51 protein-coding genes and 2 pseudogenes (1 of these 53 running past the window's edge) are annotated in these 57,671 nt (G+C 44.6%); 21 read left to right on the top strand and 32 right to left on the bottom strand.

Annotated elements, in window-relative coordinates; genetic code table 11:
* From ACZ5ZC_RS08485 to ACZ5ZC_RS08470, 4 genes are all read right to left on the bottom strand, one after another.
* Window positions 1–453, bottom strand: partial view of a DUF2489 domain-containing protein gene (locus tag ACZ5ZC_RS08485; RefSeq protein ID WP_054867783.1) — the 5' portion only. Its footprint begins 36 nt before the window's first position; the window shows 453 of its 489 coding nt (coding positions 1–453); it begins with the start codon at window positions 451–453; its stop codon lies off the left edge, out of view.
* Window positions 454–460: 7 nt separating this feature from the next.
* Window positions 461–1,003: a Der GTPase-activating protein YihI gene (gene yihI, locus ACZ5ZC_RS08480; protein WP_005394455.1), complete on the bottom strand. Its 543-nt coding sequence runs from the start codon at window positions 1,001–1,003 to the stop codon at window positions 461–463.
* Window positions 1,003–1,641, bottom strand: coding sequence for a class I SAM-dependent methyltransferase (locus ACZ5ZC_RS08475; RefSeq protein ID WP_193448012.1), 639 nt, complete (start codon window positions 1,639–1,641; stop codon window positions 1,003–1,005). Before ACZ5ZC_RS08475 ends, yihI begins: the two co-directional genes overlap by 1 nt.
* Window positions 1,642–2,480: 839 nt before the next feature.
* Complete coding sequence (locus ACZ5ZC_RS08470; protein ID WP_005379248.1) at window positions 2,481–3,098, bottom strand: c-type cytochrome; 618 nt, start codon at window positions 3,096–3,098, stop codon at window positions 2,481–2,483.
* 159 nt (window positions 3,099–3,257) lie between these two features.
* Here ACZ5ZC_RS08470 and yihA point away from each other — a divergent pair, with 159 nt between their 5' ends.
* Window positions 3,258–3,917: a ribosome biogenesis GTP-binding protein YihA/YsxC gene (yihA, locus tag ACZ5ZC_RS08465; RefSeq protein WP_005394452.1), complete on the top strand. Its 660-nt coding sequence runs from the start codon at window positions 3,258–3,260 to the stop codon at window positions 3,915–3,917.
* 507 nt (window positions 3,918–4,424) lie between these two features.
* Here the strand turns inward: yihA and spfP are convergent.
* From spfP to hemB, 4 genes are all read right to left on the bottom strand, one after another.
* Window positions 4,425–4,472 (bottom strand): small protein SpfP, encoded by a 48-nt coding sequence (spfP, locus tag ACZ5ZC_RS08460; RefSeq protein WP_438356636.1) that lies wholly within the window; start codon window positions 4,470–4,472, stop codon window positions 4,425–4,427.
* A gap of 193 nt (window positions 4,473–4,665) precedes the next feature.
* Window positions 4,666–7,452: a DNA polymerase I gene (gene polA / locus ACZ5ZC_RS08455; RefSeq protein ID WP_374094923.1), complete on the bottom strand. Its 2,787-nt coding sequence runs from the start codon at window positions 7,450–7,452 to the stop codon at window positions 4,666–4,668.
* 620 nt (window positions 7,453–8,072) lie between these two features.
* A complete protein-coding gene (locus ACZ5ZC_RS08450) occupies window positions 8,073–8,507 on the bottom strand; it encodes a GNAT family N-acetyltransferase (RefSeq protein ID WP_012841227.1) in 435 nt (144 codons plus the stop codon).
* Window positions 8,508–8,634: 127 nt separating this feature from the next.
* Window positions 8,635–9,696, bottom strand: coding sequence for a porphobilinogen synthase (hemB, locus tag ACZ5ZC_RS08445; RefSeq protein ID WP_031777176.1), 1,062 nt, complete (start codon window positions 9,694–9,696; stop codon window positions 8,635–8,637).
* Between the two features lie 184 nt (window positions 9,697–9,880).
* Here hemB and ACZ5ZC_RS08440 point away from each other — a divergent pair, with 184 nt between their 5' ends.
* Window positions 9,881–10,642, top strand: a complete 762-nt coding sequence (locus tag ACZ5ZC_RS08440) for a TatD family hydrolase (RefSeq protein ID WP_464931827.1) — start codon at window positions 9,881–9,883, stop codon at window positions 10,640–10,642.
* Window positions 10,643–11,103: 461 nt separating this feature from the next.
* Here the strand turns inward: ACZ5ZC_RS08440 and tatC are convergent, their stop codons facing one another.
* From tatC to rmuC, 7 genes are all read right to left on the bottom strand, one after another.
* Entirely contained in the window at window positions 11,104–11,856 is a 753-nt protein-coding gene (tatC, locus tag ACZ5ZC_RS08435) for a twin-arginine translocase subunit TatC (protein ID WP_054867781.1), read from the bottom strand.
* A gap of 68 nt (window positions 11,857–11,924) precedes the next feature.
* Window positions 11,925–12,323: a Sec-independent protein translocase protein TatB gene (gene tatB, locus ACZ5ZC_RS08430; protein WP_005382959.1), complete on the bottom strand. Its 399-nt coding sequence runs from the start codon at window positions 12,321–12,323 to the stop codon at window positions 11,925–11,927.
* Between the two features lie 3 nt (window positions 12,324–12,326).
* Window positions 12,327–12,572, bottom strand: a complete 246-nt coding sequence (tatA, locus tag ACZ5ZC_RS08425; protein WP_005382958.1) for a Sec-independent protein translocase subunit TatA — start codon at window positions 12,570–12,572, stop codon at window positions 12,327–12,329.
* A 52-nt stretch (window positions 12,573–12,624) separates the two neighbouring features.
* Complete coding sequence (ubiB, locus tag ACZ5ZC_RS08420; RefSeq protein ID WP_006741774.1) at window positions 12,625–14,259, bottom strand: ubiquinone biosynthesis regulatory protein kinase UbiB; 1,635 nt, start codon at window positions 14,257–14,259, stop codon at window positions 12,625–12,627.
* A complete protein-coding gene (locus ACZ5ZC_RS08415; protein ID WP_006741773.1) occupies window positions 14,256–14,891 on the bottom strand; it encodes a ubiquinone biosynthesis accessory factor UbiJ in 636 nt (211 codons plus the stop codon). Before ACZ5ZC_RS08415 ends, ubiB begins: the two co-directional genes overlap by 4 nt.
* Before the next feature lie 11 nt (window positions 14,892–14,902).
* The gene (gene ubiE / locus ACZ5ZC_RS08410) at window positions 14,903–15,682 is read right to left on the bottom strand and encodes a bifunctional demethylmenaquinone methyltransferase/2-methoxy-6-polyprenyl-1,4-benzoquinol methylase UbiE (RefSeq protein ID WP_005394436.1); all 780 of its coding nucleotides are present in this window, start codon (window positions 15,680–15,682) and stop codon (window positions 14,903–14,905) included.
* A gap of 78 nt (window positions 15,683–15,760) precedes the next feature.
* Window positions 15,761–17,293, bottom strand: coding sequence for a DNA recombination protein RmuC (rmuC, locus tag ACZ5ZC_RS08405; protein WP_005394435.1), 1,533 nt, complete (start codon window positions 17,291–17,293; stop codon window positions 15,761–15,763).
* Between the two features lie 168 nt (window positions 17,294–17,461).
* On the opposite strand from rmuC, the gene ACZ5ZC_RS08400 reads away from it, so the two are divergent.
* Complete coding sequence (locus ACZ5ZC_RS08400; RefSeq protein ID WP_109168667.1) at window positions 17,462–18,370, top strand: DMT family transporter; 909 nt, start codon at window positions 17,462–17,464, stop codon at window positions 18,368–18,370.
* Window positions 18,371–18,561: 191 nt separating this feature from the next.
* Window positions 18,562–21,009 carry an EAL domain-containing protein gene (locus tag ACZ5ZC_RS08395; RefSeq protein ID WP_464931826.1) on the top strand — a complete coding sequence of 816 codons (2,448 nt, stop codon included), beginning with the start codon at window positions 18,562–18,564 and terminating at the stop codon, window positions 21,007–21,009.
* 18 nt (window positions 21,010–21,027) lie between these two features.
* On the opposite strand, the gene ACZ5ZC_RS08390 is transcribed toward ACZ5ZC_RS08395, so the two are convergent.
* The 4 genes from ACZ5ZC_RS08390 to ACZ5ZC_RS08375 all read right to left on the bottom strand — a co-directional run bounded on the left by ACZ5ZC_RS08390 (window position 21,028) and on the right by ACZ5ZC_RS08375 (window position 23,289).
* Entirely contained in the window at window positions 21,028–22,098 is a 1,071-nt protein-coding gene (locus tag ACZ5ZC_RS08390; RefSeq protein WP_005394430.1) for an AI-2E family transporter, read from the bottom strand.
* 67 nt (window positions 22,099–22,165) lie between these two features.
* Complete coding sequence (locus tag ACZ5ZC_RS08385; protein ID WP_225311738.1) at window positions 22,166–22,537, bottom strand: hypothetical protein; 372 nt, start codon at window positions 22,535–22,537, stop codon at window positions 22,166–22,168.
* Entirely contained in the window at window positions 22,482–22,994 is a 513-nt protein-coding gene (locus ACZ5ZC_RS08380; protein ID WP_104970021.1) for a hypothetical protein, read from the bottom strand. Before ACZ5ZC_RS08380 ends, ACZ5ZC_RS08385 begins: the two co-directional genes overlap by 56 nt.
* Before the next feature lie 46 nt (window positions 22,995–23,040).
* Window positions 23,041–23,289 (bottom strand): hypothetical protein, encoded by a 249-nt coding sequence (locus ACZ5ZC_RS08375; RefSeq protein ID WP_005394426.1) that lies wholly within the window; start codon window positions 23,287–23,289, stop codon window positions 23,041–23,043.
* 363 nt (window positions 23,290–23,652) lie between these two features.
* On the opposite strand from ACZ5ZC_RS08375, the gene ACZ5ZC_RS08370 reads away from it, so the two are divergent.
* Window positions 23,653–24,090, top strand: a complete 438-nt coding sequence (locus tag ACZ5ZC_RS08370) for a DUF2383 domain-containing protein (RefSeq protein WP_005394423.1) — start codon at window positions 23,653–23,655, stop codon at window positions 24,088–24,090.
* Window positions 24,091–24,245: 155 nt separating this feature from the next.
* A complete protein-coding gene (locus ACZ5ZC_RS08365) occupies window positions 24,246–24,644 on the top strand; it encodes a hypothetical protein (protein WP_005379193.1) in 399 nt (132 codons plus the stop codon).
* 205 nt (window positions 24,645–24,849) lie between these two features.
* Here the strand turns inward: ACZ5ZC_RS08365 and ACZ5ZC_RS08360 are convergent, their stop codons facing one another.
* The 5 genes from ACZ5ZC_RS08360 to ACZ5ZC_RS08340 form a co-directional block, all read right to left on the bottom strand.
* Entirely contained in the window at window positions 24,850–26,508 is a 1,659-nt protein-coding gene (locus ACZ5ZC_RS08360; RefSeq protein WP_395216225.1) for a diacylglycerol kinase family protein, read from the bottom strand.
* A gap of 142 nt (window positions 26,509–26,650) precedes the next feature.
* Complete coding sequence (locus tag ACZ5ZC_RS08355; RefSeq protein ID WP_005394414.1) at window positions 26,651–27,082, bottom strand: hemerythrin domain-containing protein; 432 nt, start codon at window positions 27,080–27,082, stop codon at window positions 26,651–26,653.
* A gap of 102 nt (window positions 27,083–27,184) precedes the next feature.
* Window positions 27,185–27,382, bottom strand: coding sequence for a hypothetical protein (locus ACZ5ZC_RS08350; protein WP_048624594.1), 198 nt, complete (start codon window positions 27,380–27,382; stop codon window positions 27,185–27,187).
* Between the two features lie 8 nt (window positions 27,383–27,390).
* On the bottom strand, window positions 27,391–27,567 hold the full coding sequence (locus ACZ5ZC_RS08345) for a DUF1328 family protein (RefSeq protein ID WP_012841233.1): 177 nt from the start codon (window positions 27,565–27,567) through the stop codon (window positions 27,391–27,393).
* A gap of 45 nt (window positions 27,568–27,612) precedes the next feature.
* The gene (locus ACZ5ZC_RS08340) at window positions 27,613–28,164 is read right to left on the bottom strand and encodes a BON domain-containing protein (RefSeq protein WP_047009372.1); all 552 of its coding nucleotides are present in this window, start codon (window positions 28,162–28,164) and stop codon (window positions 27,613–27,615) included.
* A 435-nt stretch (window positions 28,165–28,599) separates the two neighbouring features.
* On the opposite strand from ACZ5ZC_RS08340, the gene ACZ5ZC_RS08335 reads away from it, so the two are divergent.
* The gene (locus tag ACZ5ZC_RS08335) at window positions 28,600–29,943 is read left to right on the top strand and encodes a sigma-54 interaction domain-containing protein (RefSeq protein ID WP_047009371.1); all 1,344 of its coding nucleotides are present in this window, start codon (window positions 28,600–28,602) and stop codon (window positions 29,941–29,943) included.
* A 97-nt stretch (window positions 29,944–30,040) separates the two neighbouring features.
* Here ACZ5ZC_RS08335 and ACZ5ZC_RS08330 read toward each other — a convergent pair whose 3' ends face one another.
* The 3 genes from ACZ5ZC_RS08330 to ftnA all read right to left on the bottom strand — a co-directional run bounded on the left by ACZ5ZC_RS08330 (window position 30,041) and on the right by ftnA (window position 32,357).
* Window positions 30,041–31,234, bottom strand: coding sequence for a BaiN/RdsA family NAD(P)/FAD-dependent oxidoreductase (locus ACZ5ZC_RS08330; RefSeq protein WP_170892875.1), 1,194 nt, complete (start codon window positions 31,232–31,234; stop codon window positions 30,041–30,043).
* Between the two features lie 180 nt (window positions 31,235–31,414).
* Window positions 31,415–31,738 carry a universal stress protein UspB gene (gene uspB, locus ACZ5ZC_RS08325; RefSeq protein ID WP_005394407.1) on the bottom strand — a complete coding sequence of 108 codons (324 nt, stop codon included), beginning with the start codon at window positions 31,736–31,738 and terminating at the stop codon, window positions 31,415–31,417.
* 91 nt (window positions 31,739–31,829) lie between these two features.
* On the bottom strand, window positions 31,830–32,357 hold the full coding sequence (gene ftnA, locus ACZ5ZC_RS08320) for a non-heme ferritin (protein ID WP_005379167.1): 528 nt from the start codon (window positions 32,355–32,357) through the stop codon (window positions 31,830–31,832).
* Window positions 32,358–32,638: 281 nt separating this feature from the next.
* On the opposite strand from ftnA, the gene uspA reads away from it, so the two are divergent.
* The gene (gene uspA, locus ACZ5ZC_RS08315) at window positions 32,639–33,064 is read left to right on the top strand and encodes a universal stress protein UspA (RefSeq protein WP_005379165.1); all 426 of its coding nucleotides are present in this window, start codon (window positions 32,639–32,641) and stop codon (window positions 33,062–33,064) included.
* A 64-nt stretch (window positions 33,065–33,128) separates the two neighbouring features.
* Entirely contained in the window at window positions 33,129–34,007 is an 879-nt protein-coding gene (locus ACZ5ZC_RS08310) for a carboxylate/amino acid/amine transporter (protein ID WP_464931825.1), read from the top strand.
* A 72-nt stretch (window positions 34,008–34,079) separates the two neighbouring features.
* Here the strand turns inward: ACZ5ZC_RS08310 and ACZ5ZC_RS08305 are convergent, their stop codons facing one another.
* The 3 genes from ACZ5ZC_RS08305 to ACZ5ZC_RS08295 form a co-directional block, all read right to left on the bottom strand.
* The gene (locus tag ACZ5ZC_RS08305; protein ID WP_054867774.1) at window positions 34,080–34,652 is read right to left on the bottom strand and encodes a hypothetical protein; all 573 of its coding nucleotides are present in this window, start codon (window positions 34,650–34,652) and stop codon (window positions 34,080–34,082) included.
* Between the two features lie 186 nt (window positions 34,653–34,838).
* A complete protein-coding gene (locus ACZ5ZC_RS08300) occupies window positions 34,839–35,618 on the bottom strand; it encodes a class I SAM-dependent methyltransferase (RefSeq protein ID WP_005394395.1) in 780 nt (259 codons plus the stop codon).
* Window positions 35,619–35,708: 90 nt separating this feature from the next.
* Window positions 35,709–38,834 (bottom strand): EAL domain-containing protein, encoded by a 3,126-nt coding sequence (locus ACZ5ZC_RS08295; protein ID WP_005394394.1) that lies wholly within the window; start codon window positions 38,832–38,834, stop codon window positions 35,709–35,711.
* A gap of 113 nt (window positions 38,835–38,947) precedes the next feature.
* On the opposite strand from ACZ5ZC_RS08295, the gene asnC reads away from it, so the two are divergent.
* A complete protein-coding gene (asnC, locus tag ACZ5ZC_RS08290; RefSeq protein ID WP_005394393.1) occupies window positions 38,948–39,412 on the top strand; it encodes a transcriptional regulator AsnC in 465 nt (154 codons plus the stop codon).
* A gap of 74 nt (window positions 39,413–39,486) precedes the next feature.
* Here the strand turns inward: asnC and prlC are convergent, their stop codons facing one another.
* Window positions 39,487–41,529: an oligopeptidase A gene (gene prlC, locus ACZ5ZC_RS08285; protein ID WP_006741761.1), complete on the bottom strand. Its 2,043-nt coding sequence runs from the start codon at window positions 41,527–41,529 to the stop codon at window positions 39,487–39,489.
* Between the two features lie 396 nt (window positions 41,530–41,925).
* Between prlC and ACZ5ZC_RS08280 the strand changes: the two genes are divergently transcribed.
* The 8 genes and pseudogenes from ACZ5ZC_RS08280 (at window position 41,926) to ACZ5ZC_RS08245 (ending at window position 52,712) form a co-directional block, all read left to right on the top strand.
* Window positions 41,926–42,765 (top strand): 23S rRNA (adenine(2030)-N(6))-methyltransferase RlmJ, encoded by an 840-nt coding sequence (locus ACZ5ZC_RS08280; RefSeq protein ID WP_054867837.1) that lies wholly within the window; start codon window positions 41,926–41,928, stop codon window positions 42,763–42,765.
* Between the two features lie 259 nt (window positions 42,766–43,024).
* Complete coding sequence (gene gorA, locus ACZ5ZC_RS08275) at window positions 43,025–44,383, top strand: glutathione-disulfide reductase (RefSeq protein ID WP_464931824.1); 1,359 nt, start codon at window positions 43,025–43,027, stop codon at window positions 44,381–44,383.
* 95 nt (window positions 44,384–44,478) lie between these two features.
* Window positions 44,479–45,798 carry a tyrosine-type recombinase/integrase gene (locus tag ACZ5ZC_RS08270; protein WP_464931823.1) on the top strand — a complete coding sequence of 440 codons (1,320 nt, stop codon included), beginning with the start codon at window positions 44,479–44,481 and terminating at the stop codon, window positions 45,796–45,798.
* A complete protein-coding gene (locus ACZ5ZC_RS08265; protein WP_139059537.1) occupies window positions 45,791–47,518 on the top strand; it encodes a hypothetical protein in 1,728 nt (575 codons plus the stop codon). The genes ACZ5ZC_RS08270 and ACZ5ZC_RS08265 overlap by 8 nt, the downstream gene beginning before the upstream one ends.
* On the top strand, window positions 47,515–49,560 hold the full coding sequence (locus tag ACZ5ZC_RS08260; RefSeq protein ID WP_086585865.1) for a hypothetical protein: 2,046 nt from the start codon (window positions 47,515–47,517) through the stop codon (window positions 49,558–49,560). The genes ACZ5ZC_RS08265 and ACZ5ZC_RS08260 overlap by 4 nt, the downstream gene beginning before the upstream one ends.
* Before the next feature lie 2 nt (window positions 49,561–49,562).
* Window positions 49,563–50,021, top strand: coding sequence for a hypothetical protein (locus ACZ5ZC_RS08255; RefSeq protein WP_054868430.1), 459 nt, complete (start codon window positions 49,563–49,565; stop codon window positions 50,019–50,021).
* Window positions 50,022–50,227: 206 nt separating this feature from the next.
* Window positions 50,228–50,870 (top strand): annotated as a pseudogene (locus tag ACZ5ZC_RS08250) (IS4 family transposase); the annotation flags it as partial.
* A 498-nt stretch (window positions 50,871–51,368) separates the two neighbouring features.
* Window positions 51,369–52,712 carry a sigma-54 interaction domain-containing protein gene (locus ACZ5ZC_RS08245; protein WP_054868429.1) on the top strand — a complete coding sequence of 448 codons (1,344 nt, stop codon included), beginning with the start codon at window positions 51,369–51,371 and terminating at the stop codon, window positions 52,710–52,712.
* Between the two features lie 266 nt (window positions 52,713–52,978).
* Here ACZ5ZC_RS08245 and ACZ5ZC_RS08240 read toward each other — a convergent pair.
* A pseudogene (locus ACZ5ZC_RS08240) lies at window positions 52,979–53,735 on the bottom strand (EAL domain-containing protein).
* An 812-nt stretch (window positions 53,736–54,547) separates the two neighbouring features.
* On the opposite strand from ACZ5ZC_RS08240, the gene ACZ5ZC_RS08235 reads away from it, so the two are divergent.
* From ACZ5ZC_RS08235 to ACZ5ZC_RS08225, 3 genes are all read left to right on the top strand, one after another.
* Entirely contained in the window at window positions 54,548–56,233 is a 1,686-nt protein-coding gene (locus ACZ5ZC_RS08235; protein ID WP_464931822.1) for a CHASE domain-containing protein, read from the top strand.
* Window positions 56,230–56,586 (top strand): response regulator, encoded by a 357-nt coding sequence (locus tag ACZ5ZC_RS08230; RefSeq protein ID WP_464931821.1) that lies wholly within the window; start codon window positions 56,230–56,232, stop codon window positions 56,584–56,586. Before ACZ5ZC_RS08235 ends, ACZ5ZC_RS08230 begins: the two co-directional genes overlap by 4 nt.
* A gap of 87 nt (window positions 56,587–56,673) precedes the next feature.
* On the top strand, window positions 56,674–57,671 hold a 998-nt coding region (locus tag ACZ5ZC_RS08225; RefSeq protein ID WP_464931820.1), incomplete at its 3' end, for a response regulator.

Raw genomic sequence — 57,671 nt, 5'->3', positions numbered from 1 at the left:
CTGGACGTTTTTCTGCAACACTTTGAGCTCCTCAATGATCGCATCAGTGAGGCGGCTTTCCGCTTTATGACGCGTCAAGTTCTGTTGCATACGCTCTTTCTTGGCAAGTTGTTGGCGTTCTTCACCACGTGCCATATCTTTCACGATATGGTAAAGCTCAGAAATTGCAGGGTACGTTTTATCGAAATCGACACGGTCTTCACCTTGTACATAATCCATGATGTTATACACACGAATACTGATTTCAGATAAATCGCATTGGCCTTGAATACCCGCCTGACACAAGGTATGCACATTCTCAAAAATGTTGGCGTTACGTTTATCTATCGCCAATTTTTGATGCTTTATCTGCAATTCCTTTTGCTTTTTCAATTGAAGCAGAAGGTAACCTGCATAAGAAGCAAGTGCGATGATAATCACAACACCAGCAATAGCTAATAAGGTTACATTCATAGCTTAATTATCCTTTGTAGTCGTCGAAGTTAATGTCGTCGAAATCTGCCAGCAAGTCATCATCATTGCGCGTGCTTTTCTCAGCAGGAGCAGTGAAGTCTTCCTCTTCTTCAGGTTCCAACAAACCTAGTTGGTCCATTAACTTCTCAATGCGATCGAGCTTCTCATCGACGTATTTCTGTAGACCTGTGCCTAGGTTTTCACCCGCTTCAATACGGTCTAGCAACACGTTCAATTGCGCATCATTTTCTAGCATCTCTAGTTCTTGCTCTGCCGACAAACGACGCTCTTGCTTCGTCATTTTCTTCGCAGGCTCAACAACCAGAGGAATTTTCTTTTTACTGCCTAAACGCGGGTCGCGGTTTTGTGCAGCAGCTTGCTTTTTCTGCTCGTTAACTTCTGAGTTACGGTTACCCGTTTTCAAGCCTTTGCGCTTTTTAGCACGCTTGCGTAGGCGGCCTTCCACATCAGATTCTGTACGGTTACGAGTTACAACAAACTCAGGTGCGCCAGCGGCACCTGGCTTTCTAGATTTTTTACTACGGCTCATTACTGGGGTTTCCTCAGTAAAATTACATCATTACCAATAAATTCGAGTTCGAGCTTATCCCGCTCTGCTAGGAACTGGAACGTGTCACGACTAAAGAACACTACATGAGTGAGATCGTTCTTATAATGCCATGATTTGAAAGCCTCCACGTCGATGACCATTTTCGTCATCAGGCCTATCCAGCCCCCTGGCTTAACTAAATTCAACCATTGCTTCCACACCAAGTCTGGGTGGTAGAGGTGCTCTATCACCTCTGTTGCTGTCATGAAGTCATACGTTTTTTCTAAAACCGACGTATCAGGGTGGTAGTAGAGGTCGTACAACGCCATGTTGTGCCCCGCCTCTTCCAACATTAAGGAAAGCGTTGGGCCAGGACCACAACCAAAGTCGATACCATTTGATTGTGGAGAAATTCGCTCTGTGATCGGGTCAGCAATACGCGACAAAAAGCGTCGGTAACCTAAATCTTCAGGGTTGTTCTCATGCAAATCATAGTGAGCTTTTTCGGTTTCCGCATCCAAACGTTGGTCTGGATTCACAAACACCAAACAGCACTGCTCACATTGAAGATATTCACGTCGCTTATCTTCAAAATAGTGGTGAGTACGCTGATTTTGGCATAAAGGACAGGTATGCATGCTGACTTCCTCAAACAGGGATGCGAAACATACCAGAAAGTGAACTCAGATTGGAGTGTTACTGAGTATTTTTTCAGCAATTTTTGTTAAAAAACTTTGTTTACAACCCATCGAAGTAAATAAGTGCAGTAATCGTAATTCAGATTGCGACTTACCAAGGGAAAAGAATATAAAAAAAGCGACAGTCAGACTGTCGCTTTCTAAGTGCCATCAAGTGGCGAAACTGTGTTGCACACATTTGGTGCACCAATGATCCCTTTGTTTTTCGAGCTTTCCCTGCCAAAAAGAGTTGTTTTTCATCTTCCTGATGAGTTTTGGCTATCCGTTTACTTCCTGTCTACTGAGCAACTTCCTGTGCCTGATCCGTTTCACTGTCTTAACCGTCAGACGAGATGACCATCCTTATCAGATAGGCTCCCTACCTATCTAAATCCCTTTCTAAATCACCAAGCATCCGAGCTACATCCTTGGAGACCTAAACCGTGGTCTTAAATCCTTACATTCACCCCCTGTGAACAACTTCTACTTTACGCCATCCCGCGATGCTCACAAGTAATGAGTTGAAAAAATCATCCGCCTATTTTTCTAAAACATCAAAATTATCATTTAATCAAAAACTTAAAAACACCAACAAGAAAAAGCCAACATCAAGTATGGCAAATGTCTCACAAACTGCCGAGCCAACTATCGCTTTCGCATCCAAACTCGACTGTGATATCTGTCACGAACAAAAATGCCCTAGTGGATTCACTAGGGCATTTTTGTACAAGTTGCTCGAACGATGTAGGGACATCTACCCAACCAGCTCAAGATGCAGGATCTTGAGCGATTTAGGTATATTAGTGCAGACCGCCAACGTATTTAGACAGCACTTCGATATCTTCGTCTGTCATTTTCTTCGCGATGTCGCGCATCATGGCATTCATATCATTACCACGGTCGCCATCACGGAATTTTTCTAGCTGAGCTTTGATGTAGTCAGCATGCTGACCAGAAATTTTCGGGAAACCTGAAAGCTCAGTACCATTGCCACGAGGACCATGACATGCAATACATGCGGTTAGGCCACGCTCGGCATCACCAGCGGTATAAAGCGTTTTGCCTTTTGCTACCACATCTTCAGGTGTTGAGTTTTCTGAAACTGGTAGCGAAGCGTAGTAAGCAGATAGGTCTGCGATATCTTCATCGCTCAGTGGCATTGCCATACCACTCATTACAGGATCGTAACGACCTTGTTTACCACCACTTGTCATGCCTAGCTTAAGTTCTTTTAACTGCTTCTCAAGATACTTAGCGTGTTGGCCTGCGAGTTTCGGGTACGTTGTTATTGCACTGTTGCCATCTGCTCCGTGACAGGCGACACAGGTTTGTGATTTTGCTTTACCAGCCTCAATATTACCTTGGGCCCATACTGAGCAACTGGCTAAAAGACTCAAAATTAGCGCTAATTTCTTCATGACATTCCATTATAATTATCAAGCTTCCAGTACCACGGAATGTGAACATACCGCGTACACTCATGGTACAATAGGCGACCTTATGCCGAGCACGGTTATTTTACACATTTTCACAAAAAAGTAATCAATCGACTACACAAAGTCGAGATGGAGTTAACAGTGAGCGTAAAAATTCATTACCAAAATACGCATTTCATCACCAGCGCACCCGATATTCGTCACCTACCGGAAGACGAAGGTGTCGAAATTGCGTTTGCAGGACGCTCAAACGCTGGTAAATCGAGTGCACTTAACCGTCTAACTAATCAAAAAAGCTTAGCCAAGACATCAAAGACACCTGGTCGTACGCAATTAATCAACCTTTTCAAAGTAGAAGAAGGTTGTCACATTGTCGATCTACCTGGATACGGTTTTGCTCAAGTACCGGTAGAGATGAAAAACAAATGGCAGAAATCTTTAGGTGAATACCTACAGAAACGCGAGTGCCTAAAAGGCTTAGTGGTTCTGATGGACATTCGTCATCCAATGAAAGATCTCGACCAGCAAATGATTTTCTGGGCCATCGATAGCCACATTCCTGTGCAAGTTTTGCTAACCAAAGCAGATAAACTAAAAAGTGGCGCACGCAAACAAACCCTGCTGAAAGTTCGCAAACAGGTGGAAACTTTCGGTGGCGACGTTTCCGTTGATGTGTTCTCTTCCCTTAAAGGATTAGGCGTTGATCAGCTGCGCGCAAAACTGGATACCTGGTTTGCACCGGCGCTCGCACACCTGATAGAAGAAGGCGAACTGGATACCCCAGCAAGCGACGAAGAATAATTAACAATATTTGTTAAATCTTTTCGATACGGCCCTACCATTTGGTGGGGCTTTTGTTTATCTGAGCTAAATAACAGGCAATAAAAATCCCCACCTTCCTGGCAGGGATAACGGGAGAGAAAAATTGGTAATTATTGTTATGTGACGAAGCATTGCTGAACTATCGGATGATTTCAATAGCTTAAAAAGCCGCCTAACTTTAGCTTTCGCTTAATCAACTCACAACCATAACCAATAAAGAAAATACAATTCAACAAGTTATACAGAAATCTGCCCATTTTCCCTTCAACTTAGTTTCCTTCAAGAAAAAATCATAGTGTGATTGGCATAAATTTACAGACTGAATAGTTTGCGAGTTTTTGAAGAAAATTGGAGTGTAGACAATAGGTTAAAGATGGGAGAAATATAAAGACAAGTCGTTACCAACCCAACACATTGAACAAAAAGAAAAATTTTCTTTCGCCCAATAAAAAACGCCCCAGTCAAAAGCTGACTGGGGCGGCTGAATCAGCCTAATCCAATAACGTGAAACAAAAGGTCTGAAAGATAGAACATCTTACCTCTGTACCCTACGAGTATTAATGTACAACAATTGGTCAGAATTGCAAAGAATTTTTGTAGTTTTTTTTCATGAAATTTTTATTAAGCAACATCAAAGTTAACTTTGCGCTAGCTTTTTTAATCGCAAAAAAAAGCCAGCGTTTGTGCGCTGGCTCATAATTAATTGGTTATTTTGGTCTAAAAGTGACTAATGAGCTTGATCCCAGTTGTCACCGTGCCCTGCTTCTGCAACCAACGGTACTTTTAGCTCTGCTGCAGATTCCATCAATTTCTGTACTTTACTTTCAATTTCGGACAATGATGACTCTTCAACTTCAAAGACCAATTCATCGTGTACTTGCATTAACAACTTCACACGGCCATTGCCTTCTTCCTGAATCCACTGATCAACCAACAGCATCGCTTTCTTAATGATGTCCGCAGCTGTACCTTGCATCGGAGCGTTGATTGCCGCACGTTCAGCAGCTTTACGACGCATCCCGTTGCGCGATTTGATTTCTGGTAAATGCAAACGTCGACCAAAAATCGTTTCAACATAGCCCTTATCTGCAGCCGTGCTGCGCGTGTCTTCCATGTACTGCATAACGCCAGGGTAACGCTCAAAGTATTTATCCATGTAGGCTTGTGCTTCGCCGCGAGGGATACCAAGCTGCTTCGCCAAACCAAATGCACTCATGCCATAGATAAGCCCGAAGTTAACGGCTTTAGCACGGCGACGCTGCTCGCTCGATACCTGTTCAATATCCAGGCCCATAATTTCTGCCGCAGTTGCAGCGTGAATGTCTTTACCATCACGGAAGGCATCCAATAACGCTTGGTCGCCAGAAAGGTGCGCCATGATGCGTAGTTCGATTTGCGAGTAGTCGACCGCTAAGATTTTATGGCCAGCTGGTGCGACAAACGCTTGGCGAATACGACGGCCGGCTTCGTTACGAATTGGAATGTTTTGTAAGTTCGGATCGGTAGAAGATAGACGACCTGTTGCGGTTACTGCTTGATGGTAAGAAGTATGCACACGCCCTGTTGTTGGGTTGATCATCTTCGGCAGCTTGTCCGTGTACGTCGATTTAAGCTTCGCCAAACCGCGATATTCCAAAATCAATTTTGGCAGTGGGTAATCTAAGGCAAGCTCTTGTAGCACTTCCTCATTCGTCGATGGTGTACCTGATGGCGTTTTCTTCACCACCGGTAAACCCATTTTTTCAAATAGGATGGCTTGTAATTGCTTTGGCGAGTTCATATTAAACTCTTGCTCTGCAATTTCGTACGCTTTCTTTTCAAGCTCATCAAGGCGAGCGCTAATCTCGACCGACTGCGCACTCAGCTTCATTTCATCAATAAAGACCCCGGTGCGTTCAATGCGCGAAAGAACTGGCACCAACGGCATTTCAATCTCTTCGTAAACTGTCTTTAGGCTTTCATCCTGCTCGATATTCGCAAACAAGCGATTGTGCAGACGAAGGGTCACATCCGCATCTTCTGCCGCGTATGGCGATGCTTGTTCCAACTCGATTTGGTTAAATGTAAGCTGATTTTTGCCTTTACCTGCAATTTGCTCAAAAGAAATGCAACTATGCTGTAGGAAGCGAAGCGCCAAGCTGTCCATATCGTGTTTACCGCCGACACTGTTGTAAATGTACGATTCCAACATTGTGTCGTGCTTGATACCTTTTAGCTCAATGTCATAACGAGCCAATACAGACGCATCATACTTCAAGTTTTGACCAACTTTTGCTTTCGCTGCATCTTCAAGAATTGGCTTAAGCTGTTCTAGAACCCAATCACGATCAAGCTGTTCAGGTGCATCTAGGTAGTCATGTGCAACAGGCACATAAGCGGCAATGCCTTCATCGACAGCGAATGACAAACCAACCAGGTTCGCTAGCATGTAATCTAGGTTGTCGGTTTCCGTATCAAACGCAAACAACTCAGCCGTTTGAAGTTTGTCTAGCCAAGCATTGAAGGTTTCTTCATCCAGAATCGTTTCATATTGGCTACGGTCGATTGTCACTGCGGAAGTTTCCATCTCAGCATGAGAAGCAGAGGCTTGAGCAGAGCCAGCAAGCTCAACAGCTTCTACCGACCCAGAACCACCTTCAAGTAGTTCGTTCAACCAAGATTTAAACGTCAGTTGACCATACAGCTTCACTAGTTCGTCTTTATTTGGTTCCGCTTTCAGCAGTGATTCTGGCGTTTCTTCAAGTTCAACATCCAATTTAATGGTCGCGAGCTCGTACGACAGCATAGCATTTTCTTTGTTATCGATGAGCTTCTTCGCCATGGTTTTAGAACCACGGAAACCGAGCGCAGCAATGTCATCGAGATTTTCATACAGCTTAGTCAGACCGCCAATACCTTGCAGTAGTGCGGTCGCTGTTTTGTCACCCACGCCTGGTACACCAGGGATGTTATCTACTTTATCGCCCATCAGCGCTAGGTAGTCGATGATTAATTCAGGTGGAATGCCAAACTTTTCAACCACACCTTCACGATCCATCACGACGTTCGTCATAGTGTTGATCAAGGTAATATTATCATCCACCAACTGCGCCATGTCTTTATCACCAGTACTGATCAATACAGGCATGCCCTTTTGTGATGCTTGATGCGCCAACGTACCAATGACGTCATCTGCTTCGACACCAGGAACGCAGATCAGTGGTAAACCCATCGCGCGAATAACATTGTGCAATGGTTCAATTTGGCAACGCAGATCATCCGGCATTGGCGGACGATTAGCTTTGTATTCTGCATACATATCATCACGGAAGGTTTTTCCCTTCGCATCGAAAACCACCGCGATGCGCTCAGACGCAAACTGACGCATCATGCTGCGTAACATGTTCACGACACCGTAAACGGCATTAGTTGGAATTTCACCATTGCTCATGGTGCCCGGGTAGGCGTGAAAAGCGCGATATAGGTAAGAAGAGCCGTCGATAAGGATCAACGGATTTTCAGGAATACTTGCCATAATTGTCTGTATCCAATTCAGTACTTGAGAGATCTGCCTAGGATGCCATGACTGCTGATCCGAATCTATCTTGTTCGCTCGATCTAGGTCGCGTAAATTTTTCGATTTTATTCACGAAGACAACCTCACCCTGTGGATAACTCTGTTTATAGAAATTATCCACTGGTTATCCAATGATAGAAAACACAAAAAACACACAAGGTAAGCCATTGTTTTTAAATATTTATTTTATAAAACGGCGAGAAGATCAACGATCCTTAAATGATCATCGTGTGTGGAAAAAATACGAATAGTGACGTCAAATAGAAATCGTAGAAAAGAAAAAAGCGACCCGAATGGGGTCGCCTAGCAGAAGTGGTAAAGCAAATTCTGTAAATAGAGCAGCTTAACCAAGAAGCTATAAATTACACTGGAAGCAATGTGAGCAATGTCGTGTCAAAAAGAATTCGTGCAAGTTCTCGGAAAAATGTTTCATCACTTCTCAACTTTCAGTTAATCAACTTCTGTTAATAAGTCATTCAACGTCCTTGTGAACTCTTCCTCATTCCCTAAGACAGGCTTAATAATAATGATTCTCATTTCGTAGTCAACAGTTAAATGAGAAAAAATCTCATTTATTTTCACATCGCTTTAATGAAATGAACTCGAGATTCACGAAGATTGATTTTTTCTTCAAATTTTTCAATGATATATCCATTTCTCAATAACAATCGAAGCATAGCAGGAAACTGATTTCGAGATTTCACTTTTAACGTGTTATAGCCTTGCTCAGCCGCCCAATCTTCTTGTGCTTCCAAAAGTAATTGTGCCACGCCTTCATTTCGAGCCTCAGGAACGACACCACCCAACCAGCTATAGAAAACACCATCCTCTAATTCGTAACCTATTTTGAAGCCGACAATCGTGCCATTTTTTTCTGCAACGAGGATTAAACTGTTTTTCTCTTCTAAACGTTGAGTCATGGAGTCTACCGTTTCTCCTTTCGAAAATTCGGTAACACGTGCCACAACTTGAAGTGCTTCTTCCAATGTGCCTTCACGAATCAGCATTGTCATTGTTCTCTTCTCCAAAATAAAAATACCCAAGCACCTTGGATTGTTACTGTTGTAATCCGCCTGAGGTTACTTGGGTATATACAGACGAACAACTCTTGTTGGTCTGGTGTTTCTCACTGAGCGATAATTACTCTTCAGTCGCTTCCGGAGTACGATTTAGGTGTTGAGCAGTTTGTGCATTCTCTTCTGCCAACCACTCAGCCACGTCTTTCGCAAAGTACGTTAAGATGCCGTCAGCACCTGCACGTTTGAAGCACAGTAGTGATTCCATCACAATTTCGCGCTCTTTGAGCCAGCCATTCATGATCGCCGCTTTATGCATCGCGTACTCACCAGACACCTGATAAGCAAACGTCGGTACCTGAAGTTCGGTTTTAACTCGGCGAACTACATCTAAGTATGGCATACCAGGTTTAACCATCACCATGTCCGCACCTTCATTGATGTCTAGCGCCACTTCATGGATCGCTTCGTCAATGTTTGCTGGGTCCATTTGGTAGTTTTTCTTGTTGCCGCCTTTTAGATTTGAAGAAGAGCCAACCGCATCACGGAATGGTCCGTAGTAGTTCGACGCGTACTTAGCCGAGTAAGCCATGATTTGTGTATGAATGTAGCCCGCATTTTCTAATGCTTCGCGGATCTTACCAATACGGCCATCCATCATGTCTGAAGGCGCGACTACGTCAGCACCCGCTTCTGCATGAGACAAAGCCTGCTTAACCAGTACTTCCGTGGTTTCATCATTCATTACGTAGCCATCTTCATCGATGATGCCGTCTTGGCCGTGCGTCGTGAATGGGTCAAGTGCCACGTCTGTGATCACACCGATTTGAGGAATATGTTCTTTAAGCGCACGTACTGCTCGCTGGACCAAACCTTCTGGGTTGTAGGCTTCAGTAGCACATAAGCTTTTAGCGTCTTGGTTTACGACAGGGAAAAGCGCGATTGCTGGAACGCCTAGATTTGCAAGGTATTGCGCTTCTTCTAGCATTAAATCAATCGACAAACGCTCTACACCCGGCATGGACTCCACGCTCTCACGACGATCTTTACCCATTAGGATGAACATTGGGTAAATCAGATCATTAACAGAAAGTTGGTTCTCAGCCATCAAACGACGACTAAAATCGTGCTTACGTAAACGACGCATACGGCGTGCAGGGAATGGACCTTGAATTGATACAGACACCATTTTCTCCTTGTCTGGACGGTTATGATGATCAAATCATCTGGTGAACAAAATCATATCACTCTTGATGCATGTTGCGAGTGACAATCTGGAAAAAGGTAATGAAAAAAACTGAAAATGACCCAGCACTCACACTCAAGTATACTTCGAATACGAAACCAACCATGAAGCACAGAGAGTAACGATGATCGATACCCACGCGCACATCTATGCCAGCGAATTTGATAACGACCGCGATGAAGTAGTACAACGCGCCTTAGCGCAAGGCATTAATAAGATTCTGTTGCCAAACATCGATCTGGACTCTATCGAGCCCATGCTACAAACCGAAGCGGCGTATCCTGACGTGTGCCACTCAATGATGGGACTCCATCCTTGCTATGTGGATAACAACGTTGAGCAAACGCTGGAAATCATCCGCGGCTGGTTTGAGAAACACAAGTTTATTGCGGTGGGCGAAATTGGTATCGACCTGTATTGGGACAAAACCTATCGCGCCGAGCAAGAGATGGCATTCGTGACTCAGCTAAACTGGGCAAAAGAGATGGATTTACCAGTCGTTATCCACACTCGTGATTCGATTGAAGAAACACTCACTTTGCTAAGACAAGAGCAAGATGGTCGTCTGCGTGGTGTATTCCACTGTTTTGGAGGCAGCTTAGAAGAAGCGCAAGCAATCAATGAGCTAGGCTTCCACTTAGGCTTGGGGGGCGTATCGACCTTTAAGAATGGCGGGATGGATAAAGTCATTCCACATTTGGATACACAGTGGGTCATTTTAGAAACCGATTGTCCATACTTAGCGCCTGTACCGCACCGTGGTAAGCGTAATGAACCAGCCTACACTTCTCTCGTTGCACAACGTGTTGCCGACTTGCGTGATGTCGATGTCGCAACTATCGATGCAATAACGACTGAAAATGCCAAAAAGCTGTTTAATATTTAATTCACGAAAATTGAAAAAAGCGACGAAATCAACGTCGCTTTTTTATTACCTAAACTATTGAATGAATGATTCAACCTATTGAAATAATAGAACAACCCACACAAAGTTATTGATAAACATAATAATTAACTAGCAACTCTACTTACCTCTCATATCGCCACTTTACTTCGTCTGTTTTGCAAAACTGTCGACAATTAGACATATTCTTTTTCTATACTGCTTTATGCCCATTAATTAGCACAAATGTAAAACAGCATGAATATGGAAGTTGAAGTGTGTACACATGGTGCTTACTTACAACGCGTACCGCGCAGTTTTTTTCAAAAGCTGCTGGGCATCAAGGAAGTATACGTATGCACAAAGTGTGGTTACGTCATGAAAGTTAAGTAGTTAGCCCAAGAAACAAACCAACCGCAAAAAAAAGCGGCTCAATTGAGCCGCTTTTTACATCTACAGTAAACTTATTCTTCGGTTTCCGCTTCTACCTCTTCGCTTCGACGCGTATAAAAACGCGCAAAGAATAAACCGACTTCAAACAGTAAGCACATCGGAATGGCGAGTAAGGTTTGTGAGATCATGTCTGGCGGTGTTAATACCATACCAACGACAAACGCCGCCACAATGATATAAGGCCGTTTCTGTCTTAGATCGTCTGGAGTGGTGGCACCAGTCCAACACAACAAAATGATCGCAACAGGCACCTCAAACGCGATGCCAAACGCCATAAATAGCGCCAGTACAAAATCGAGATAGCTAGAAATGTCGGTCGCAAACTCTACACCACCCAATGAGATAGCAGTAAAGAAGCCAAACACTAGTGGAAACACCACAAAATACGCAAATGCCACACCGCAATAAAACAGCAGTGAGCTGGAAAACAGCAACGGCATAATCAAACGACGCTCATGTTTGTATAAGCCAGGAGCAACAAAGGCCCAAACTTGATACAAAATAAACGGCACCGCAATAAATACCGAAGCGATTAACGTCAACTTCAGTGGTGTGAAAAATGGTGAAGCCACATCTGTAGCAATCATGGTCGCGCCTTCAGGTAGACGCTCTACTAAAGGTGCGGAAACAAACTCGTAAATGTGGTTAGAGAAATAAATTAGTCCGACAAACACCACCAACACTGCCAAAATTGAGCGCAGTAGTCGGTTGCGAAGCTCCAACAAATGACTAATTAAAGGTTGTGTCTGCTCGACGGTAGACATGGCAAACCTCTTATTAAAAACCAGATCAAAAAGGAGCTACCAATCACTAGTAGCTCCTCCTAATGAGACTATTCGGCTTTCTTATCTGCCGCTGTAACCTTGCTCTCTTCCGCTTTCTCTACCTTTTCTGCTGCTGGCTCTGTTTTTACAGGCTCAGCCTCTGAATCGGTGTTCTTTGCGTAAGGACGATTTACAGATTGCGCTGCCTTCTTCAATTCTTCGACTGAAGATTTCAACTCAGGGGACAAATCATCCATCCCCATTTGCTCTGCTTTGCGCAAGTTTTCTTGCAGCTCTTGGACTTTCAGCTCGTGTGACAATTCGTCTTTGACGCTATTTGCCATACTCTTAGCGGCACCGATAAAGCGAGACACGCTGCGAATAGCATGAGGCAAACGCTCCGGCCCAAGAACGACCAGACCAACAACAGATATTAATACCAGTTCCCAAAAACCGATATCAAACACGTTTTACGCCTGCTCTTTGTCTTTTTTCGTTTCAGGAGCAGCTTCTTTTTTCTGCTGCTCTTCTAGACTTTTTGGTTCGAAGTCTGCGTCTTTGTCATTTTTCGCAGGTTCATCTTCGCTCATCGCTTTTTTGAAGCCCTTAACGGCACCACCCAGATCGCCACCGATACCGCGTAGTTTCTTAGTTCCGAATAGCAATACAACAATTACAGCAATGATTAGAAGTTGCCAAACACTGATACCACCCATTCTCTTTACCTCGGGTCTTTAAATAAACAAAAATATTTCAAGAGTTTAACGTCTATTGACGATAAGCTCGCCAACTAAGCAGCCAAAATGTGACACCTGCGATACCGCTGGCCAACGAAAGCTGCTCAAAAGCATTGTTCACCAATATTGCCGAGCATACGACTAAAGTGGCGCCAACGCCAAATAAAAACTTTCCTGTCGCCTGCTGACGCTTGCTCTGACGATACCCTTGGTAAAGTTGATCCATGCGTTGGTTCATCGCTTTACCTTGTTTCAGGCTATCGTAAAGCAGCTCTGGCAGTTCCGGTAACTTCTCCGCCCAAAATGGCGCGCGATCTTTAATCGCATTCACCAAAGCTTGCGGCCCAACTTGATTCATCATCCATTCTTCAAGGAATGGTTTTGCGGTCTCCCACAAATCAAGCTGAGGGTACAGCTGCCTACCAAGACCTTCCACGTACAGCAGCGTTTTTTGCAGCAATACAAGTTGTGGCTGAACCTCCATGTTGAATCGACGTGCCGTGTTGAACAAATTCAACAACACATGACCAAAGGAGATTTCGCACAGTGGCTTAGCAAAAATAGGCTCACACACAATGCGAATCGCGAACTCAAACTCATCGACATTGGTATCGGCAGGCACCCATCCTGAGTCCACATGTAACTCCGCCACTCGGCGGTAGTCTCGATTGAAAAACGCCAGGAAGTTTTCCGCCAGATAACGCTTGTCTTCACTATTAAGTGTACCAACGATTCCGCAATCTAGCCCGATCCACATTGGGTTCTCTGGATGTTCGGGTTTGACGAACACGTTCCCCGGATGCATATCGGCATGGAAGAAGCTGTCTCGGAACACTTGAGTGAAGAACACACTCACGCCGCGCTCCGCGAGCAATTTCATATTGGTGCCATTTGCTTTCAAGCCATCAATATCAGAGACTTGAATGCCATATATTCGCTCAGAAACCATGACAGTTTCATTACTGAAGTCAGGAAAAACTTCAGGAACATACAATTCTTCGCTGCCTTCAAAGTTGCGGCGCAACTGAATGGCATTCGCCGCTTCACGTCGTAAGTCGAGTTCATCAAGCAATGTTTTCTCGTACTCACGTACAACTTCAACCGGTTTCAAACGACGTGCTTCAGGCATCGCTCCGGCGACTATACGCGCCATTCGGTGCATCAGTTTTAGATCTGAATCAATGACCGGGCGAATATCTGGGCGGATAACCTTTAATACCACTTCTTGGTTAGAGTCTTTTAAACGCGCAGTATGCACCTGAGCAATCGACGCAGACGCCAGTGGTTTGATATCAAACTCGGTAAACCAGTTTTCTAACGGGCCACCTAATGCCTGCTCCATCTGCTTTTTTGCTAGCTCACCATCAAATGGAGCCACTTGGTCTTGAAGCAAAGCCAGGGGATCAGCAATGTGCGGAGGAAATAAGTCACGGCGCGTTGACATCATCTGACCGAACTTAATCCAAACTGGTCCCAGCTCTTGCAACGCTAAACGCAGGCGCTCACCGAGCGGTTTTTCTGGATGCTTGTTCTTAATCCAGAACAGGCTTTTGCGCAGTAATAACGGAGCTTTGGTCAGTTGGTGATCGGGAAGCAGCTCATCTAAGCCGTATTCCAGTTGTACTTTGGCGATGTGGTATAAGCGCTTTAGTTCTGCTGGCGTCATGGTTTCTCCAATGTCGGCTTATCTGCATCCAGCTTATTCAGCAAAGCAGTCAAGCGAGCTTCAACGCGAGAAGCCTGGCTGCGAACCTCATCAACCTGGTCGCAAAAATACGCCACTTCTAGAGGAGCAGGTGCCAACTTCCACTCTTCAGTCACTACTTGCGCAAGATGACGCTGGTGTTTCTCTGCTTGAGATGCGAGGAAGTTGCCTATGTTTTTTGAACCTTGCACAAAGGTATGTGCGGCGACATCGCCAGTCACGCGAGACAACCACTCTTCAACATCTGGCTTGCAATCCACCATCAACTGAGAGAATTTCTGCGCCAATTGAATATCGCCTTCAAGCTCAAGTTTATCTTGTTTAATAAGGCGAGTGATGTTGGCCTGGTCACGCAGCTCTGGCAACACGCTCAAGTTGAGCGATAAGTAGCAGTTTGGCTGTCCTTCGTAATGACCGAGCACATCAATTTGCTGACTAAAAACGAACGTCAGTGTTTTATTGATCTCTTTCAGATGAACTTGAATAACTTGACCTTTTAGACGCGCTAAACGACGGCCCAATGCAGGGTCGTCTTTGATCAGAGTATTCAGTGACGTTTCAATCACAGCGGTGATAAGTGGTTCAAATGGCATGCCGTTAACCCTTAGAATTTATAACCGCGATGCAAAGCCACAATACCACCAGTCAAGTTGTAGTATTTGGTGTTTTCAAAACCTGCGTCTTGCATCATGCCTTCCAGCGTTTCTTGGTCTGGATGCATACGGATTGACTCCGCTAGGTAGCGGTAACTCTCTGAGTCATTCGCAACTAGCTCACCGATTCTCGGCAATAAGTGGAATGAATATGCGTCGTATACTTTCGATAACGGCTCTAGCACTGGTTTCGAAAATTCTAGCACCAATAGACGGCCCCCTGGCTTCAATACGCGGAACATTGAACGAAGCGCTTTGTCTTTGTCAGTCACATTACGCAAACAAAAACTGATGGTGATGGCATCAAAATAATCATCAGGGAACGGCAGTTCTTCTGCGTTGGCTTGAACGTAATGCACGTTACCCACAATACCGTTGTCACGCAGTTTATCGCGACCAACGTTAAGCATTGAATTATTGATATCAGCAAGGATGACATGGCCTTCATCGCCAACAATGCGCGAGAATTTCGCCGTTAAATCACCCGTACCACCACCTAGGTCAAGAATACGTTGGCCAGGGCGAGCACCACTACAATCGATAGTGAAGCGCTTCCAAAGGCGGTGAATACCACCAGACATCAGGTCATTCATGATGTCGTATTTTGTTGCCACGGAGTGGAATACTTCGGCAACCTTAGTCACTTTTTCGTCTTTTGCCACTGTAGAGAAACCAAAGTGAGTGGTTTCATTCTCTAACGCTGTATTGGATTGCAAACTTGTGTCCGTCATTCTAATTCCTCTTAGGCAGCGCTTTCTCTCTGCGGGGCGTTTGCTGACAAATAAAATCGCCCACTGCACTGCGGGCGATTAGTTTACTTTATCCTCAGCCGGATGTCTTTCTACTAACGGGTCATTTTCTGAAAATGAATCACTCTGCGCTAACTGTGCGAGGTCAGAAGAAATTGGTCGTTTGATTTCAACCCCAAGGTGCTTAAAGCTTTCGGCTTGACGAATCACATTCCCACGCCCTGTGGCAAGCTTGTTCATTGCGCCTTGATAGCTTTGATTCGCCTTATCCAGCGCACCGCCGAGCCCTTCCATGTCGTCCACAAACAATCGTAATTTGTCGTAGAGTTTTGTCGCGCGCTGCGCAATCATTTTGGCGTTTTCATTCTGCCGTTCATTGCGCCATAGATTATCAATGGTGCGCAGTGCCACCAGCAACGTTGTTGGGCTCACCAAAATGATGTTTTGCTCCATCGCGTCTTTGATCAAACTTGGATCGGCTTGAATCGCGACTTGGAACGCAGGCTCAACCGGAATAAACATCAGCACATAGTCCAAACTCTGAATACCTTTGAGTTTGTGGTAGTCCTTCATGCTTAAACCCTTAATGTGCGCACGCAGTGCGGCTAAGTGCGCACTCAAAGCCTGATCTCGCTCAGCATCAGTTTCGGCGTTGAAGTAGCGCTCATAGGCAACCAGCGCCATTTTGGAGTCCACAACCACCTGTTTGTTTTGTGGGAGATGAACAATGACATCAGGTTGGTAGCGCTTGCCTGCTTCATTTTGCAAATTCACCTGAGTCTGATATTCGTGCCCTTCACGCAGTCCCGACTCGGCAAGCACCCTCGCGAGCACCACTTCGCCCCAGTTACCTTGCTGCTTGTTGTCCCCTTTCAACGCTTGGGTCAAATTAACCGCTTCGCGCGTCATTTGCTCATTCAAACGTTGCAGGTTTTTGAGCTCATGCACTAAGGTATGGCGCTCTTTAGCTTCTTGGCTAAAGCTGTCATTAACGTGCTTTTTGAATCCTTCTAGCTGCTCTCGGAGCGGTGACAACAAACCTTCCAAACTCTGACGGTTTTGCAAGTCGACCTTCGCGGTTTTTTCTTCAAACAGTTGGTTGGCCAAGTGCTCAAATTGCTGTTTCAGGCGCGCTTCCGCTTGCTCTAGAATTTGCAGTTTTTCGGCATTGGCTTGGTTGATTTGCTCATGACGTGCTTGCTGCTCACGCAGTTGCGTTTCTAGACGTGATTTATGCTCACGCATCTGACCAAGCTCATCAAAGTATTGCTGGCGCTCTTGCTTTACGGCCTCGAAGTAACGCAGTTTTTCCATTGCGGCCATCAGCTTTCCGTGTGTTTGGCGTACTTCAAACGCGGCTTTATCGCGCTCATCATCTAATTCATCCAACTCTTGCTGGGCATCGGCAAGGCTTTGTTTAACCTGTTCAAGCTGCTGTTGGTGAAGCTGCTTTTCTGAAACAAGTTGTTGTTCGAGAAGCTGAGTTTGGGTGATAAAACGCTGTTTCACCCACCAACCGACGGCGACACCACTAAGCGTGGCAGCGCAAAGAGAAGAGAGAATGAGAGATTGGTACTCAAGAATCCATTGCATAATAGCGAGTTAGCCTGTGTTTTGTATCTATAACAATGGTATTTAGACACTGGATAAATGTCCAGTTTGTTGGATGAAAAATCCTCGCATACACTAGGCCTTCCTATAATATTCTTTCTTCCGCTCAAATGAACCAAACCGAGCGGCACATCATCACGCAGAGGCATCATGAACGAGCGTCGCGCCCTAGGATTTGGGCTCTCAGCAGTATTACTTTGGTCTACCGTTGCAACCGCATTTAAACTCACGTTGGCAGAATTTACGCCAATCCAAATGCTGTGCATTGCCAGTATCGTCTCTGCGATTGCGCTGACGATAATCTGTGGTGTGCAAGGCAAGTTGGGCCAGTTAAGTGCCACCTTCCTATCAAACCCTTGGTATTACCTACTGCTTGGGTTGATTAACCCCTTGGCGTATTACGTCATTCTCTTTAAAGCGTATGACTTGCTGCCTGCATCCCAAGCCCAAGCGATCAACTACAGCTGGGCCATTACCTTGACGCTAATGGCTGCTGTTTTCTTAGGGCAGAAGATCCGTGCTAAAGATTGGCTCGCTTGCGGTTTTAGCTATGTAGGCGTGATTGTGATTGCCACGCAGGGCAATGTTCTCGGCATGCAATTCGAGAGCCCGTTGGGCGTGGGACTGGCGCTGCTATCGACACTATTGTGGGCTGGTTACTGGATTTTAAACACCAAAAATAAGGCCGACCCTGTGGTTGGTGTATTACTTGGTTTTTTGGTCGCTATTCCATTTGCCATTGGTTTAAGTATTTATGAAGGTGCGAGCTGGCAGGCAATCTCAATTAAAGGCTGGGCAGCGGTGACGTATGTCGGGCTATTTGAAATGGGGATTACTTTCGTCCTATGGCTAAGCGCCCTCAAATCGACGCAAAACACAGCCCGCATCAGTAATCTGATCTTTGCTTCGCCATTCATCTCACTGATGCTATTGGCAACCATCATTGGTGAAGAAATTCATCCATCAACCTTGATTGGTTTAATACTGATCATCAGTGGATTAGTGGTCCAACAAGTATCGTGGGGTAAAAAAAACAAAGCCATGAGCACTTCTCAATGATGAACAAAAAACCTCAATAAACGATGCAATGAGTTGGATAAAAAAGAGATATAGCTAACAGTTTAATGATAGAAAGCGCCTTACGCTGCTGGGAATTACCTAAGCGTTGGATACGATACCAACACGGCCCAATAGCTTAAGCTAGATTCTAATACCACTATCTTTGGGCGCTTCAGGACACGTTATTAATTATGTTTCGCTTCGCTATTCCTTCGCCTTTGATGGCAGACTGGCAACAGGCTCTGCAACAATGCTGTGATGCTACTCAAGCTCAGGGACAACTTTATACTCTGAGCGATACCCAGCAGTGGCTATCAACTGAGGTGTCCACCTCGGTTCAAAATCATTGCGCTATCGTCGAAGTGATAGTGCAAGTTGCCGATCAATTTAAACCGACAGACTTGACGATAAGCCACACATCCTTTGGACAGCAAACCTTGAGCATAGGTCCAATTTGGCTACCAAATGGCGATCTGTTTGCCGTATTAGCGCTGACTCACCCTGACGATCAAATCACGGTAGTCTCTGCTTGGCTGAGTGCATTAGTGGGAAGAATGAGCTTTGATATCAGCTCACACTACCAACAAGAACGAACACGCCATCAAACTACAGCGACCACACCATTACCGACGCTGCAAGAGTTTATCGACTGCCTTGAAGACCATATTTGGATAAAAGGCATGGATGGTCTTTATTCGATGACCAATCGAAGCGTAGAAAATGCGTGGCAAAAGACCAACAGTGAGATCATCGGCAAAGACGATTTCGCACTGTTTAGCCACGAGCGAGCAGAGAAGTTCATTGAGGCCGATAACTTGGTCGTGGCGACAGGCACGCTGAACATCGTCGAAGAATGCCGCCAAATTGATGAAAACAATAACCCAACTTGGCTAGAAACCATTAAGTCTCCTGTCCGTGATAATGACGGAAACTTAATTGGTATTCTGGGCATGACGCGCAACATCACACGCCGAAAAATGGTCGAAACGCAACTCTCATTGGCGTCCAAAATTTTTAATAACTCACAAGAAGGCATGGTCATTACTGACCGCAATGCCAACATCATTGATGTAAACACAGCCTTTACTCAAATCACCGGCTATCGCTCTGAAGAGGTGATTGGAAAGAACCCCAGAATTCTGCGCTCAGGTCATCATGACCAAGGCTTCTATAAACAGTTGTGGCATCAGCTCGAAACCAAAGGTCAATGGAAAGGCGAGTTCATCAACCGAAAGAAAGATGGCAGCATTTACCCGCAGTTAGCGACCATTAGTGCCGTAATGGACGATAAAAATCATCTCATTAACTACATCTGTGTATTTGAAGATATTTCCGTGCGTAAAGCACACGAAGAAAAACTGCAGCGCATGGCCTTTTATGATCCGTTAACGAATCTGCCTAATCGCACCCATTTACTTAGCTTGCTTGAGCAACACATTGAAACCGGGCACAAGAACCAACAGACATTTGCCACCCTATTTCTGGATATCGACCATTTCAAACACATCAACGATAGCATGGGTCACTTTTGTGGTGATCAGTTACTGTCTAAGTTGGCTATCCGTCTGCAAGATATTCTTCACTTAAATGCGCATGTGGCTCGTATTGGCGGCGATGAGTTCGTGATCATTTTGCCGGACGTCCACAGTGATGTGGCTTTGCTGGAAACCGTCGGCGATATTCTCAGCGTTTTCCAACAACCGTTCGACTTGGCAAATCACGACTCACTGCGCGTCTCGACCAGTATTGGCATAGCCTTATACCCAAGAGACGGCCAAGACAGCGAAACCTTACTCAAAAACGCAGATACAGCAATGTACTTAGCGAAGAAAAATGGGCGCAACGGCTACGCATTTTACTCACCAGATTTAACCGATAAATCGGTATCCCATGTGCGCATTCAATCTGCTTTACATCAAGCGATAGAAAAGCAGCAACTTCGATTAGAGTTCCAGCCACAATATAACTTGGAGCAACATGCGATTGTTGGCGTTGAAACCTTATTACGCTGGCAGCACCCCGAATTTGGCCTTGTACCACCAGCCGACTTTATTCCAATTGCAGAAAAAACGGGGCTTATCCAAAGCATTGGCGAGTGGGTCTTGCTACACGCTTGTCAGCAAGGAAATGCTTGGCTGGAACAAGGCGTTGAGTTTGGCAGAATTGCGGTTAATGTGTCGGCATTACAGCTTCAGCAATCGAATTTCATTCAGAGATTGAGCGATATCCTCAATCAAACCGGTTTTCCTGCTCAACGGCTGGATTTGGAGATCACCGAGAGCTTTTTACTGATCGACCCTCAACAAGCCATAGCGTCGTTAAATCAACTAAGAGGCTTAGGCATCGAGATTTCTCTGGATGATTTCGGCACAGGCTATTCGTCTTTGTCTTATTTGAAAGGTTTACCCATCAATAAGCTGAAAATAGATCGTTCGTTTGTCAGTGATGTACCCAGCAATAGCGATAGCAATGCGATTGTGAATGCGATTATCGCCATGGGAAAAACACTGTCATTGAAAGTCGTAGCGGAAGGAATAGAAACTCAGGAGCAAGCCGATTACTTGTTCGAAAAAGGCTGTGTTTACGGTCAAGGGTATCTTTTTAGCCAGCCAGTAAGTGCGGAAAAACTTTTTCGTTGAGCCAGCTTGTAGCCCAAGTCATTCTCGTGGAGCCACATCCTCGGGGATGGTTTGGCTTGGTTGACTTTGAGTTGATTGACACAGCTCCAGACGCTCAACCAAAATATTAATGCAGACCAATAGCGGTACACCGATTAAGAGCCCCATACCGCCCCAAAGCCAACCCCAGAACACGAGCCAAACGAAGATCACTAACGGATTTAAGTTGAATCTTTTCCCTAATAACGTTGGCGTGACAAACTGGCTTTCAATCAAGTTGATCAACAAATAGATAGACACCACAGTGAGCATAAAACTGACCGACTCCAACTGCAGATAAGCCACAAAACCGAAACTCACCATGGAGATGACTGGGCCAAGATACGGCGCAAAATTCATCACGCCAGCAAACGCGCCCCACAAGAACGGGTCCTCAAGGCCTAAAACAAAAAACACCGCCCCAACACTCAACCCAAGTCCCGCATTCACCAACGTGATAGTACCAATGTATCGAGATAGGTCTTTCTGTAGTGCTTTGACCAGTTCAATCGCTTGGCGCTGCTTGGCAAACCCATGCAAGTACGACACTGACTTTCGAAATAAGCTGCGTCCGTGATTGAGCATAAAATAAACCATAAACAGCACGATCATCGCTTGTGTCAAAATGGTCGGCGTCGTGGTCGCGAGTGTCTTCACCAAAGAAAAGACGGTATTGTTCCCGACTTCATCCATACCCATATCGCTGGCAATATTCAGCGGCGTATTAAGGTGATCCGCCGAGGCTTGAGTCACTTCGCTCACTTCTTGCGACACATTTTTCACGATACTGGGTAGTTCAGACCACCACTGCTTGGCAGGCTCAGACATGGCAGCAAGGCCAATAATTGAAGCTCCAACCAAGAATGACAGAGTCACCACGACGGTAATCGCGCGCGGTAAACCTTTGTCTTCAAGATAGTTAATGAAAGGACTGCATAACAGAGAAATAAAGGTACTAAGCACAATAGGTAACAAGATTGGCTTAGCAAAATACAGCCCAGGAACGAGCAATAAGACAAGAAGGGTTGCACCAATCGCGGTGTTGGCAGGGATGTTCAATTTCGCTGTCATAAAAAGGCTCAAGGTCGGTAGGAATCATTATCGGCGAAAGCCGTTATTGGGGTTGCTCGACTTCTGCTTATGTCGCGGTCTCTTCTGTCGAAGCAGTATTGCTTGCTTGTGGTTCTGCATTTTGACCTTGTTCTACGCCCGACTGGTTAGAAGACGCTGCCATAACTGGCTTGGCAAGCGAATCCGTCAGTTCGGAGACACTACTCGCCAATAGCCCCATGGAAGAGATAGAGGAAGTCAGTCGAGACAATCGACCCGCTTTGGCAGCGGTAACCGCAACGACAGCACTAATACCTAGCGTCGTCCAAGGATTTTCTTTCACAAACTTCTTAGTGGTAAACGTGAACATTTCCATCGACAAGCAGCATTGCTCTAAAGATGCCTTACCTTCCATCCGCTTGATTCGCATGGCTCGATTGAGCTTTTGTAGCGAGCGCATCCCACCCCTCCTGCAACTGTTCTGTCGTATTTTTGAATCCAAGGAAACCAACTAAACGCTTCTGCCACCAAGCTAAAGACAGTAATGCCAAACCTAAGGACGCAATAAATACGCCCACGGCAACATACACGTTAGCGGTCAGCTGATAAGCCACCACACCAGAGGCAAGGCACAAACTGAACACGAACAATACCGACAATAAGGTAAAAACAATGGTGCACAGCAAAATCTGTCGCGCTGCAGACGCATTAATTTTCACCTCCAAGAGGAACAAATCCAACGTTGAACCCGACCACGCTTTCAGCGATTGAGTCAATTGGTCCAGTTGTGAAAGAATACTGCTCAAACCATTGATGGTTTGTTGGATATCCTGCTCTTGTGCCCCACTTGGGGCTCGACCGCTGTCTGCTGCGGCCGAGCCCGGTTGCTGGTTGGTGACTTGTCCGGAATTATTCATTGGAACCCTCGCCTTCTGTTATGTGGCTTAATCCGTTGGACCGTGATTATTTGATCAGCTTCGAAACCGCCCAACCCGCAAGGAAGGCACAACCAATGCTCAGCAATGGACGCTCCTTGATAACGTTCTCTGCCGACTTGGTCGCCTGCTGAACGTGTTCCGCGCCCACATCAAATTTCTCTTTAGCTTGGTCTTTCATTGCGCCGACGGCTTCCGTCGTGGCTTGCTCCGCTAAGTGATATGCTTCTTCTAACTGCTCTTGAGGTTTTACTGTGCTTTCTTTTGTTGTAGCCATAACTAGCCTCCGTTGATGAGTTGAGTAGTAAATCAAGTGAAACAACTTTTGAACTCACTTACTCACAACAAAGCCATATCCGTGCCAAAACTATAAGCATTTGTTTTTATTTGATTTTTATTTTGTTTCACGACAAACCCTTATCTGTACGTGTAATTCTTTCCAGACTTCCCCAACATTCTTGTAATTTTTTCTTAGCACCACGTCTGCACCCCTCCAATTCTTGCGCAATAAACTCATAACCAATTGATTAATAGAAAAATAACATTCATTGGCATACAACCTGCAACTAAAGATGAAACATCTGTGTTTGTTCCCCATACGTACAAACACTCCCATCACCAACCAAATCAGGAGTGAGATATGAAAAATGAAAATATCGCCTCAATCATTGAGCTTATCGAGAGCGGAAATGACATTTACAACAAGGCCATTGAGAACATTGACAACACTTCTTTGAATAATGTGTTGGTAGAACTGCTTAGAGTACGTGAGCGAGCGGTGCTTGAGCTTACTCCCTACACATTGGCAAATAACCAGGAAGACTCTGCCGACGACACTCCGGTTTCCTACACCATTAAAGCGCGTGAGGTATACAGCGATGTGATGAAGGAGGTGTCTTCTGACAAAGAGTCCATGTATTTGGAACAGCTCGAAGGTGTTGAAAGCAAGGTGCTCAAAGAGATCGAAAACCTAATTACTAGCCACCCAGAGCAAGCGGATAATTCGGTTCTACTGAAAGTTCGCAGTGATATCAAAAGCTGTAAAGAAAAGCTCAGCAGCATCAGCCTTATCAGCTGATCCTTAGTGGTCGCCTTTGCAATCAAGCGCTGGCAGAGAAAATGGCCAACTCGTTTTGGCCATTTCTGATAAGACCACTGGCACCTCAATACAACCAAAACTAGAAAACACTAAACCGAGTAATCAACACGGTAGTCATAAATAAAGAGGTCAGTATGACATTGGATAATAATCGAGTAAGGGAGCTACTCGTAAAAATGACACACCATCGCCAAACGTGTTTGCCTCTCGTTAATCCGCAATCGCATATGACACTCGCAAGAGCGGCGTATCGATTCGTTAAAATAGAAAAAGTGATGATCAAAAAGATGGCGAAGTTGTTCTTCGACCAAGATGGTGAACAATTCATTGCGGAAAATGCCACCGAATACGGCGTTGCCGAACTAGGTAATTACAAAGAAATGCATTTCATGAACAAGTTGTTGTTAGATGATTTAAAAGCGCTACTCAGAGCCATTGACGACACCAACTTAACGGCGCTTGTTTCTTACTGGTTAGCTGCTTTACAAGTCGAAAACGATGAAATTGAAAAGCACTTACCCCAGGGTGAGTAGTCATACTCACCCCCCTTCTTCCTTTCACTTCGAGAACGACAAATAGACGCTCTCTCAGATACAAAAAATGCCGATATAAAAAAGCCGCTGCACCTACGCAGCGACCTTATTGGTTCCCTCAAAACTATGACTAAACCGGTAAACAAAGGCGCGCTATAAAGCACTAGGCAAATCGCGCATTATCCACTGCTTATCTGTTTTAAAGCTAAGCCGATTTACTTCTCCCGCTTGGGACAAATACATTCAACGATTTTGGACGAAGCTTGATCGCTAATTGCTCATCAGAATAAAGCTCACCATCAATCACATACTCAATCGGTTTGTTCGCAGAAATAGTGACATTCTGAGCCGTCGCGTATTGAAAATGAGTCGATTCCTCCTGCGCACCTACGCTGGTTAATGTCAGATCAGACAATGCGATGAGGCGTCCACCTAAAGATTCGGTGTTATCTAAATACGTGATATGCAGCTTGCCATCGTCAGGCTGCGGAGCACCACCACCTTGCGCGAGCAACGTACTAAAAGGAGCGATGTTCGCAACGACAAAGCTATGAACTTCTAGCGTTTGTGATCCATTTTCGCGGTTTCCATCTTCAAATGGCGCATCCATCGCAACAGTCAACGTCTGCGTCTCTTCCGCCACCACCGCGTTAAAAAAGCCCGTTAAGTAGGCCAATTGTCCAAAGGTGTTTTTCTCTTCTCGCTGCGCATGTTCGATCATTTTCTGCTCTAGGCCAATACCTAGGACTAACAATATAAGCCTCTGATTACACTCCGCCGTATCAATACGTTGGCAGTGACCTGCTAGCAATGCTTCACACGCTTTTTCAACGGGTGAGAATTTTGCGCCAACTCCATAGAGTACATGACACAACGCATTGGCGGTTCCGAGCGGAACAATACCGAGTTTGATATCAGTACCTACCAGCTGGCTCGCCACTTCCGTCACTGTGCCATCGCCACCCGCTACGATAATTTGCTTAGCACCACTTTCTTTTGCCTGCAGCGTGATCTGCTCGGCGCTGAGGTCTGTCGTGGTTTGATGAATACTCAAACGATATTTTTTGGTTAGTTCACGAATCAAGTGCTGTTCGTTTTCCTCCCATTTGCCGCCACCTGCAACAGGGTTAACCACCATCCAAGTGGACTGATCCAGACCCAGTACGCCTTTTTCGCTTATCGCTCGTAACGTTTTGATCTGCAATTTATTCAATCTCGCGGTACTGCGCACGTCATTGATTTTTTTCATCACAGATTCAACCGTCAGCGACGGATCTTTGCTCAGTAGATACGCCGCAACAACAAACACCGATCGACCACGCCCTAACGCACAATGCACAACCACAGCTCGCGAGCACGAGATTTGCGTATCAATCCAGTTAATCGCATGGCGAAGGCGCTCTAGCGTTGGGGCTTTGTGGTCGAGTACCGGAATCGAAAGGTAATGAAACTGCTTGTCGGTCATCGCACTTTCAAGCCCAGCAAACTCTGCGGTGACATCGACAATACAAGAGATGTCATTGGATTCGAGAAAATCTAAGTCACTCTGAAATAGCCGACGGGAGAGGTATAAATTATCGCTGACTTTTTGGATTGGAGGCACAGTATCGCGCCGTCTTTCCCAGGCATTATATGCTCTAGCGCCCAGTAAAAAGGGGATGAATGCCCAGCGGATCCACCTGACAATCTTGCCGTCTTGGTTTTTTCTAAAAATGGAGGGAATGTCGAAAACGTAGGCTACGCTGACTAATGCTAAAGAAAGAGATACCCATAAGAACAACAGGCTAACCATGATTTGGGGAATATAAATAGCGGCCAATAAACTGATCAGAGCGCCAAGAATATAATATTTGATGATAAACATTCGCTCTCCTTGCCTTCAGCGAGTGCGCTTTTTTAGTGAAAGTGAGAATAAGCTGGTTTTAGTTTAGGCTAATTAGCTTGGTAAACGCTTTGATTGGGCCCCTTCCCGTGCCGAAATGGCACGAAAAGGCCCAATACTCCACCTAACTAGCCATTTCTTCGACGTAGCTATCCGCTAGTTTCATTTTCTGCTGATCGGTCATCACCTTACCGGCCAATTGGAAAAAACGCTGCTCTTCTTCTTCGAGGTGGTGCAATACTTTGTGACGCAAAGTTTTCATGAGGTTGAGCCATGCTGGCGAGCTCATGTCGGTTGCATCAAGCTGTGCAATCACTTTATCAATCTCGTGGTGCTCTGCGATGCCATGACGAGTAAGATCGATGGTTTTATCGCTCTCGATTAAAGGCGCGTAGAAAAAACGCTCTTCTGCGGCGGCGTGCTGTTCGAGTTCATCCTTCAGATTGTGGTAAAACTCTTCGCGTGCAGGGGAATCTCCAGACGTTTCCATCAGAGCATCGAGTAAAAGGCGTTGCTTTTCATGACTCTCTTTTAGTACATCAAATATGTTTTTCATCTTTGACTCCTCACTGATTGTAAACACTTGGGATAAAAGGAAGGGCGGTGATTGACCGCCCTTCTCTTACATTGCTGTGAACAAAAAGCTGACCTGACTCGACTAACAATCTTGGTCTTCTGCGTTCAAGTTCTCTTTAATATTTTCACACTCATCTTCAATCGCATTTTGAGTTTCTTCGGCGGCTTCATCTATCTTCTTGCCTGCCTGTTCCATTGGCCCTTCTTCACTACAAGCAGCCAGTGCGAACACCAAACCAAATACTGCGGCGATACGGTAAATTAATGACGTAAGTCGCATGAAATCTCCTATCTATTTACGTTTTTTCTTCCTAGCAGAACAATCACTATTGATACAATTAATGACAATAGGAATAGGTAAAATATCACTTGCGCGATAGAGGCCGCCGCCCCTGCAATACCAGTAAAACCTAGTAGTGCAGAAACCAGTGCCAAAGCCAGAAAAATAAACATCCAACGAACCATAGTGTTACCTCCTAATAAAATTGGGTTAGGTCACTCGGCTCGTTATTATTGAACCACTTCTAGCTTATCAATCACCTTATTTACATCATTGGTATTATTTGCAATTGAAAGTGCAAGATCATGCTCCGCATCTGAATTAACCTTACCTGCCAACGTTACCGTTTTACGTTCCGTCGTTACATCAATGTCCGTACCACTTACATTGGTATCCATCAGTAGGCGCGTTTTAACTATAGTCGTGATTTTAGAGTCGGTCAGTGTGGCTAATGCCTCTGAATCGGTTTCTTTCTTACCTTCATTCACCACTGACAATTCGTTATTTACTTCTTTCACACCATCAAGACCTGTTACAAGCTCTTCGGCAAGCGATTTTTCAAGGTCATTGTTTACCGAACCAGAAAGGGTAACTACCTGATTTTCAACATCGGTGTTGATATCAAAAGAGTTAAGGTTACTGTTTAGCAGCAGCGTCGTTTCAGCTTTACCATCTAGCCAAGCGTCCATGGATTCTTTTTCCCATTTATCACTCGCTAAGACTGCTGTAGATGAAGTAGCAAGAACTGACGTAAGTACAATTTTAGCTGCGATGTTATTCATGGTAATTCTCCTTTATTGACGTTGTATTTCCATAGGAGCAAACCATGTGCCAAGTTTGTAACTTGTTATTTTTAAAGGAATAATAAAAACAAGAGATAAAAATAAGACGAACAAGAAAATATAAGCATGAATTATTTACACAGAAGAAATGTAATTTTTAATCGTTAATAATTTCGCAATCAATTACATAATACGCCAATAAAAGATGAGACATTATTTCTTCGACTTCACTTAATCGCAGAATTATTATTTAAAATGTGAGACACCCGAATAAAGAAGCAATATTTATCAGAATTATTACTGATATATACCAAGAGAGGATCAACAAAATTAAAATAGCCTACAGACCCTTAAATCTCTGCTGACAATATTTTGTCTTGTGCACTTAGAATAATCCACGTACATTGTTTCTGTCATAGTAAAGAGGACATTTCTATGTCGTTGCCAAGCCTGTTTCTACGAATACAAGACCCGACACTTAAAGATGCTATTGCCTCTTGCCAGGAACTGAACAAATTTCGTCTGCATAATACCGATGCCGCAGATAGTTGGATTGAAGATTTCCTACAACTCAAACCGGAAGTTGCGATTGTTGAAGTCGCCCACTTTACTAGCGCAGATTACCAGCGCCTTTCTAATATCGAAGACATCTACGATATGGACTTGATCATCATTAGCTCTGGTGCTCCAAACGAAAATTTGGATAAGCTAATGAACTTAGGTGCAATTTTTCACTACAGAAAACCCGTCGATATTGCCATTTTGACGGACACCCTAAGCGAAGTCAGCCAGTACTATCAGCAAAAACAAGATCAAGGACGTAAAGTGTCCACTAGCGATCTCGACCAGTTTGGCCTTTTGGTGGGGTCCTCATCGCCAATGCATCAGCTCTATCGCATGATCCGACGCGTCGCAAAAACAGAAGCCAACGTCCTCATTGTCGGTGAAAGCGGCTCAGGTAAAGAGTTAGTCGCGCAGACCATTCATTTAGCTAGCGATCGCAAGCAACAACCCTTTATCGCGATTAACTGTGGTGCGATTAGCCCAGAGTTGGTCGATAGTGAACTGTTTGGCCATGAAAAAGGCGCCTTTACCGGAGCGAATAAAACTCACCAAGGTGTATTTAAACAGGCAGAAGGCGGCACGCTGTTTTTAGATGAAATCACCGAGATGCCTATCGAGCATCAAGTGAAGCTATTGCGTGTGTTGGAAACCGGAGAGTATCGCCCAGTGGGCAGTAATACGGTGCATATCGCCAACACTCGCATCATTGCCGCCACCAACCGTGATCCTAAAGTCGCCATTGAAGAGCAGTTCCTGCGTGAAGATCTGTTTTTCCGTTTATCGCACTTCCCATTAACGATACCGCCACTGCGAGATCGAGGCGGTGACATCGTCGGTCTGGCTAAACACTTTATCGCGCACCGCAACGCAAATGAGGCTAAAACCAAAACCATTCTTGATTCTGCCATCCAAAAAATCGCTGCACACGATTGGCCAGGTAATGTCCGTGAGCTCAAACACACGATCGAGCGCGCGTTTATTTTGGCTGATGACACCATCCGAGATGAACACCTGATATTCGATACACCACCATTGGAAACAGGCACAAGCATCGAAGACCTTGTTCCAGCGGGCGTTTCGCTAGAAGAGCTAGAAAAAGCCGCCATTCTCAATACGCTTGAAGAGAATCAAGGCAATAAAACGGAATCTGCGCAAGAGTTAGGCATTAGCGTTAAAACGCTCTATAACAAACTCGAAAAGTATCAAGACGAGTAACTCGCTGTGGGAATACAATGAGAATATAAAAAGAGCACGGAATACGATTCAGTGCTCTTTTTTTATCTTATCTTTTATGCGGATGTATAGCGTTTGATTACACCCACTGACCCGCGACAAAGCCGCTCGACCAGCACCACTGAAAATTATAGCCCCCTAACCAGCCAGTCACATCCATGACTTCACCAATGAAGTACAGCCCTTTGATGTTTTTGCATTCCATAGTTTTAGAAGATAAGTGATCGGTGTCCACACCACCGAGCGTCACTTCCGCGGTTCGGTAGCCTTCAGTGCCATTCGGGGCGATATCCCAATGTTCTAAACGCGCCACAATCGCCGCAAGCTCCTTTTGATTGAACTGCTTTAACGGTTTATCGACCAGCTCTTTACGTTCAATCAAGACTTCAACCAAGCGCTTTGGTAGCACTTTAGCGAGCGTATTTTTGAGCGACTGATTCGGGTGCTTTTCACGGCTGCATTCTAATAACTCGGCAACATCATCGTTTGGCACCAGATTAATCGACACCTTTTGCCCCGCTCGCCAGAATGATGAAATCTGTAAAACGGCTGGGCCAGATAAACCACGATGTGTGAACAACAGGGCTTCTTTGAACATCGTGCCATCTTCAGCTGTAATTTCCGCAGGTACCGCGATACCAGATAACTCAGCAAAGTCTTCTTTGTCTTCTTTATGCAACGTAAATGGCACCAGCCCTGCCGTAGTTGGGATAACTCGAAGACCAAATTGTTCCGCGACTTTATAACCAAATGGTGTCGCCCCCAGTTTTGGCATCGACAAGCCACCTGTTGCGATAACTAAAGACTCACACTCAACTGGCTCGGTACCCGCGTGCAAACGAAAACCTTCATCGATTTTCTCAATTGAGTGAACATCGCATTGGTAACGCTGCTCGATATTCGGCATGTCACATTCAGCCAGCAGCATCTTCACGATGTCTTTCGCAGTAAACGCATCGACACAAAACAGCTGACCGTGATCGCGCTCTTCAAATTCAATACCATGCTTACACACCATCGAGATAAAATCCCAGTTGGTGTATTGAGAAAGCGCCGACTTAACGAAATGCGGGTTTTGGCATAGGTAGTTGCTGGCTGAAACATCGTAGTTAGTGAAGTTACAACGGCCACCGCCTGAGATAAGGATTTTACGTCCTGGCTTTTTAGCATGATCGAGCACCAAAACACGGCGGCCTCGCTTGCCGGCTTCTGCAGCACACATCAAACCCGCTGCGCCTGCGCCAATTACAACAACATCAAATTTCTTACTCATCGGTAGCTCTTAGACTGATTGGTATCGAATCGAAATAAAAAAGGATGTGCACATTGCACATCCTTGCTTTCTAGGCGCGACATTCTACCGACAAATCTCGAAGGGGAAAAGCGCTTAAACGGTAAGCACTATGCATGCCCGTACAATCCTAGGAGATTAACTCGCTAGATTATTGATTCGTTAAAGAATGAAGGCCGCGAGTAGGGTAACACCGAGCAAAGCGGTCGATAAAACAAATAGCTCACGCACCCTTTCGCACTTGCCAGTAAAAATTTCATCGTGGTGATGGTGATATTCTTTACTTTTGATGTAGTGGAACAAACGCACCTGTTTAGTGACATTTCCATGGGTGGTAAAAAAGCCATTGCCATCAACTTGCTGATATAACAACGGATGCGCTTCACGCATGATGTAAATTAGAGAACGAAGAGCGGTGAGATACCGGATCATGTTGACTCCAGTTACCACCATTAGCGCAAATAAGATTGTGTCTCCACTGATCATCTTTTCCTCCCTACATCTTCAACAATGCTCAAGAGAAAAAGACGATCAATGCTTCGTCTTTACCCGCTACTTATAGCGTCAAAAAACGCGTTTACGCAGCTGGAGCATCCATGATTGAAGATGAACCTTCTTTCGCCATTTGTGCTAGATCTTTGTCGATGAAGAACAATGCTTTACCATCTTCACCTACTAATTCGATCTTATCTAAAATCCCTTTAAACAACTTCTCTTCTTCGTGTTGTTCAGACACGTACCACTGTAGGAAGTTAAACGTTGAGTAGTCTTGGCTAGTAAATGCAACATGTGCCAATTTATTGATTTTTTCCGTGATCATTTGCTCATGTTCGAAGGTCTCGCGGAAAACATCACCTAAGCTAGCAAAATCATGCTTTGGTGCATCAATAGCGCCCAAAATTGGCATTGAGCCAGTTTCACTTACGTAGGTGAATAGGCGTTGCATGTGCTCCATTTCTTCTACGGCGTGAGCGCGTAAAAATTCAGCCGCACCTTCAAAACCTTTGTCTTCACACCAAGCACTCATTTGTAAGTATAGATTGGATGAGAAAAATTCTAGGTTAATTTGCTCATTCAATTGTTCGACCATAGTTTGAGACAGCATGTTAACTCCTATTAATGTGCATGCAATATACCCAAGTAACCTCGAGATAAACGACGCCGCGAGATTGACTTGCTCTACATCAGAGGCAAGGTTTTACTTGAACTATAGTCAGTAACGGAGCGCTGAACTCCGCATCTCAAAGTCACTTGGGTATAACGCCACTATAACATGATTACTGAGACAAGACTTTGTACCTACGACACTGATATGAGATCACTTCAGCAAATTTTTTTGGGGGTTAGTGCTAATCTAAAACTATGACCTTACAAGGAGATAGCAATATGAGTTACAAACACATACTTGTGGCAGTCGACCTGTCAGACGACAGTAAAGTGTTGATTAAAAAAGCCGTATCACTGGCTAAACCTCTGGATGCGAAAGTCTCTTTTATTCACATCGACGTGAACTACGCAGAGCTCTACACCGGGCTTATCGACATCAATATGGCAGAAGCGCAACATCAAGCAATGGAAGCGTCGCGCACACAATTGGCGAATTTCGCAGAATATGCGCAATACCCAATAGCCCATACGTTGGTCGGTAGTGGCGATTTGAGTAATGAGCTGTGCGATACCATTCAAGACTACAGTATCGATTTGGTGGTTTGTGGTCATCACCAAGATTTCTGGAGCAAGATTCTGTCTTCGACTCGACAACTGATTAACTGCTCTCCAGTCGATATGCTGGTCGTACCGCTAAAAGACTGATTGGCGCGACGTTAAAACTTGGTTAGACTGCGGGCACATTTGTTGTTGATAAAGATTCTCATCCATGGCTTATCTATCCGCAGTTACCCTACTTTGGGCATTCTCATTTAGCCTGATCGGCGTTTACCTCGCTGGTCAGGTTGATTCTTGGTTCTCGGTGTTCATGCGCGTGGCACTGGCGAGTCTGGTTTTCATTCCCTTTTTAAAATTCCGCGGCGTTAGCAAATCCTTAATCGCGAAACTGATGACGGTCGGTGGCTTTCAGCTCGGTCTGATGTACTGCTTCTACTACCAATCTTTTTTGCTCCTTTCCGTGCCAGAAGTATTGCTGTTCACCGTATTCACACCCATTTACGTCACTCTGATCTATGACTTCTTGAAAGGTCGCTTTTCACCTTGGTATTTGGTTACCGCGGCGATTGCTGTATTTGGCGCAGCCTGGATTAAGTTTGCAGGCATTAATGAAGACTTCCTGCTGGGCTTTTTGGTCGTACAAGGAGCAAACCTCTGTTTTGCCATTGGTCAAGTGGGCTACAAATACATCATGGAAAGTGAACCGGTTGATTTGCCACAACACACCGTGTTTGGTTACTTCTACTTAGGTGCGCTTTGTGTAGCAACCGTGGCTTTCGCTCTGGTGGGCAACCTCGACAAACTACCCACCACCGCAACGCAATGGGGCATTCTGACGTACCTTGGTTTAATTGCTTCCGGTTTTGGTTACTTCGCGTGGAACAAAGGCGCAACCATGGTGAACGCAGGAGCACTTGCAGTAATGAACAACGCATTAGTTCCGGCGGGTTTGATTGTGAACATTGTGATTTGGAACCGCGATGTTGATGTCATGCGACTCGCCATTGGCGGTGCGATCATCATGCTATCGCTATGGATTAACGAAACCTGGGTGAAAAAGCGCGTCGAAATGAGCTACGCCAAGAAGTAACGCAACCGCTCCCAACACACATACCGACAATAAAAAACGCTCTCCAACTGGAGAGCGTTTTTTTGGATTAGATTAATGCACTTTTACTTGCGAGCTTGCGCTCATCAACGCCTTAGGCGACGTTGGCAACAACACTTCTAGCTTCGCATTGCGCGCTTCCAGCTTGCGCTGACGCTTAAGTAACTTTTGTTGTTTTTTCGCTACTTTTAACAACTTCTTCTGCTGCTTATAATGCTTTTTCAGTGCTTTTTTCGCTTTCTTAAGCGATTTTTTATCCGCTAAATCAAACCATACTGGTACGTCGGTTCTTACTGGCTCCAGGGATTTTTCGGCTTGCTTTTTCTCTTTCACGCGCTCAACAACACGCTTCACAATCGCTGCTTTTTCGTTGCTTTGTTTTGTTGTCACAGGAATCGGTTGTACTGGCAGCGCTTCAGCCAATAAGCCACATGATTGTTGCTCGTTCAATGGCTTGTCTTGGCATTTTTGCGGCGGAATAGCGGCTGGCTTACACAGGGTATCTTTGGCCGCTGAAGAGCGTGCGCAAGAGCGACAAACAAACTTTGGTGCGACAACTAAACGATGGATGTCGCCAAGCTCCGCCGCGATCTGTTTACGACTCATTTTACATAAGCGTTTAGCCATTCTACTACTCCAGCTTCCCAATTATCGACCGCATCACAACAAGTGAAATAATAATAATTCTTAGTTAGATATACAGTCAGGGAGGAGAATTAGCAAGAGAAAACTATCAGTAACGATTCAGAAAGAGAGGCTTGATCACAGCACGATACACCGTACTGTGACAAGAAAAGTTGAGCGGTCAGGAAGTTATGCCATTGAGGCTTTAACGTAGACATCAAAGCGATTTTTTTTGGTTTCAATCGCCATAGTCGGCTTTTGCTCGTTCAGCCAGTTTGCATAGTCTGGCCGCTTCACCACCACGCGTTTTGTGGCTAACGCCATGGCAGGATCTAGCAAACCATCGGCGTCCAAATCGGCGCCAACCAACGATTGGAAAACGCGCATCTCTTTTTTTACGAGCGCCGATTTCTTCTTGTTTTCTGGGTGCGGATACATAGGGTCGAGATACACCACATCTGGCTGAACAAAGTCTTCATCTTGTGCCAGCTGTTCCAATGCATCATGACTGGAGGCATGGATCAGCGACATACGCTCTGATACCCAAGTTCCAATTTCAGGGTCTTGTTTCGCACGCGCTAAGCCGTCATCCAGCAACGCTGCGACTACCGGGTGTCGCTCCACCATCTGTACCTTACAGCCGAGCGAAGCCAAAACGAATGCGTCACGTCCCAGCCCCGCCGTGCCGTCTAGAACGGTTGGCGTTGCCCCTTTGTTCAAACCTGCGGCTTTTGCGATGGCTTGGCCCTTACCACCACCAAATTTTCGGCGATGTCCCACTGCGCCACCAATTAAATCGACAAAAATAGCGCCCAACTTTGGCTCATCCACTTTACGCAGCTCTAAACGCTCGGTGGTCAGCACCAAAGCAAAATCGCTCTCGTCAGTGTGAGAAAGCTGCCAGCGTGCAGCCAGTTCATCCAGATGAGGTTGTTGAGACGGGTCTTCACAGATCAATTGCAGTTGCAAAAGGAGGCTCCAATAAAAAATCGCGGTAACTGGCGCTGAGTGTATACCTAAGTTACCTCTCAATGCTAGGTTGAGCTTGATATGACAAGACTACTCAGCCGTCAGTCGCTCAACTAACTCAGAAAGCGGTTGAGGATGCCCAATACCGTAGCCTTGGCCATAATCCACACCAAGATCGATCAAATGCTGCATGACTTGTTCGTTTTCGACAAACTCCGCCACCGTCACTTTGCCTAGCTGTTTTGCCAGATCATTGATCGAGCGAACCATCACACGGTCCATTTCATTTACGTTGATATCTCGCACGAAAAGACCATCAATTTTCACGATATCAACGGGAAGTTTCTTTAAGTAGCCAAATGAAGACAAGCCCGAGCCGAAATCATCCAATGCAATCATGCAACCCAACGCTTTGAGCTTGGTGAAGAGCTCAATGGCTTGCTCAAGATTACTCATCGCTGCTGTCTCGGTGATTTCTAGACAGATTTTTTCACACGGCATGGACGAACGTTCCAATCGCTCCAATAAGAAATCGATAAACTCTTGATTCCCCATAGATTGACCTGAAAGGTTTATCGAACAACGGCCGAGTTTTTCAACCACCTCTGGGCGTTGCTCAAACCATTCTAGCGTTTGAGTAATGACCTGTTTATCAATCCAATGCGCAATGTTGTAGCGCTCGGAAGCCGGAATAAACAGTGCAGGAGAAACATAATCACCATATCCATTGCGAATGCGCACTAAAATCTCAAAATACATCTGAGCATCGTGCTGTTGTAAGCTTTTGATCGGTTGAGCAAACAACTCTAAACGCTGATTCGACAATGCCTCATGCACCAAATTGACGCTCTGCATTTCCATCTGGCGACGTTGTAGCTCTTCGTTATCTAAGCTGAACAGGTTGTAGCGGTTACGGCCTTGCTCCTTGGCGGCATGACACGCAGAGTCTGCTTGAGCGTGCACCATTTGCGGCGTCTCTGCCGTATGGTCGATGATACGAATACCAATAGAACAACTGATGAACAAGCGTGTATCTTCCCAAATAAAGAGATGTTCACTCAACGTCGAGATGATCAGTTTGGCGATATTAATGGCGCCGTATTCGTCGCAATCTTTGAGTAGTACCGCAAACTCATCGCCTCCCATTCGAGCCAAGATGGAATTGTATGGCAGCACTTCCTCTAACATGCTGGCGCAAAATTGAATCGCCGCGTCACCCGCATCATGCCCAACCGTATCATTGAGGACTTTTAGCTGATCTAAGTCGAGGTACAGCATCGCGTGGACGCGACGATGGCTGTCCACCTCACGCAGTGCGGTCTTGAGCTCTAGTTCAAAGTGGTTTCTGTTATAAGTCCCTGTCAGTAAGTCATAGCGCGCTTGATATTCCAGTTTCTCGGAAAGCTGTTTGGTTTCTGTAATATCTTCACCCACAATCAACAGCTGATCAGATTCACTCAGTGGACGAATATTCTCACGTACCCAAACACGATGACCATTTGCATGGCGATACTCGACTTCACGTCGCCAGACCCCATGCACCTGTTGATTGGGTTGCAATAGCACTTGGCGAGGAAACAGTACCTTGTCATCAAAATAAAACTCCCTCAGGCGGTGTCCGAGCATGTCCATCGGTTTGTAGCCGAGGAGTAGCTGAGCAAATCGATTCACTTCTTGAATGCGGTTATTGCTGTCGAGTGTCACCATCATGACAGGCTGTTGCTCATAATAGTTACGCAGGGTTGATTCGCGTTGATAGAGCTTATCTTCCATCAACTTACGACTAGTGATATCGCGCGCTTCAAACAAGTATTGCTTTTGATTTCCTACTTGCTGAGAAAAAGGCTTGAGTGAAATTTCCAACACCAATGTACCGTGCTCTTTACTCCAAATTTCAGCCTCAAACGTCGACACTTGATGGTGAGGCGCGTGGAAATACGCCTCAAGCAACGCTTGCGCTTTCTCACTCCAATTGGGATGAAACCAAAGTGGTCGATCTAAACGCAGCCCTTGGTGATACAGCAAAGATTGCAGGTGATCGTTGCCCGATTTAAGTACACCGTTGGCATCCAAAATGCCCATATACTGCATGCTCTGATCAAAAATCGATTCTAAGATGGCTTGGCTTTCTCGCGCGGCACTCTCACTGCGACGCATCCGCTGTAAATAGTAACCCATCAACAAAATGACCACCGACATCACCACAAATAGGCTACCAAACAAGCGAATTTCTTTGGCAAAACGCTCAGAAAACTTCATCGGTTTATTAAAAAACACCGCAGAGACCTCTTGCTCAGCACCCAGCCCCCAGCGTACTACAGCTTGATAATCGAGCTTGATTTCAGAATCACTTTTCTTCACGGCTGGCAGAGCTTGGTCAGGGTTATCCAATACAAACTCAAGTATCTCAGCGCTCTCAATGCCATGCCGATAACCACTCTGGATCACGCCACCAACCGCACCGTGCCCTAAGCCAATGTCGTGCACCATAAACAGCGGCGCATTTGAGGCTCTGTTAACGCCAATCCAGTCACGTTCACTGCCAACCACACCCTGTTTATCTCGGTAATAAGTCCAAAACAGGACTACTTTATCTTTATTCAGCTTCGCCACTTGTTGCTTTAAGTCAATGATACTGTCGGGAATAACTTGCACAATTTTGTCGCGATATTGCGGATGTTCATGTACAAAATCGTCGATTTGATAGCGTAATACCTCTCCCGTTACGGAATGGTCACTGACAATAAGAATTTGGGTGTAATCAGGGTGTAGTCGCTCTATGAGGGCTAAATTTGCCTCCAAATCGACATCTTCTGTTACTCCTGTTGCGTTCAGAGATTGGTGCAAAGAAGGATGATAATTGTTGATGCCGTTAAATATAACCGGGGTGTCTTTGATGATTGGCGCCAAACGCTGCATCAGTTCAAGCGCGTTGTTATCACTCACTAAAATGGCATCGAATCGTTCTTTGCTTAATTTCGTACGATATAAGGATTCAAGCTGAGCGAAAAACTGCTCACTCTGGTTACGTTTCGAGTCTAAATAGAGCACACGCATATCCAGCGATCGATCACCCAATTGCTGCTCGATACCTCGCTGTATGGAATCCGTCCAGAAAAAACCTTGATGATAGGAGTGCACGACCAAAACTTTCGGATCTGAGGCCGCGGCAAACGCGCTCCAACATAGCGCGACAATAACCAGAAAACGCTGCACATTATCTCCATAGCTCGGAGTTAACCCGCAGTTACTCCTGCCAAACCTTGTGAATCCTATCCGCTATGAGTATAAAAGGGAGGTAAAACTCTATCCCTAACGGAAATAATAGTATGAATGCGAGCCTGCCGAAACTCGACGACCTTGACCGCGCAATATTAAAAACACTGATGGCTGACGCCAGAACGCCCTACGCAGAAATGGCAAAGCAGTTCGATGTCAGCCCTGCCACTATCCATGTGCGTATTGAGAAGATGAAATCGGCTGATATCATCGAAGGAACGGAGGTGATCGTAAACACCAAAAAGCTCGGCTACGATGTGTGCTGCTTCATTGGAATTAACCTAAACGCAGCTCGTGATTACCATTCCGCGCTAGAAAAACTCAACGCGCTCGACGAAGTCGTTGAAGCTTACTACACCACGGGCGCGTATAACATATTCGTCAAATTGATGTGCAAATCGATTGAAGAACTGCAATTTGTGCTGATTGATAAGCTGCAAGCCATTGATGAGGTTCAGTCTACGGAGACATTAATATCGCTGCAGAACCCAATTAACCGCAGTGTGAATCCGTGAATTTTTTATAAAAAATGGACAAAAAAGGCCAACCGAATGGTTGGCCTTAGTATTTTTGGAAAGACAGCGTGCGCTTACGCTGCAATACCAGAATGGCGCAATAGCGCATCAATTTGTGGTTCACGACCACGGAAGCGCTTAAACAGCTCCATTGGCTCTTCACTGCCACCCATTTCTAGGATGTTATTCAGGAAGCTTTGACCCGTTTCTTTGTTGAAGATACCTTCTTCTTCAAAGCGAGAATACGCGTCTGACGACAGCACTTCAGCCCACAGATAGCTGTAGTAACCCGCGCTGTAACCACCAGCGAAGATGTGACCAAAGCTGTGCGAGAAGCGCGCCCACTCAACAGCTGGAACCACCGCAACTTTCTCTTTCACTTTCGCCAGCGTTTCTAAAACGCGTGCACCCACTTCTGGGTCGTATTCGGTGTGCAGAGTAAAGTCGAACAAACCGAATTCTAGCTGACGCAAAATACCCATCGCCGACTGGAAGTTTTTCGCCGCGAGCATCTTATCTAGCATCGCTTTTGGCAACGGCTCGCCTGTCTCATAGTGACCAGAAATGAACGCCAGTGCGTCCTCTTCCCAACACCAGTTTTCCAGGAACTGACTTGGCAATTCAACCGCATCCCAAGGTACGCCATTAATGCCTGATACCGCGCCAGTTTCTACTTGCGTCAGCATGTGGTGGATGCCGTGACCAAATTCATGGAAAAGTGTCACAACTTCATCGTGCGTAAACAGTGCTGGCTTGTCGCCCACTGGACGGTTGAAGTTACACGTTAGGTAAGCCACCGGCGTTTGCAGTTCGCCAGAGAGCGTAATACGACGACCACGACAGTCATCCATCCACGCGCCGCCACGTTTGTGCTCACGTGCGTAGAGATCTAAGTAGAAACTGCCACGCAGTGCGCCTTCAGCGTCAAAGATATCGAAGAAACGCACAGATTCGTGCCAAGTGTCCACGCCTTCGCGCTCAGTAACTGTCATGCCAAACACGCGGTTTAGCACTTCAAACAGACCACTGACAACCTTAGACTCAGGGAAGTACGGGCGCAGTTCTTCATCCGAGATTTGGAACAAGTGCTGCTTTTGTTTCTCGCTGTAGTAAGCAATATCCCACACATTCAATTCTTCAACGCCAAACTCACTTTTCGCAAACTGACGCAACTCTTCGACTTCACGTTCACCTTGCGGTTTCGCACGTGTCGCTAGGTCATTCAAGAAGCCCAACACTTGATCTGGCGTTTCGGCCATTTTCGTTGCTAACGATTTCTCGCTGTAAGTATTGAAACCCAACATGCGTGAAATTTCGTGACGCAGTCTCAGTTGCTCAGTAATGATTTCTGAGTTGTCCCACTTACCAGCATTTGGACCGCGATCAGAGGCGCGTGTTACATACGCTTCGTACACTTCTTTACGCAACTCTTGGTTGTCGCAGTACGTCATGACAGGTAGGTAAGATGGGATATCCAGCGTAATGAGGTAACCATCTAGCTCTTTTGCTTCTGCCGCGGCTTTCGCTGCTGCCAGCGCCGATTCTGGCATGCCAGCAAGGTCTTTCTCATCCGTGATGTGCTTGGTCCAACCCATGGTGGCATCCAGTACATTGTTAGAGAATTTAGAGCTGAGCTCAGACATGCGCTTGCTGATTTCGCCGTAACGGTGCTGCTCATCGGATGGCAAACCAATACCCGATAACTCAAAGTCTCGTAGCGCATCGGTGATGGTTTTTTGTTGAGCGCGAGTCAGCGTTGCGAATGCATCACTGGCTTTAATTGCTTTGTACGCTTCGTACAGGCCTTTGTGCTGACCAACCCAAGTGCCGTATTCCGACAAAATTGGCAAACAACTTTCGTACGCTTCACGCAGATCTTCGCTGTTCACCACGGAGTTCATGTGACCCACTGGCGACCAAATGCGGCTTAAGCGGTCATCCGCTTCTTCAATTGGCGCAATCACACTGTCCCAAGTTGGGTGAGCATTATCTTTTAGAACTTCATCGATTTTCGCTCGGCAGTCAGCAATCGCTTGTTCAACGGCTGGCTTGATGTGTTCTGGTTTAATTTGAGAAAACGGAGGTAAGTCCGTAAACGTCAGAAGAGGATTAGACATGAATAATTCCTTTTGTGTTTTGACTCTGTGATTGCCTGTCTATTTTGTGTAGATAGGCCAACTCAATGTACAGACGAGCCAGCAACATGGATTGGGGGAGCTCCGTTCCCTTTCTCTATGCTGCGATGACCATATAGTCAACGAGCGCTACTCTGTCCTTGAGTCTTGTTATACCTAAATGAGATTTCACACTCTTTGAGCACGAGAAACTCACCTAGTTCAATTCGATTACCAATAGTAAGTGTGGGTGACTTAAAGAAATTTCAATAGTGAGCCCCTAGTTAGAGGAACGGATTTGATTGGAAGTTCTACATCTTTAAGTTACTTGAGTATAATACCGCCATAGAGTGAAAATCACAGACCACACTCAACCAAAGAGTGTTTCGAGAGTTTAATTTGTTAAGTTACCGCCACAGCTTCCACGCTGGCAACCATGCCGACGTGGTCAAACACATCGTTCAAAGCCTCATTCTTGATGCGCTGAAACAAAAAGATAAAGCGTTCGTTTATCACGATACCCACTCGGGTGTGGGCCGTTACGATCTGACTCACGAATGGTCTGAAAAAACGGGCGAATACAAACAAGGCATCGCGCGTATTTGGGATAACCCAAATATTCCTGAAGACATCAAAAGCTACATCGATGCCATCAAAGTACTCAACAACGGCGAAAAACTGCGTTACTACCCAGGTTCACCACGTGTGGCACGTGCGCAAATCCGCCCACAAGATCGCATGGTGCTGACGGAGCTGCACCCAGCCGATCACCCGCTGTTGGAGCAAGAATTCCATCGCGATCGCCAAGTGAGCATCTTCAAAGAGGACGGGTTCCAGCGTCTAAAAGCAAGCTTACCACCACAAGAGCGTCGTGGTTTGGTGCTGATTGACCCACCATACGAGCTCGCGAAAGAGTACCGCGATGTAGTGCGAGCGATTCATCAGAGCCATAAGCGTTGGGCAACCGGTATCTACGCGATTTGGTACCCAGTGGTAAACCGTCACGACATCGAAGATATGATCGAAGGCCTGGAAGCACTGGGCATTCGTAAAATTCTGCAAATCGAGTTAGGTGTCGCACCCGATACCAACGAGCGCGGCATGACGGCATCCGGCATGATTGTGATTAACCCGCCGTGGAAACTGGAAAGCCAGATGAAAGAGATTCTGCCATTCCTGCAAGACGCGATCGCACCAGCTACCGGCCACTGGAAAGTGGACTGGATTGTTCCAGAGTAAGCTCATCTGCACCGAAACCTTCTAGCGCAACGACATTTTCGTTGCGCTTTTTTATGCTCTCAACTCCGCCGTCTGATCGCGCTTATTCTTCTTTTTATACCTCTCATCGCTATTTGTCATAAGTAATGTCGCTTTTTCCCATTTAGGAATTCGTTACATTCGATTTATGATAGTGGGATAACGGTGGCATTGAGTTCAGGCAAGGTCATCCCAATCTATCTATGTACCAGATAAAATTTATAAGCTCTTGGAGAAAGTAATGGCGACTCATTTTGACTATATCTGTATCGGTGGCGGCAGTGGCGGCATCGCATCTGCAAACCGTGCGGCGATGTACGGCGCGAAAGTTGCGCTAATCGAAGCTCAAGACCTTGGTGGCACCTGTGTCAACGTAGGTTGTGTACCGAAAAAAGTGATGTGGCATGGCGCGCAAATCGCAGAAGCAATGAACCTGTACGCAGAAGATTACGGTTTTGATGTCGACGTGAAAGGTTTCGACTGGAGCAAACTGGTTGAGAGCCGTCAGGCATACATTGGTCGTATTCACCAATCTTACGATCGCGTTCTTGGCAACAACAAAGTAAACGTGATTAAAGGCTTTGCTAAGTTTGTTGACGAAAAAACTGTCGAAGTAAACGGTGAACATTACACAGCAGATCACATCCTGATCGCGGTTGGTGGTCGTCCTACTATTCCAAACATTCCAGGTGCTGAATACGGCATCAATTCAAACGGCTTCTTCGACCTAGCAGAACAACCAAAACGCGTTGCGGTTGTGGGCGCTGGCTACATCGCAGTTGAAATTGCTGGCGTACTGCACGCGCTAGGTACAGAAACGCACCTGTTCGTACGTAAAGAGTCACCACTACGTAGCTTCGATCCAATGATCATCGATACGTTGGTTGAAGTGATGGACGCAGAAGGCCCAACACTGCACACCCATTCTGTACCAAAAGAAGTGGTAAAAGAAGCCGATGGCAGCCTAACTCTGCACCTAGAAAACGGTGAGAGCCAAAACGTTGACCAACTAATCTGGGCAATCGGCCGTCACCCAGCGACAGACGCAATCAACCTAGCGTCAACCGGCGTGGCAACGAACGAAAAAGGCTACATCAAGGTAGACGAATACCAAGAAACCAACGTGAAAGGCATCTACTGTGTGGGTGACATCATGGAAGGCGGTATCGAGCTAACACCAGTAGCAGTGAAAGCGGGTCGTCAACTTTCTGAGCGTTTGTTCAACAATAAACCAAACGCGAAGATGGACTACGATTTGGTTCCAACTGTGGTATTTAGCCACCCACCAATCGGCACTATCGGTCTTACAACGCAAGAAGCGGAAGAGAAGTACGGCAAAGACAACATCAAAGTCTACACATCTGGCTTTACTGCGATGTACACCGCCGTTACTAAGCACCGTCAACCATGTAAGATGAAGCTTGTATGTGCGGGCGAAGAAGAAACGGTTGTTGGTCTGCACGGCATCGGTTTCACGGTAGATGAAATGATCCAAGGCTTCGGCGTAGCAATGAAGATGGGCGCAACCAAAGCAGACTTCGACTCTGTTGTGGCTATCCACCCAACGGGCTCAGAAGAGTTCGTTACCATGACAGGTTAGTGTAGGAAAAACATCTTACACACATAAATAAATCTGGAAAATAATTACGCACTGACCATACTGTATGTATGGTCAGTGGTTTTCTAGGTAAATTTATGTATCTCATCCAATCAAACAATGTCTACAAACAGACAGAGTTATCAGTCAGTGATAACAACTGTCAATGTTCTCCTGTTGAGGGGAATATTGGCTCACTGCCTACACTGTTTAATCAAGATGGTTCGTTCAACCACGAAGCAAATAGTTACCTCTTCTACCAAAAAACCATCAAAGCAGCTAAAGACCTATCCCCCTGCGCTCAAGCGTTACATGCTTACTACCAATTCCTTGAAGACAAACAATTAGCATGGGATAAATTCCCTCCCGTCAAAAGACTAAAACCAACTTATCTTTTCCGTTCTCACCTGTTAAAACAAATCAAGAATGGTGAATTAGCTCACAGCACAGCAAGCGTCCGAATGAATCAAATTGTTAACTACTACAAGTGGTTAATGCATGATGGTTGCTTGAAAATCAAGAACGAGAAAGAGGCTCCTTTTAAGATGGAGTTTGTATCCGTTCAAAGCACTGGGATGCTAGCGCACATATCGCCAACATTTACCGTTGAAACGAGTGACTTGCGAATAAAAGTACCAAAGGATGCAAGCAGTAAAAACATTCGACCTTTATCCCCACTCTCTCAAGAGTCACTGAATATTCTGACTCAGCACCTTCCTAACGCATCCGATGAATTACGCTTGCAGGTGTTAATCTCCATAGATACGGGAATGCGAATTCAAGAGGTGGCAACGCTCTCCCTGAATGCACTTGATACCGCAACACCCTTGGTTGAAAGTGAGCATCGTTACGAGATAATTTTATCCCCTCAATCGACTGGGGTTCAAACTAAATACTCAAAGCAAAGGCGTGTAGAAATCTCATCAGAGCTGCTAACCACACTAAATGAATACCGTACCGCTGAGCGCAGAATCAAACGACTAAACAAACTCAATGCCCAATTAGAATCACTGCCCGAAGATAAGTCTTCACTCAAGCAAGAAACTATCGAAAGGCTTGAACTGTGTGAGCGTCATGAGCCTCTTTTTGTAAGTGAGCAAGGAAATACCGTTACAGCCAAATCAATTGAAGCTAGGTGGATAGAACTTAGAACTTCCATCAAGAAAACCTCCCCTTCCTTTATCCATCGTTTCCATGACCTACGCTCAACCTATGGTACATACCGACTAAATGACTTGCTTGAGGCTGGACTAACTCCAACGGAGTGTATGGAGCTTCTAATGGGCTGGATGGGGCATAGAAACGAATCAACGACTTGGAAATATCTGCGTTATTTGCAACGCAAAGAAGCGTTCAAAGTGAAGTTTGGCATTTTAGATAGCATCATGCACGAAGCGCTAGGTGGTGAGGATGAGTGATAATGTTTCATACCTTCACGGCTGGGATTCAAAGCTTTGTTTTCAGTTAGATACGCAAAGCAATAACCTCGTAGACTTTAATCGTTTTTTGGTTAAGCACTTTCCTGCCACGAATAAATTACAGCAAGGCGGCCAATTTGAAGATGCAAATCGTAAAAGCTTTGTGAATCAAATCAAGACTTGCTTTGCTGAAAAAATAGAAGAAGGGGTAAGTCATAACACTCTAATTTCTCATTACATGCTTTGGTCTCAATACTTACGCTGGTGTGATCAAAATAATGCGACTGCCTTTACACAAAAATCACTCGAAGGCTATATGTCTCACCTGCACACAAGAGTTATGCAAGGGACACTAAAAAGCTCAACTTATCAACAGAATTTCTCTTGTTATAGGGTACTATTTCGAGATTATTTAGATTTACCATCAAACTATTTTAACTCAGTAGTGGTTATTAATAAGAATGATTCCGAATCATTTGAAGCCTATACACGCAGTGATTTAAATCAATTACTCCCTTTTCTGCGTAGTCTGTTCAGACAAACTTACTTTCAATTCATTGCGTCGCCTGAAACGCATATCAATACTAACAAAGGCCGGCCCACTATGACTTTTAAGTGGAAAGGTCAGGTCTATAAGCTATTTGGTGGTATATCAAAAATGATGAGTGCGGCTACGTACCTATTGTCTTATTACACCTATGCAAATACCAGTGATTTATTACAACTACCCCAGCCAAATAGTGCATCTACGTCAACTGAAGAAGTTTGGCACACTATGCCTGCATTTAAGCGTAGAGCATTTAAAACCATTCAGATTGAAATGGGCGAACATACACTGGAAATTCCGAAATATGCAATGCAATTTTTTGACAACTTACTCAATGCCTCCCGCTTAATATCAACGGATAAAAACGCAACACTGCTTCAAACCGTAACACAGCGACAAAGCACACCGATGAATAAGTTCGTTTTACAAAACTTCTTAAATCTCTGGGTTGAAAAACATTTTACATTCGTCGATCAAACTGGACGCCGATTACGCCCCATGGTAAGTCGCTTTCGTGAAACAGGTGCACAGTTAACGGCCTATCACCAAGGAGAAATGGTGAATGACATCATGTTAGGAAATACCCTTAACACGAGGCAAAGACACTACAGCGAAGGAAGCCGAATAGCCAACAACGGCATGATGCAAGATGCGATGTCGATACGAGAAGAAGAGATTAAAGCGGGTGTAAACGCCAAAGAGGCTCAGGCCAATTTAAATATTAATGTTTTAGTCATAGAAGAAGAGAATAAAATCAATTTACCTAATCTGAGTCGAACTCCAAATGGTGCGAGTTGCGCTACTCCCTTTGGAGAGAGGTCCGAAAGGTACACTAAGAAAGCCTTCAAGCAAGGTTTGCTAAATGAAGGAGAAAAACTGTCTTGTGCTGATTTGCTGAGTTGTTTTGGTTGCCCCAGCCAGGTGATTGTTCAATCGCTCCCAGATATTTGGTGCCTACTCAGCTTCAAAGCGTGTATTGAAGAATCGCTATACATGCACCTTGACGCTCACCACTATAGGCAAAACTTTGAAAAAGTCGTGGCATTCATAGACGAAAAAATCTTGCCTAACATAAGCCAAAAGCTACTAAAACAAGTAGAAACGAAACTTGATAATGAAGGCTATCACCCACTTTGGAGTGATGCCAACTCCGTTCAAGGGATGTTGCAATGAAAAATAATCACTTATATGTTTCGAATTTCCCCGAAAACCATAAAGTACACCCCATAGATATTATTAATCTGTATCATGAAGGACGATTTGATGAACTGAATGACGTCGTAATTTGTAAAGATAAAAACGGTAATGTAACAGCTACTTTTGGACAAAGTGTTTGGGCTTGCCACCCTTTTTCGCGAAACAGGACAAAAAATACATTAGACTTCTCAAAATTTGACTCTGCACCTGAATTACAGCGCGAACTAAAAGTACTCACCTCAGGATGGCTTTTTTGTACCAATCAAAAAACCAAAAAAGCGCTTCGCTTTTTAACTGTTTACTCTCAACTAAGCTCCATTAAGAAAGTTTACACATTCTTAATGCAACAAAACCAGAAATCATTATCTACACTATCCTCTGCGTCATTTAGGTTAAAACTTGACAACTACCTTCAACGACAAGGTTATGCTCAACAAACACTTGTAAGGGCATTTGTTGCTATCAATGGAGCAATCCACTATGAAAATTGGCACAAAATCCTCTTGGGTATCAAGCCTATACTTTCTCAAAAGGAAGCCCGAAGACTAAGTGACAAAGGCAATCAGCAATTTCTGGTGATTCCAGAACGGTTATGCCATGCCATCTATGGCAAAGCGATAGCACTAATTGAAGAAGCGTTACCTCACGCAGGGCTCTTGGCCGATACAGAAAGCGCACTACAAGACAACTATAATGAAGGTAAGAAGGCTTTAGATCGTAACGTTCAACAGGGTTACACCTATGCCTTTTTGAATGATGATGGGAGCATAAATACCCGCAAATACGCATCTCTCGTTCCTCACTACCAACCTCATGAGCGAAAAAATATCATTCGCCCACTAAAAGACAAACTGCCTGGCATTGCCCTTAACGACGCAAATGATTTTAGACGTTACATAGGGCAACTAATTACCGCTAGCTACATTGTCTGTGGTGGATTCAGCGGAATGCGAGACTCAGAGCTAGACAAGCTAACACCAAATAGTTATTACGAAGACTCCTTGAGCGGTCGAGTTCACCATATGTTGCAATCTCATACCTTTAAATTAGGTGAAAAATGCGAGACGTGGGTAACAGCTGCCATTTCCAAGTCAGCAATAGACTTAATGACGATTCTGACTAAACGCTGGCGAAATGAAACTGTATACCCTGATGAAAAGTATGCAGATTCATTGTGGGTGAATCAGGGGGCTCGCTCAGTACAACCTAGAGTAATCACGAATTGGAACTTACGATTAAAGCGTTTTTGTAAGCAATTTGGTTTTCTAGTCACAGAAGATGATTATCAAGAATGCTTAGCCTCCAACCCTCGCTCGCTAGATAGAATAAAAACATTAGTTATTCCCGGTAAACCATGGCCTATGAGCACTCACCAATTTAGGCGCACACTAGCGTTTTACTGCGTGAAGAACCGTTTAGGAACACTAGTTGCCCTCAAGCAGCAGTTTAAGCACTTATACCTATCGATGACAGAGTGGTATACCAACGGAGGAAAGCTGGCGAGTTTACGAGACTTGAAGGTAGATACAAAAATACAGCAGACACTCGAAGAAATTAATGCTGAAACCACTGCCAACAAAATCTTTAAACAATGGCACTCAGATGAAACATTATCAGGTACGCATGGCAAAGCGATCATGAAAATGCGTGGGGATGTTCCCACCATCTATAGTTCATGGGATGTGATATATCGAGCAGTCAAAGAGGGTAAACTTACGCTTCATGGCTCTTTACATAGCTACTGCAAAAATGGATACAATTGCGATATGGATGGTGTTTTCATGCCTCAATTCTGTGTCGATTGTGGTTCCGGCAGTAGCATCATTGATGAGCAACAAGCTAAGTGGTGGCAGAGAAAGCACCGAAGCTTAACAACTCATATGGCTTATGGTGACGATATATCGGTAACAGACAGAAGTCACTATATTACTCAAATTAGGGCGGCAGAAAACGTGATGCGAGATTTTGGTATGGAATTTACGGCCTTTGAAGCAGAACTAGCCGTGATGGAGATTTAGGCATGGGGAAAAGTGAAAATACACTCGTTGCGCTAGAAGCTGCTTTAGACCGAATTGCTAAAGGAAAACCCAGGCGGATCCCTACTCATCGTAAGCTCAGTGTGAGAGCCGTTGAAGAAGAAGCAAATTTGGGTAATGGCAGTGGTTATTACTACCCTGATTTTGTTGAAAAGGTTAAAAAGACCAAAGCAGAAATTGCGGCAGGCAAAGGTGAAATCATCCGGCCAGAGGTCCAGACGGTACGTGCAAAGCTGAACGCGGAAAAGCGCATCAAGGATAACTTCAAGGCCAAGTATGAGAGCGAACGGGAGAAGCTAGCCCTTTTCTCGGCTGCACAACACCATCTCAACGACAAGCTGGTTCAGGCATTGGCTCGTATCGATGATCTTGAGTATGAGAATGCGGAGCTTCGAGAAGAGCTTGCCAAACTGAAAAGGAGCAAGGTCGTGCCAATTAAATAGAGCTGCCCTTACACCTTATATCCCCACTTGATGTGCACCTCAAGTGGGGCTCACACCTAAAGTGGAGATGCAGAAGTAGAAGGCGCCCATTATGAAGGTTTTGGACATTTACGTTTTAGAAACATTGCTAAATTAGCAAAGTTTGAATTACTAAAAGTATGGAAAAAGTCTCTTACGAGAGTCTTCAATATCACTGGATCAGAGCAGGTCGTGTCGTCACGCTTTATGAGCAGTATTTGAGTACAAAAACTACAACTCACCCAAGAGCTATCAGCACTTTCTTGATAAGTTTCAATCTCTGCAACTCCAAGGCTGCACGCCTATCATTATCCCCGACGCTGGCTTTAGAAATACATGGTTCAGACAACTCGCCAACAAATGTTGGTTCTGGCTTGGAGGTGTATGTGGTGAAGTATCGATTAAGTGTAATGAGGGCTCTTGACAATGGAATAAAACGTTTTATCCCCAAGCAACAGATAAGTCGCTATTTTTAGGAGGAAACCAACTTGCTAAGCGCTCACCGCTTCAGCACTTTGCTTACTTATACAAAAGTCGCCCCAAAGGCAGAAAAGCCCATCGCCATAGTCGAACCTGCCAAAAACACTCGGCAGGAAAAGTGTTCTATAAAGGAGCGAAAGAACCTTGGCTTCTGGTGACCAACATTCCCATCATGTGCTTAACGGCATTCATATCACCCGTTTGTACGCAAAAATAATGCAAATTGAAGAGTCGTTCCGAGATCTAAAAAGTCCAGCCTACGGGTTGGCGCTACGTCATAACCGGACACGTTGCACCAAACGCATAGATATCCTGTTGCTCATGGCATTGATGACCGAAATCATCATGTGGGGGTAATTTCGAGGGGATCCGCCAGAGCCTTGTTAAGATGTGAGGTACGTAATATTAATGCTACGGCTTATCACTCCAACAACTAAACTCTACGCGAAGGCAAAGCTGTACGCGTTTTAATTCACTCTTAAACGACTTTACATGCGTATTTTTCCAACTGCGAGTACTAAACTTTTTGTACGATCACGTTGGATTAAATATAAGATTTCTACGGCGTAAAATGGACTTGTTTTTCTTGCAAGGACCAACTCATTTAAGAATGAACCCATAAATCTTTACCCAATAAAGGCACTACAATACTAACTTAGATTCACACCTTCTATATCCAATTGTAATACAACATTCGCATAACGCCGCTTTTTAGGGAGGTGGCAACATTATATTAGTTACCATACTACCGATCATCTCCAAAATGTATCAGAAGTATTCATGCACATCGTCTTGTGCACTTAGAGCAATCCAACTATATTACCTCATCACAGTAAAGAGGACATTTATGTGTCGATGCCAAGCCTGTTTCTAAGAATACAAGATCCATCACTTAAAAATGCCATCGCTTCTTGCCAGGAACTGAACAAATTTCGTCTGCATGACATCAATGCCGCAGACCAATGGATTGAAGATTTCCTACAACTCAAACCGGAAGTTGCGATTGTTGAAGCCACCCACTTTACTAGCGCAGATTACCAGCGCCTTTCTAATATCGAAGACATCTACGATATGGACTTGATCATCATTAGCTCTGGTGCTCCAAACGAAAATTTGGATAAGCTGATGAACTTAGGTGCAATTTTTCACTATAGAAAACCCGTCGATATTGCTATTTTGACGGACACCCTAGGCGAAGTCAGCCAGTACTATCAGCAAAAACAAGATCAAGGACGTAAAGTGTCCACTAGCGATCTCGACCAATTTGGCCTTTTGGTGGGTTCCTCATCACCAATGCATCAGCTCTATCGCATGATCCGACGCGTCGCTAAAACAGAAGCCAACGTCCTCATTGTCGGAGAAAGTGGCTCAGGTAAAGAGTTAGTGGCACAGACCATCCATTTAGCCAGCGATCGTAAGCAACAACCCTTTATCGCGATTAACTGTGGTGCGATTAGTCCAGAGTTGGTCGATAGTGAACTGTTTGGCCATGAAAAAGGCGCTTTTACCGGAGCGAATAAAACTCACCAAGGTGTATTTAAGCAGGCAGAAGGCGGCACCCTATTTTTAGATGAAATCACCGAGATGCCTATCGAGCATCAAGTGAAGTTATTGCGGGTGCTAGAAACCGGAGAGTATCGCCCAGTTGGCAGTAATACGGTTCATATCGCTAATACTCGCATCGTTGCTGCTACAAACCGTGATCCTAAAATCGCCATTGAGGAGCAGTTCCTGCGTGAAGATCTGTTTTTCCGGTTATCGCATTTCCCATTAACGATACCGCCACTGCGAGAACGAGGCGGTGATATCGTCGGTCTGGCCAAGCACTTTATTGCGCACCGCAACGCCAATGAGGCAAAAACCAAAACGATTCTTGACTCTGCGATCCAAAAAATCGCTGTACACAATTGGCCAGGTAATGTCCGTGAGCTCAAACACACGATCGAGCGCGCCTTTATTTTGGCTGATGACACTATCCGAGATGAACACCTGATCTTCGACACACCACCATTGGAAACAGGCACCAGCATCGAAGACCTTGTTCCGGCGGGCGTCTCGCTAGAGGAGATCGAGAAAGCTGCCATTATCAATACCCTTGAAGAGAATCAAGGTAATAAAACGGAATCAGCGCAGGAGTTAGGCATTAGCGTGAAAACACTCTATAACAAACTCGAAAAGTATCAAGACGAGTAATTTACTGTGAGCAAATTATGAAACACCTACCATCGTATTGTTATGGTAGGTATCGAACTAAGACGACACTTCAGCAATTTAAAAGTTTAAAAGTTTAAAAGGGTCTGTAGAGCGTTTGAGTACTATTTATCAATCGTTAACCCGAAAAAATAGAAATTCCAGTAACGTTGCTCGTAGCCAACAGCAATCATAGGCTTAGTGACTTTTTATTGCCCCTCGAGTGTTGGATGCCACTTAGTCATCGGGGAATAAGGCTTTCCTATTACCTAGATAAGCAACCTAAAATTAGGCGGCGGTAGGCATTCAAAACCTGGCGATGCAATCAAATAACCTTGAACTAAATCGATATCCAAGGACTGGAGAAATGTCATTTCTTCTAGAGTTTCTACTCCTTCAGCCAATACGGAAACTCCAAGCTGCTGAAACATACTGACGCAGTTTTTAACAATAATTTGACGACTAACAGAAGAGTTAATGTCACGAATTAACCCCATATCAAGCTTAGCAACATTGGGTTGAAGGTCTGCTAATAAACTTAAACCGGAATGACCAGCACCAAAGTCATCAATGGCGGTTAAAAAACCAAGCTTTTGATAGTACTCGACAATATTTTTCAGATGTTGAGTATCTTTTATTCGCTCTCCCTCTGTAAACTCGAACATAATTTTGCTAGTTGGAAAGTTATATTTTTTAGCTAAACGCAACGTAGTTGCTAAACAGCGCTCTGGCTCATAGACTGCATTGGGTAAAAAGTTGATGCTTAAGACAGAGTCTAAACCCAACTCTGCGGCTAATTGTATCGCTTTGGATCTACACTGCTGATCAAAGCTGTATTTATTCTCTGCATTCACTTGAGACAAGACAGAATAAGCAGATTCATTTGTCACCCCTCTAACCAAAGACTTGTTGCCTTTTTAGGTCCCAAATAGGCTGAAAAGACATGCTGAAATCACTAAATTGTACTTTTCGACATGTACAATAATCACATTTAGCTTTGGGCTTTATATCCATCTCTTGAACCATATCCCTTTAAACCTTCACGATTTTAACGCCCTTTTTGGGTAAACTAAGGGTAATATATCAGCCTATGACGTTAACTACGGTACATTGAGATCTCATAATTAGTTTTTAATAAAAATACTTCTCCACTAATTTCGTATAACTTCATTTCAATTCCTTGTATATTAAGCTTTGTGATCAATAACTAAAAATTATAACGACGTATCTGATTAAGCCGGTTGGAAAGTACTTCTGTAGAAGTTAAGTTAGATAGCCCCGACTTTGCTACAGTTATTTTCAAACTATGTCAAAGTCTACGCTTCTTGTTTGTATCGCTCTTTTTTACCTTCCTTTACCTCTACCTTAGCCTTAAACCTCAAGGCTAAGGTAGAGGCCTAAAAAATTTATTTAGTGCGGTATTCAGTACTAAGAGGAAGACAGAATCGGCGTGGTCAATGTTCGACTATCCCTTCCTCATCCCCCCTAAAGCTCAGAGAGTTACGGTTGCAAGCCCGCTAGTCACTTATTTTTTAATCATGAAACCGTGGTCACTAATGATAAGACTGCTCAGACCATGGCGACTTGTTTTCGCGCAACCTATTGAAGAAACGAAACCACCCATAAAACCAAACAAGAAAATATAAAAAAAGAACATAGTTGCATATAAATTAATAATCAATTATGTTGATTTACATATAACAATTATAAAGGTCAGTTAAATTTTGACGATAACTTTATTGACTCAACGGGTAAGTACACTCCATTGGTATCATTGGCTTGTACTTTTTTTGTCAGCCGTGCTCACTCTTACCGCTTGGGCGGTAACCTCGAGTCAGGTGGAACAAAAAGCAAAAACTCAATTTGAGTTTCAAGCCCATCAGTTGGTCGAACTCGTACAAGAGCGGATGTCGAAATATGAGGAGGCACTGCTCGCAGGAGTGTCAGCCTTACATATGTATCAAGCGCCTGCCTCAAGAGCAGACTGGAAAATTTTTGCTGACCAGTTTGATGTCCCTCGACACTTTCCAGGCATCAACGGTATTGGTGTTATTCACTACGTTCCTGATAACAAAATAAAGCGGTATTTAGAATGGCAAAGAAAGCAACTGTCTGAATATGTGCCGCATCCTGCTCGAACTGCTTCCGAATATTGGCCTATTACCTACATTGAACCAATGCAAAATAACCTAAAGGCCGTGGGACTAGACATGGCACATGAAAACAACCGATACACCGCAGCCAAAAACGCCAGATTAACAAATGCAGCCACCATCACTGCTCCAATTACCTTAGTTCAAGACTCAGAAAAGGCGCCGGGTTTTCTGTTTTATGCTCCCTGGTTTTCTGATGAAGTTCCTGAGTACTACGGAGATACAAAAGATGGTTTCTTAGGTTTAGTTTACGCCCCATTTATTGTAAATAAATTGATGAACGGGACTCTCTCTGGAGAGAAACGACTCGTGAATTTCAGTCTCTATGATAATCAAGAATTACTGTACAGTGATCTTAATGTATCAAACATGCGCCATCATTCAGATCCGCACTTTACACAAACTCTAGAGTTGAATATATACGGTAGAGTTTGGACCTTCGTTATTCAAAGTTCGCCGTTGTTTGAAGCGCAGCAAAATACCACTCAACCTCTGCTTATTCTTGTCTTCGGTATTATCGTGGATGTCTTGTTATTTATACTATTTCTCATGTTGGTTCGTGAAAAAGATCGAGTCGATGAGTATGCAAAGCATTTGACCAAAGATTTGCAATTGCGCACAGACAAGTTAGAAACGGTCACAAAAGACCTTCAAGTCAGAAATCAAGCATTGCAAGAGGCAAATAGAGAACTTGATCAGTTCGCCTATGTCGCCTCTCATGATCTGAAAGCTCCTTTACGCGGTATTTCCCAGCTAGTGACTTGGTTAATCGAGGAATTATCGGAGTTTTTAACCCCTCAAACAGAACAATATGCGTCTTTGCTGAGCAACCGCGTGCAGAGGTTGGAAAAACTGTTGGATGATTTACTCGCTTACTCTCGTGTGGGGCGTAAGCCTGGCCAGCTAGGGAGATTTAATCTCGAGCAATATTGTGAAGAGACATTAGAACTGATTTCTCCCCAACGTAAGATCTCTTTGGTTTGCCACAACCATATCGGAGAGTTTGAGACATTAACGACACCTCTTGAATTAATACTTCGTAATTTAATCAGCAACGCCGTCAAACATCACCACAAGGAAATAGGAACCATTTATGTCTCAGGAGAGGATATCGGAGACATGTATCAGTTTGTGGTTGAAGATGATGGACCAGGGATCCCAGAACAATTCAGGGAGAGAGTGTTTGAATTGTTTCATACCTTACAACCGAGAGACACTGTTGAGGGAAGTGGTTTAGGTCTTTCTATTATTAAGAAAGTTCTGGATTTATACTCATGCCATTATTCTATTGACTCTAGCTCACTCGGAGGATGTGCTTTTCGTTTCTCATGGCCCAAAAATAACCCCGTACTCGTTAAGGAAGCCTCATGACATCCCCTGAATGTAAACCTGTTAATATTCTCTTAGTGGAAGACGATGATATTGATGCAATGGGCATCAAGCGAGCACTCAACACTTTGAAGTTACTTAACCCTATTTACCGAGCTAGAGATGGAATAGAAGCCTTAGAATGCTTGCGAAATGGGGAAATACCTCCCCCTTGTATTGTGCTTCTCGATTTAAACATGCCTCGAATGAATGGACTTGAATTTCTTGGTGAAGTGAGAAGAGATGATGAGCTCTGCTCTCTAGTGATTTTTGTGCTAACCACCTCGAGAAGAGATGAAGAAATTACGGCAGCGTATGAAAAAATATCGCAGGTTACATGGTCAAATCTTCGGTGAGCCAGGACTTTAATGAAGTTCTTGCTTTTTTAGATAACTACTGGCGCATCGTAGAATTACCAGTTCAATGACTCATGGCGGCAGCATATGAAAGTATTAATTATTGATGACGATACCATCGATAGACTTGCAATTAAGAAAACATTGCATAGTACAGATTTGCCTATCTCGATAATAGAAGAAGCGCAAACTGCTCATGAAGGATTAGACAAAGCCCTTAAACAATCTTTTGATGTGATTTTACTGGACTATCAACTGCCACCATCAACGGGGATGGAAGTGCTCATTGCACTCAAATCAAATTCGGATTTTTCCACGTCAATTGTCATGCTCAGCCATAGTAATGACGAAGATTTGGCTTTGAAATGTATTGAGATGGGTGCTCAAGACTTCGTGATGAAAAATGAAATTTCTTCGATCCGCTTGAGAAGAGCGATTATCATCGCAACAGAGCGCTACTTTTTAGAGCAAAAGGTACTCGAGACTCACACTCAGCTAAAACAACTGGCTGAGACTGACACGTTAACAGGGGTATTTAATCGACACTTTTTTGATGAGCGCTTAAAGAAATTTTTACTCATGGCTTCACGCAGTCAAACACCTTTAGCGCTCTTGCTCATCGATGTGGATCGTTTTAAAGACATCAATGACCAATATGGACATGTCACGGGAGATCATGTTTTACAGGAAGTAGCACAAAGACTTCAATGCAACACTCGAGATAGTGATTCTTTATTTCGTATAGGCGGTGACGAGTTTGCAGTGATTGCAACTAACTTAGCGTCTGAAGGGCAGGTTGACTTAATTGTACGACGTATACTCTCTGCGTTTGAAAGTAATTTCAACATTGACCAGCAATGTATTGAAGTTTCTATTAGCATCGGGGTAGCCAGTTATCCTGAGTGTGCTTCAAACTCATTAGAATTGAGAAAGTGTTCGGATATCGCGCTATACAGGGCAAAAGAGAAAGGTCGAAAACAGGCACAGTACTATTCTAAAGCCTTTCATGATACGGTTGATCAACGTTTACGCATTGAAAGTAACCTTAAGCAAGCCATACAAAAAGAGGAATTCGAATTACATTA

This window comes from Vibrio sp. JCM 18905 (assembly GCF_055393305.1).
This window is presented reverse-complemented; position numbering and strand designations above follow the sequence as displayed.

Coding starts and splice junctions, on each gene's coding strand:
- ACZ5ZC_RS08375 (WP_005394426.1), bottom strand. CDS start 23,289: ATGGCTACAACAAAAGAAAGCACAGTAAAACCTCAAGAGCAGTTAGAA.
- ACZ5ZC_RS08260 (WP_086585865.1), top strand. CDS start 47,515: ATGAAAAATAATCACTTATATGTTTCGAATTTCCCCGAAAACCATAAA.
- ACZ5ZC_RS08400 (WP_109168667.1), top strand. CDS start 17,462: ATGAACGAGCGTCGCGCCCTAGGATTTGGGCTCTCAGCAGTATTACTT.
- ACZ5ZC_RS08360 (WP_395216225.1), bottom strand. CDS start 26,508: ATGTTTATCATCAAATATTATATTCTTGGCGCTCTGATCAGTTTATTG.
- gorA (WP_464931824.1), top strand. CDS start 43,025: ATGGCGACTCATTTTGACTATATCTGTATCGGTGGCGGCAGTGGCGGC.
- ubiB (WP_006741774.1), bottom strand. CDS start 14,259: ATGACGCCAGCAGAACTAAAGCGCTTATACCACATCGCCAAAGTACAA.
- ubiE (WP_005394436.1), bottom strand. CDS start 15,682: ATGACGGACACAAGTTTGCAATCCAATACAGCGTTAGAGAATGAAACC.
- ACZ5ZC_RS08475 (WP_193448012.1), bottom strand. CDS start 1,641: ATGCATACCTGTCCTTTATGCCAAAATCAGCGTACTCACCACTATTTT.
- ACZ5ZC_RS08255 (WP_054868430.1), top strand. CDS start 49,563: ATGGGGAAAAGTGAAAATACACTCGTTGCGCTAGAAGCTGCTTTAGAC.
- ACZ5ZC_RS08365 (WP_005379193.1), top strand. CDS start 24,246: ATGACATTGGATAATAATCGAGTAAGGGAGCTACTCGTAAAAATGACA.
- tatC (WP_054867781.1), bottom strand. CDS start 11,856: ATGTCTACCGTCGAGCAGACACAACCTTTAATTAGTCATTTGTTGGAG.
- uspB (WP_005394407.1), bottom strand. CDS start 31,738: ATGATCAGTGGAGACACAATCTTATTTGCGCTAATGGTGGTAACTGGA.
- ACZ5ZC_RS08350 (WP_048624594.1), bottom strand. CDS start 27,382: ATGCGACTTACGTCATTAATTTACCGTATCGCCGCAGTATTTGGTTTG.
- ACZ5ZC_RS08265 (WP_139059537.1), top strand. CDS start 45,791: ATGAGTGATAATGTTTCATACCTTCACGGCTGGGATTCAAAGCTTTGT.
- ACZ5ZC_RS08345 (WP_012841233.1), bottom strand. CDS start 27,567: ATGGTTCGTTGGATGTTTATTTTTCTGGCTTTGGCACTGGTTTCTGCA.
- ACZ5ZC_RS08340 (WP_047009372.1), bottom strand. CDS start 28,164: ATGAATAACATCGCAGCTAAAATTGTACTTACGTCAGTTCTTGCTACT.
- polA (WP_374094923.1), bottom strand. CDS start 7,452: ATGGCAAGTATTCCTGAAAATCCGTTGATCCTTATCGACGGCTCTTCT.
- uspA (WP_005379165.1), top strand. CDS start 32,639: ATGAGTTACAAACACATACTTGTGGCAGTCGACCTGTCAGACGACAGT.
- ACZ5ZC_RS08270 (WP_464931823.1), top strand. CDS start 44,479: ATGTATCTCATCCAATCAAACAATGTCTACAAACAGACAGAGTTATCA.
- yihI (WP_005394455.1), bottom strand. CDS start 1,003: ATGAGCCGTAGTAAAAAATCTAGAAAGCCAGGTGCCGCTGGCGCACCT.
- ACZ5ZC_RS08335 (WP_047009371.1), top strand. CDS start 28,600: ATGTCGTTGCCAAGCCTGTTTCTACGAATACAAGACCCGACACTTAAA.
- tatA (WP_005382958.1), bottom strand. CDS start 12,572: ATGGGTGGTATCAGTGTTTGGCAACTTCTAATCATTGCTGTAATTGTT.
- ACZ5ZC_RS08440 (WP_464931827.1), top strand. CDS start 9,881: ATGATCGATACCCACGCGCACATCTATGCCAGCGAATTTGATAACGAC.
- ftnA (WP_005379167.1), bottom strand. CDS start 32,357: ATGCTGTCTCAAACTATGGTCGAACAATTGAATGAGCAAATTAACCTA.
- ACZ5ZC_RS08230 (WP_464931821.1), top strand. CDS start 56,230: ATGACATCCCCTGAATGTAAACCTGTTAATATTCTCTTAGTGGAAGAC.
- asnC (WP_005394393.1), top strand. CDS start 38,948: ATGAATGCGAGCCTGCCGAAACTCGACGACCTTGACCGCGCAATATTA.
- ACZ5ZC_RS08385 (WP_225311738.1), bottom strand. CDS start 22,537: ATGCGCTCGCTACAAAAGCTCAATCGAGCCATGCGAATCAAGCGGATG.
- ACZ5ZC_RS08470 (WP_005379248.1), bottom strand. CDS start 3,098: ATGAAGAAATTAGCGCTAATTTTGAGTCTTTTAGCCAGTTGCTCAGTA.
- ACZ5ZC_RS08415 (WP_006741773.1), bottom strand. CDS start 14,891: ATGCCATTTGAACCACTTATCACCGCTGTGATTGAAACGTCACTGAAT.
- ACZ5ZC_RS08305 (WP_054867774.1), bottom strand. CDS start 34,652: ATGGCTAAACGCTTATGTAAAATGAGTCGTAAACAGATCGCGGCGGAG.
- prlC (WP_006741761.1), bottom strand. CDS start 41,529: ATGTCTAATCCTCTTCTGACGTTTACGGACTTACCTCCGTTTTCTCAA.
- rmuC (WP_005394435.1), bottom strand. CDS start 17,293: ATGCAATGGATTCTTGAGTACCAATCTCTCATTCTCTCTTCTCTTTGC.
- ACZ5ZC_RS08330 (WP_170892875.1), bottom strand. CDS start 31,234: ATGAGTAAGAAATTTGATGTTGTTGTAATTGGCGCAGGCGCAGCGGGT.
- ACZ5ZC_RS08370 (WP_005394423.1), top strand. CDS start 23,653: ATGAAAAATGAAAATATCGCCTCAATCATTGAGCTTATCGAGAGCGGA.
- ACZ5ZC_RS08310 (WP_464931825.1), top strand. CDS start 33,129: ATGGCTTATCTATCCGCAGTTACCCTACTTTGGGCATTCTCATTTAGC.
- ACZ5ZC_RS08450 (WP_012841227.1), bottom strand. CDS start 8,507: ATGACAATGCTGATTCGTGAAGGCACATTGGAAGAAGCACTTCAAGTT.
- ACZ5ZC_RS08390 (WP_005394430.1), bottom strand. CDS start 22,098: ATGACAGCGAAATTGAACATCCCTGCCAACACCGCGATTGGTGCAACC.
- ACZ5ZC_RS08355 (WP_005394414.1), bottom strand. CDS start 27,082: ATGAAAAACATATTTGATGTACTAAAAGAGAGTCATGAAAAGCAACGC.
- ACZ5ZC_RS08380 (WP_104970021.1), bottom strand. CDS start 22,994: ATGAATAATTCCGGACAAGTCACCAACCAGCAACCGGGCTCGGCCGCA.
- ACZ5ZC_RS08395 (WP_464931826.1), top strand. CDS start 18,562: ATGTTTCGCTTCGCTATTCCTTCGCCTTTGATGGCAGACTGGCAACAG.